The organism is Ruegeria sp. AG7 (genome assembly GCF_056541545.1).
In genome coordinates this window covers 1-57,348 of sequence record NZ_JBQFYP010000003.1, presented here as the reverse complement: position 1 = coordinate 57,348, position 57,348 = coordinate 1, and the positions used below count along the sequence as shown (strand labels likewise).

Genomic DNA, 57,348 nt, shown 5'->3' with positions numbered 1-57,348 from the left:
TGCCGCCGCCAAGGAGTATCTGAGTATCCCTCCTCAAGCCCTGACACCTCAGCAACAGGATCTGACCGAGCAGGGGATGGCCGAGTGGCAGGCGGCGATCTCGAACAGGCTGGATGCCCCGGAAACACATCTGGTTCTGGGAGGGATGGCCTTGACGCTGCGCAACGCCCCGGCTGCCGAACGGGCATTTCGCGAGGTTGTAGCGCTGGATCCTCAGCGCGCCGAAGCGTGGCCCATGGTGGTGCAGCTGGCACAGATCAATCGCGGCCCGGAAGCCGCACGTATCGCCCTGCGAGAAGCCTTGGGCAGGTTGCCCGATGACCCGGCCTTGCTGCAATTGCTGCAACAACTGGGGCCCTGATCCGGCACAGGTTTGCCCGATTTGTTCCAACTTCACGGCAAAATTTCACGCTAACAGCAACTCAGAACTGCTGTTTTGAGGTGATGTATGTCCGCTGATTCAACAAGACAGAAAGCAACCGGGACGAACCCCGCTACGCTGGCGCAGCGCATTGAAGAGCTGCGCAATCGCGAGCCTGTATATGTTTCGCACGGGGATACACTGATGTTGCAGGGTATGGCCGCGACGTCGCTGCGCGAACAACGGCTGACCGGGAACCGTATCCGATTGGAAGATTAAGTTTAGCCGCGAAACCCGGTTGCAACAACGAATTTTTCCGAACTGTCGGAACGGGATGCGGGCGGTTTCACGTGCGCCACTTTCTGAAATTTCTGCTTCAGAAGTTTTTGCAATTCGCCCTCGGCACCGCCGGCAAGAACCTTGGCTACGAATGTGCCACCTTCTTCCAGCACGTCAAACGCGAAATGGGCCGCAGTTTCACACAGTGCGATGATCCGAAGATGGTCGGTCTGCTTGTGACCCGAGGACGCCGCTGCCATGTCCGACATCACCACGTCCGCTTTGCCACCCAGCCAGTCCTTGACCTTCTGGTCGGCGTCATCCTCCATGAAGTCCAGCACATGAGTATCGGCACCCGCAACCGGTTCGACTTCCTGCAGGTCGATGCCCAGCACGGTTCCGATCCGTTTCCCTGACTTTTCGCCAAGCGCGTTTACGCGTTTGACTGCAACCTGGCACCAGCCACCGGGCGCGCACCCCAGATCAACAACCCGTGCTCCGGGTACGAGAAAGCGGAACTTGTCGTCTAGCTCCATGATCTTATACGCGGCCCGCCCCCGATATCCTTCGGTCTGGGCGCGCTTGACATAGGGATCGTTCAGCTGTCGTTCGAGCCAGCGGGTCGAACTCAGCTTGCGACCACGTGCGGTTTTTACCTTTACCTTCAGGTCACGCTGACCGCGCCCCGAGTTGTTTTTGCCAGTTGGTGTCTTCGCCATCAGAACGGTCCGTCTTCCAGTACCCCGTCCGCGCTCATCTGTGCATAAAGCAGGCCCTCGCGTAGCCCCCGATCTGCCACGGAAAGGCGATCAGTGGGCCAGCAGCGCAACAATGCCTGCAAAATGGCCGAGCCGGACATGATCAGGGCCTGCCGGTCTTCACCAATCCGAGGATCCCGGCGGCGCCCATGAGGGCCGAGTTCTAAATACCCGCGTATCACTTTGTCAATCTGATCACTGGTCATACGCAGCCCGTCAACCTTGGTCCGGTCATAGCGCTTCAGGCCAAGATGCGATGCCGCAACCGTTGTGACAGTTCCGCTGGTGCCGACGATCTGAAAACCTTCGCGGGTCTGTTCATCTTTGTAAGGTGCGAAATCGGCCAGGTTTTCTTCGAAAAACCAGCTCATCAATGCAAAGCGAGCGGCGTCGTTTTCGACGTCATTGAACTGATCCCGCAACGTGGCAACACCCAGCGGTACGCTGATCCAGTCTACAACTTTTGCAGCCGGAAAAGGGCTGTCGACCGTGTGAAACCCGTTGTGCAAACGCATGATCGCAGCCGGGCGGTCACGGCGAGGGACGGACGAAATGTCGATCCAGACCAGCTCGGTCGAACCGCCGCCAATATCGACAACCAACAGCTGTTCGGTCTTGGTGGACACCAGCGGGGCGCAGGAGATCACCGCCAAACGGGCTTCTTCTTCGGGTTGGATGATTTCAAGCGTCAGTCCGGTTTCGCGTTTGACCTGTCGGATGAATTCGCGGGAATTCTTGGCGCGGCGGCAGGCCTCGGTTGCGATCAGACGCATCCGCTTTACTTTGTTCCGCTTCAGCTTTTGTTGACAGATTCGCAGCGCCTGAACGGTGCGTGCCATCGACGCCCGCGACAGACGTCCGGTGCGTTCCAGACCCGCGCCCAGCTGCACGGACTTGGAGAAGCTGTCAACCACATGAAACCCGCTGCCCTTGGGCTGGGCTATCAACATGCGGCAACTATTTGTTCCCAAATCCAGAGCCGCATACAGGGCATCCGGATCGGGTCTTGCCGGCGCGGGGCTTTCGACCGCTTTCGGGAACGCGCCCGCACCTTTGGGACGCTTGGGCGCCATCGTAACGCCCTCCGATTTTCGAGTTGATTTGACCCTAGGCGGGGCGTCGTCGACGTGCAAGCGATTTCCATTTCAAATTTGGCTTGGATGTCACACGCCGTTCATACTGAGGTGCGATTTGATCTTTGATCCCGGTTGAGGGATTCTTGATCGCAATCAGCCGCAGACGGAGCCTGCCATGAAAGATAAACGTGTCCTGACCTTTGACGAATTCGATGAAATGGTGAACCCGCGCCCAGAGGAATGTGAGTTTGACCGCGTCGTTGAACGTGCCCTGTCACGTCGTGGATTTCTGGGCGGCGTATTGGCGGTGGGAAGTTTCACGGCTTTGGGCGGGTCGCTGCTTCCGACTGGTGCGCGCGCAGCCGCAGATCGATTTGCGTTTGAGGCGATTCCGGCGTCAACTGCCGATGACGTCATCGTGCCGCCGGGCTACAAGGCCGAGGTGATGGTGCGCTGGGGCGACCCGCTTTGGTCTGATGTGCCCGAATTTGATCCGGCCACCCGTGGAACCGCTGCCAGCCAAGAGCGCGCATTTGGTGATAACACCGACGGTCAGGATGTGTTTTTGCACGAGGGTCACGTTCTACTGGTCGTGAACAACGAATACACCAATCGCGATATCCTTTGGGGCAACAACCCGGACGCCAAAGCCGCCTCGGATGACGATGTCGCCAAAGGCATGATGGCGCATGGTGTGACGGTGGTCGAGATTGCGGTTACCGACGGCAAATGGGGCATCGTCAAGGATAGCTCGTATAACCGCCGCATCACGCCGCAGACAGACATGTCATTGACGGGGCCTGCCGCTGGCCATGATCTGCTGAAAACTGCCGCCGATCCGACAGGCACCATCTGTAAAGGCACCTGGAACAACTGTGGTAATGGCATGACCCCATGGGGGACGTATTTGGCCTGTGAAGAGAATTTCAATGGTTACTTCTCGACTGAGGACGAAAACCATGAGGTCAGCGCCGAACTTCAGCGCTACGGCGTTTCGTCCAAGGACTGGGGATACGGATGGGCCGGAATTGACGAGCGTTTCGACGTCTCGAAAAACCCTAACGAACCGAACCGCGCAGGCTATGTTGTCGAAATCAATCCGACCGAGCCAACCTCGACCCCTCGTAAGCTGACCGCGCTCGGTCGGTTCAAGCACGAAAACGCCGAGGCCATTGTGAACAATGACGGTCGTGTCGTTGTCTACATGGGTGATGATGAACGGGGCGAGTTCCTGTACCGCTTTGTCTCGGAAGGTTTTTATGCCGCTGGGGTGGACACGCATGCGCTGCTTGAGAACGGTACGTTGTCGGTTGCAAAGTTCAACGACGACGGGACTGGTGAGTGGCTGGACCTGACCCCCGAAACAACTGGTATGACGTCGCAGGCCGAAATCTGCATCCATACGCGGCAAGCAGCATCGGCTGTTGGCGCGACCACCATGGACCGCCCGGAATGGGTTGCGGCCAACCCGAACGCGCCCGAGGTCTATTGCTGCCTGACCAACAACAAGAACCGCGGTGTGAAACCGAATGCCGGTGGCGACGACACTTCGGTCAACGGGCCGAATCCGCGCGAGGCGAACAAATACGGTCAGATCGTGCGCTGGCGCCCTGAAGGCGGAGACCATGGCGCATCGGGTTTCGAATGGGACCTGTATGTACTGGCCGGAAACCCGACCGTGCATCAGGATGCGTATGGCGGTTCGGACAATGTCAACGCCGACAACATGTTCAACTCGCCCGACGGTCTGAAGTTTGACAGCAACGGCCTGCTGTGGATCCAGACCGACGGCAAATACAGCAACGAGGGCGACTTCGAAGGGCAGGGGAACAACCAGATGCTGGCAGGCGACCCGGTTACCGGTGAAATCCGTCGTTTTCTGGTTGGCCCGAACGAGTGTGAGATCACTGGGCTCAGCTGGTCGCCGGATCGCCGCACCATGTTTGTTGGTATTCAACACCCCGGTGAAGACGGTAATAGCCACTGGCCCGACGGTGGTAACTCGGTTCCACGTTCAGCCATCATTGCGGTTACTCGTGAAGACGGTGGGTTGGTCGGTTAACCTTGGCAAGACGCGTTGAAACAAGCCTCGGGCGGGTCATGCCGTCCGGGGCTTTTTGTTCATTATGCAATGCTCTCATAGTGACAATGAGAATTTTGGTATGCGTTTTTGCCGCGAGACGGGTTAAAACCCCGCCACGCCACCGTGGGCGAAAACGTCGCTTGAAAAGCGCCGGGTGTCGAAAACCGACCGACCAATCCCCACATTGAAGTTTAGAACCGGCCCATCGGGTTAGGAGGAATCACAGTAATGCCTGACGTCACCATCGTGTACTGGCGCGACATTCCCGCTCAGGTCATCGTCGGCAAAGGCCGTCGCGGCGCGAAGCGGCAACTGGAAGAACGGTTCGAGCAAGCCATCGACCGCGCCGCCATGAAGGTAAACGCAAAGGACAGTGATGCCTATCTGGCTGAATGGCGCAAGGCCGAGCCTTTTGTGGTTGATGGCGACCCGGCAGAAGTAGCCGAGGCCGAGGCCCTGCGTCTGGAAAAGGAATACGATCAGGACCGCATTAAAGCGCTGATCGCAAATGACGGTTGGGCATAAGCCCGGATCTTAATGGGAGGCCTCAATGGCTTTGCTGAACTTCAAGAAACGTGATGTGGTCGAAAACAGCCCTGTGAACCCGACTGTCGAAGCCTTCCTGCAAGGCTATTCGATCGAGGTCATGCCGCGGACCGCCGAAAAGGTCGAGGATTTCCGCGCGCTGCTGCCCGAAGGCACACGCGTCTACATTGCCCATATCGAAGGCACCCCGATTGAAGACATGGTCAAGACAGCCAAGCGGATTGCGGCCGAAGGCTATCCTATCATGCCCCACTTCCCGGCGCGGATCATCAAAGATGCGGCGACGTTGGAAAACTGGATCTCGATGTACCAGGGCGAGGCGGGCGTCGAGCAGGCGCTGTTGCTGGCCGGTGGTGTGACAAAACCGCATGGCGATTTCGACAGTTCCATGCAGCTGATGGAAACCGGTCTGTTCGACAAGGCAGGGTTCAAGCGTCTTCATGTTGCCGGTCACCCCGAGGGTAACAAGGACATCGATCCCGATGGGTCCACCAAGAACGTCGATGACGCCCTGCGCTGGAAACAGAAATTCAACGAAACCACGGATGCCGAGATGGCCCTGGCAACTCAGTTTGCCTTCGATGCCAAGCCGATCATCGCCTGGGCGGATGGTCTGAAAGAGGCAGGTATCGACCTGCCCATCCACATTGGTATCGCCGGTCCGGCCAAACTGCAGACCCTGATCAAGTTCGCAATTGCTTGCGGCGTCGGCCCGTCGCTGAAAGTTCTGCAAAAGCGCGCCATGGATGTGTCGAAGCTTCTGTTGCCCTATGAACCGAACGATGTTGTGACTGAATTGGCCAACTACAAAGCGGCCAACCCGGATTTCAACATCACCAACGTGCACTTCTTCCCGCTGGGCGGGATCAAAACCAACGCCAACTGGGCGATCAATAATGGCGGTGCCTCGGCGCAGCCTGCAAACTCCTAAGGAACGGACATGACCCGTACAGTCTTAGAATCAAAAACAAAAACTGCCGTTCTGGGCTTTGATGAACCGTTCTGCGTGATCGGAGAGCGGATCAACCCGACCGGTCGGAAAAAGCTGGCGGCCGAACTGGAAGCAGGCGATTTCTCGACCGTCGAGAAGGATGCGCTGGCGCAGGTGATGGCGGGCGCGACCGTTCTGGATATCAACGCGGGCGTCGTCTACAACTCGAACCCCAACCCGAATGAAACCGAACCGCCATTGATGCGCAAGATCGTTGAGCTGGTGCAGGGTCTGGTTGAAGTTCCGTTGTGTATCGACTCGTCGGTTCCCGGTGCTCTGGAAGCGGGTCTTGAGGCGGCGGAAGGTCGCCCTCTGCTGAACTCGGTCACAGGTGAGGAAGAGCGTCTGGAACTGGTTCTGCCGCTGGTCAAAAAATACAATGTTCCTGTTGTGGCAATCTCGAACGACGACACGGGCATCTCGGAAGACCCCGATGTCCGTTTCGAAGTGGCCAAAAAGATCGTTCAGCGTGCTGCCGATTTCGGAATCCCCGCGCATGACATCGTTGTTGACCCGCTGGTCATGCCGATTGGCGCGATGGCAACAGCTGGTCAGCAGGTGTTTGCTCTGGTTCGCCGCCTGCGCGAGGAACTGGGCGTGAACACCACCTGTGGTGCATCCAACATCTCGTTCGGCCTGCCGAACCGCCACGGCATCAACAATGCCTTCCTGCCGATGGCAATGGGTGCCGGCATGACCTCGGCGATTATGAACCCGGTGGCTCTGCCAGTAACGCAGGCAAAAATTGCTGAGAAAAAAGAAGCCCTTGCCGCAGCTGGCATCATTCTGCCAGAAGGTATGGATGACGAGGCGTTTGTTCAGATGTTCGGCCTGGGCTCCACCAAGCCGCGCGCCGGTAAAGAGATGGAGGCCATCCGCGCCGCCAACCTGCTGACAAACAACGACCCGCATGGTGGGGAATGGATCCGGTTCAACAAATCACCTGACGAGGCTGGTGGCGCAGCCAGTGGTCGTCGCGGCGGTGGCCGTCGTCGCCGCGCCTGATTGCATCAACAAAGACAGCTAAGGCCGGGCACTTTGCCCGGCCTTTTCGTTTGACCCTGATTAATGTCGATTTTGCGTAATGGTTCAGGATATCCTGATCCGGGACGCAACGATCAGGTGGCACGATGAGCAAACATCACCCCCCGAAACTCTCAGGAGCGGATCTGACCAAGCGGTTGGGCAAAAAGGAGTATTTCGAGCAACTGGTTGATCTTCAGGCCAAACTGGCCAGGATTCAACAAGCTTATCTGTTTCACGGGCTAAAGGGTGTGCTGGTGTTCGAGGGTTGGGATGCGGCAGGCAAGGGGGGAACCATTCGCAGGATCAGCCAGGCTCTGGACCCGCGCAGCTTTAAGGTCTGGCCAATTGGGGCACCCCGGAACTACTACCTCAACCGGCATTACCTGCTGCGGTTTTGGGAACGTTTGCCACCGTCCGGAGCGATATCCGCATTCGACCGCAGCTGGTACGGGCGCGTGTTGGTTGAGCGGATCGAGAACCTGACCCCGGAAACACGCTGGCGCGCTGCCTATCAGGAAATCAATGATTTCGAACGCATGCTGGTCGACGATGGTGCCCGGATCGTCAAGCTGTTCTTCCACATCTCTGAAGATGAACAGATGCAGCGGTTTACAGAACGGCTAAGAAACCCGTTGAAGCGCTGGAAGCTGACGTACGAGGATTTCAGGAATCGCGAGAAATGGGATGTTACCGAGGTCGCCGTGGATGAAATGTTGGCCCGGACGTCAACCGATCTGGCGCCGTGGCACGTAATACCGGCCAAAAACAAAAGATATGCGCGCATCAGCGCCATGAAGGCCATTGTCAAAGCGTTTTCAGCAGGGGTCGATCTGAACCCGCAACATCTGGACAGCCGTACGCTTGAGGCGGCCATCCAGGCTTTGGATGTTGAAGACTCGCTGATCGACAGTCTTCGTGCGCGGACTGAGTGACATTTTCCGGGCGAGCTGAAACGATCCGGCTTGCGCGTCAGGGAACTCTGGTTATATCTCAGAGGCGCGGCGGGTATGATGTAATGGTAGCCTGTCAGCTTCCCAAGCTGAACGCGCGGGTTCGATTCCCGCTACCCGCTCCAGAACTCTCAGGTAAGACGGCGAATTCCGGTGAAGGCCTGCTCTGGCAGGCATGGGGGTCGTTTCGGGACGTTCCACCAAATTGATTTATGCCTGTAGATAGTTCCGGTTTGGGGCATCCCCCTTGCGATTAGTAGGATTCCGGGCGTCTTATGATAGAGTGACCCCATCACTGTTGAGCAGAGCCCAACTATGCGGGAAATTGATCAGACCGGCACGAGAACCCCCCAAGAGCCTTGCGCAGGTGATGTTCATGCCTTTCTGGAGAGCCTGACCGGCCCGTCCCGTGGAACGGTTTCCTGGCTTGTCGACAGCGCATTGACTGTTTCAGTTGGCGAAGGCCGTGCGCTAGGCCTACGCCTGAAAGACAACACACCGCCCCATGACGAAGATATCGCAACGCTTCAGTGGACCGAGGGGGGCTATGTGCTCAACGCGCTGGTAGGGCAAGACATCTGGGTCAATGGCCACAAGATTGTGTCGGCAACGCTGAAACACGGCGACATGATCGAGTTTGGCGAATTGGGCCCGATCTCCCGATACCGCATATGTACTCAGAGGTTTCCCATCCGTCATACGGTCGAGGATATCCTGAGCGACGCCTATGCCTATGCGCGGTCAAGTCGCCGACCCTTTGCCCAAAGAATGTCGGGTGCGCTGCGTGAGAGTGGGCGAAGGCTTGTTTCTCAAACCACTATGTTCTTCAGGATTACGGTAGTAGCCGCGATTGCGCTGATCGCAGGTCTGCTGTTCCTGCTTTATCAAAACGACCGGAGACTGGCCGACAGCCTGCAACAGGAAGCTCGCAAGATTGAAGCTGTGGCGACCATGCTTAGCCAGACGCGGGAAGATGTTCTAACCCCCGAAGACCTTGTGGCGTTGAGGGAAGCCTTTCAGAACCAGCTGATATCAACCGAGCAGCGGTTGGGTACCCTTGAACAACGCGCGGGGGCGTCTACGCGGGTCATCACCGCCTCTACTCAATCCGTGGCTTTCATTCAGGGCGCCTACGGATTGCGTCATATCGAAAGCGGTAAACTGCTGCGCCACGTGTTGGGGCCGAACGGAGAGAAGTTGCAAACACCCTTCGGACAACCCTGGATCGAACCGGACGCAACAGGCGAGCCCGCGGAGTTCCAGTTCACTGGCACCGGATTTCTGCTGGAGGGTACGCCGCTGATGGCCACCAACCGCCACGTTGCCTTGCCCTGGACATCCGGCGACCAAGCTCAGGCACTGAAAAACGCAGGTCTTGAGGCCGAGATGCTTCGGTTGCTGGCCTATCTGCCAGGTCAGACCGATCCGATTGAGGCTACTTTGGACCGGTTCAGTGAAACCGCTGATCTGGCACTTTTGTCGGTTGATCCAAACCGTATCGAGGGGCTGGGATTGCCACTGGCGGAAGATCTTCCACGAAGCGGTGACGAAGTCTTTCTGCTGGGGTATCCTACTGGCCTGAAATCATTAATTGCGCAGGCGGGGCCGGAATTTCTGAATACGCTCGAAAAAGACGGGTCCGTCAATTTCTGGACGATCGCCGCACGGTTATCTGCGCAAAACCAGGTTCAACCTCTCGCCAGCCGAGGAATCGTGGCGCAGACAAGCCCGGGTGCAGTCGTTTACGACGCAGAAACAACGTCAGGAGGAAGCGGAGGGCCGGCCCTGAACCGCAAGGGAGAGGTGGTCGCGATTAACGCCGCGATCCTGCCAGAGTTCGGGGGTTCAAACATCGGGGTTCCGGTTTTGCACCTGAAAACCTTGCTGAATGAAACTGTCAGCCAGTGATCAATCACTGGTCTGGAAAGGCGATTTTTGAACAATGAATACGACCGTCAACGGAACGATCACAGAAATCAGGGCCACGGCGATCAACAGGTGTCCAAGTTGGCCGTAATCGGCAATCGATGTGACGACACCGGTTTCCGGGTCGGTTACCGCGCGCGACACCACGAAAATCTGGTTCATGTATTTCGTTGCCAAACTGCTGGCCGACAAGGCCATGTTGGTGAATGACGCCATGACGGCAAAGAAAGTTGCCTTCAGATGCACAGGAGCATTACGTGCGATCCAGGCCAGCATCGGAACCATCGCGATTTGACCCAGCGGGGATTCAACTGCGGTGTCGAGGATTGCAATGAACCTCGCGTCTACGATCCCGCCGGTATGCGCAGATGTCCATTCATGCACGCCGTAATACAGCGCAAGGTTGGGCAGGGCGAGGACCCCCGACGCGATGGTCAGAATGATAACGACCTGCGCAATCGAGCGGTTGGCCATAAACGGTCTCAGAACGATGAGCCCGACCAGTGCAAGCAGGGACGTCAGAAGCGCCAGGATTGCCAGGAACTGCTCGTCAAACCCCAACTCGTCGATTTCGAACCAGGTCAGCCCCGGCCCGGGCAAAGGAACCGCACGAAACACGAAAATGATTATCGCCGTACCAATCAGAGCCTTTGCCTGATTTGGGTTCAGTTCCTTCACCAAGCGCGACATCAGGTACAAGATCACACTCAGTGAGACTACAAAAATAGTTTCCTGGGCGAGTTGGAAATTCGATGTTCCCAACACGATACTCAGTACAACAAAGGCGAGACCGCCCAGCAGGATTGGCCATTTGACCTCGGTGGTTTCGTCAGGAGTATGCGGGGGATGACCTAGGCGAAGATGTTGACGCTGTATCAAACCGTGCAAAACCACACCGCTGACGGACAACAGGGGAATGACAAGCGCGATCAGATAGACGTTGCCATACAATGCAAGACGGTCTGATTTCTGCATGCCCTCGGTTCCCGAGAACACCCAGATATTGACCGCGGCTACGGCTGCGAATCCCGAGAAAATGGCGATCCTGCCCAGTGTTTGCATTGTTGTATGCTGCGCACGGGTTTCCTCGGGCGAAAACGGCTGCCCGTGGGGATTGATCTTTGGAACGGCCTCGACCGTCATCGCGTCGGCGACGACATCCTGAATGGCATAGCCGGAAGGCGCCAAGAGCAGGGCAATGATATACCAGTGTTCCAGCGGTATGACATCAACCATATGTCCGGGAAAGGCCACAAGCCCGTACATGGTGAGCAGGGACAAGGTGATCAGGGTTGCCCCCAATAGGATCAGCAATGACTTCCACCGCCAAAACAGATCAACGATATGACCCAGTGGCATTTTCAAGATCCAGGGAAGCCCGGCCCAAAACGCCAACCCGGCTACAAAGGAAGCGGATAGGTTAAGATAGTCCTTAAGAAAAAAAGCGCCGACGACCGATGTCAGGCCAGAAACCCCGGCGGCAAAGTAGACCATGAGCGGTGGCAGGTAGGACCATCGCATCTGTCGCGCCAGATCAACAAAGGTTCTTTGCCACCATGCAGAAAGCGGCGCTCCTGTAGAAGGCTGGTCAGTGGTCATGTTCACGTAAATCGCATCGCAGGATTTCCTTGACCCAATGATACAGGCTTACAGAAACGCGGACGCAAAAAGCAACAAACTGGTCACCACCCCAAAGAGGGGAACAACAAGAGGCACGCGGAACTGCGGTTCATCGGTTTCAGCCCGGGTCTTCAAAAGGATCAGTGAAAGATTGACCAGCACAAAGACCCCCAGAACAATTTGCGACGTGCGCTCGGCCAGAATGGCGATTGGAAGCGTTTGGGTCAGCAACAGGATTATCGCCGTGACCATGATTGTCGCTACCGTTGGCGTCTGAGTGACCTGAGATACCGTAGCCAGAAACTTAGGCAAATGATCCCGATCCGCGAGCCCGTAAATCACGCGGGATGCCATGATCATCTGGATCAGAACACCATTGATCGTGGCTACGATGGCAATGGTCGAAAACCCCTGCTGGATAACCTCGGGCGCGTCCGTAAAAATCAGGGCCAGCGGTGCGGCGGACGTCGAAAGGACATCGATCGGCACCACATACAGAACAGTCATGGACGTACCAAGATACAAGACCGTGGCCAGAATAAGCGTCAACAGGATCGCTTTCGGGATTGTTCCGGCGGGGTCTTTAACTTCTTCAGCGACATTCGCCATGTCCTCGAAACCGACAAAGGCGAAAAACGCCAGAAGCGAAGCGGCCAATATCCCTCTCCAGGCGGTTGGGTCCAGCCCGGGAACCATCTGGGTGAGCGCATAGCCCTGAGGCTCAGGAAGGGACAGGCCCCAACCAATAACGACAAGTAGCCCGCTGATTTCTATGATGGTAATGACTGCCGCCACCATTACCGACTGCGTGATCCCCCATAGGGCGATCAGCCCCATGATCAGAACTACACCGATTGTCAGACTTGAAATGCCTAAACCTGTAAGCGTTTGAAGGTACGACGCGGCCCCGATAGCCACGGCCGAGGCCGAGATGATGCCCGAGGCGGCCACCGCGAGACCGACCAGCACGGCCATCCAGCTTTTCTGAAACCCAGCTTCGACATAGGCGGCCTCACCCGCACTCACAGGATATCGGGTTGCCAGTTCTGCGTATGACAGGGCGGTCAGCGCAACAACAAGCGCAGCAATCAGGAACGAAACCGCGGCATACGGGCCCGCTATCCCGGCCGTCGCACCAACAAGCACATAAATGCCAGCCCCCACGGTCACTCCAAGCCCATAGAGCGTGAGCAGCGGGGTCGTCAGCGCCCGTCGCAGCTTTGGTGTCTTTTGTTCAACGATGGACATCATCTATCCGCCAATTGGATTACATCGCGTGTCTTAAGTTGGCATCGACGTTTCCGTGCTTGGTCCCGTCGCCTTGATCATTTGCATTTACTGGCATGCGGTAAGTGCCGAGTAGCCAGAGGGTAGTCGGCAGGAGAGCGCGCCGCACGTTCGCCGCGCCCACGGAGCGAACTTTCACACCACTGAATCACTGATCACCGGAAAATTTGCTTGGGGTCAGGCAAGTGAGCGTCGGGCCCGATGATATATTCGTACTTCACTATGTGGTCGCATTGCGTGCTTTGATTCAGGTCAATGAAAGCGGAACGTCACACTGAATCGCAGCCCGGTGCGCCTTTCACACGCAATGAACTAGGGGACAAATCGCCGACCTTTCTGAGCGCTAGGGTATGCGGCCAAGCAAGGAGTCTCGGGTAACCAAATGGGTCGACAGTTCCAAAGACTGGCCCGAAGAGTTCGTTTCGATCATCCGTATCAACTCTTGCGCAGCTTTTTGACCCATTTCGCGGTGGGGCACGTGAACCGTTGTCAGGGCAGGGATGACAATGCGCGCGATTTCGATGTCGTCAAAGCCGGTAATTGACACATCCTCAGGCACTCGGAGCCCCATTTTCTGCGCCTGTCTCAATGCGCCGACAGCCAGAACATCGTTTCCGCACAAAACTGCGGTCGGCGGCGTGTCACTCGCCATGAGATCCCTGAACGCCGTCGCGCCGTTTTCGAACTCATATGTGGCTTCGATCACCATTAGGTCATCCGGCTGCAAGCCGTGCTCAGCCATGGCGCTTTTTATCCCTGCGATCCTGAGCCGCGCCCGATCATTTCCCGAACTGATACCCGATATCGTCGCAAGACGCGTATGTCCTTGTCTGATGATCTGGTCTGCCAGCGCTTTCATGGCCTTGCGGTTGTCGAACCCAACTGACGGCACAGGTTTATCCGGCAGAAAGGACCAGGCAACCAGCGCGGGCACTTTCCGTCTGTCCAGGTAATCGTAAATATCTGCGTCCCTGTCATGACCGATCAGCAACAATCCATCTGCACCCCGTGCAACCAGGGTTCGGATCTGATCCTTTTCCGCTTCGGGTTCATAAGCTGAACTGGAGACCAGCAGCGTGTAGCCACGCTGATGAATTTCTTCCTGAAACGCTTGTAACCCTCTTGCGAATATCGCGTTCTCCATGGTGGGGATGATGGCACCAATGGTAAATGACCGCTTGGCCGCCATCACGCGGGCCGCGAAATTTGGCGTGTACCCCAATTCTTCGACCGTCGACAGGACACGCTTGCGCGTTGCTTCAACAACTTGCTGCGGGTTGTTCAGACACCGGGACACTGTCGCGGTCGAAACTCCCGCGGCCTTGGCAACGTCATCCAGTGTCGGAGCAGACCGATGTTTTGACATTCTCGAACTCTCAATTCTGGTTGGCTTAAGTTAATCGCATTTTTCAGATGATGAAAGGGTCAATGTAAGCGCTTGCAATATTGATGTAAGCGCTTACAAAGGTGTTGAGCCGATTCTGAAAAGGGAGTCCCGGAAATGGTCCTTGCTGCATCTATCGTCGTTTTCGCGATCTATTTCGCCAACGTTGCTTTGGGTGCTTTCTCAGGCCGCGCGTTTCTTGGCGACGTAGGAGAGATGTTGGTTCTGTTCGCGGCGTCGATTTTGTTCGTTGTCGCAATTCTGAAAAAGGAAGCTGACCGAAACGCAACGAACGGCAGCTGAACTTTAGCTTGGGAGGGCAATTCATGAACAACGACAAGATTGAACTGGCGTCAGCAGAGCGCCGCAACTTTCTGAAGCTGAGCGCAAGTGGCGCGTTCACAGCCGCATTGGTTGCCGGGGTTGGGGGTGTTTTGTGGTCTTCAGAGGCCGCCGCGCAAACCGCAAAAGAAGAGAGTGAGCGTGAGAAGGCCGCTGACCATGTTATGACGGTGGCGACAGCCTATGTGCTGGGCGCGTCGCGCAGCTATCCCATCATGCAGTTGGACCTGAAGGAAAACATCCAGAATGCCACCAACGGCAAGGTCTATGTCAAATTGGCCCCCGGTGGCCAGCTAGGCGCGGGCGGCGCGCTGGTGCAGAAAGTACAGGGTGGAACGATTCAGGCCGCGCAGCATTCTCTGTCGAATTTTGCACCTTTTGCGTCCACGGTCGACCTGATCAACATGCCGTATCTGTGCGGGTCGAACCAGCGCTTCACCAACCTTGTCCATTCAGACACGTGGAAAAGCGAAGTCCATCCCAAGGTCGAGGCGGCAGGCTTCAAAGCCTTGTTCTACGTGAATATCGATCCGCGTGTTGTCGCAGTCCGGCAGGGCGGCAATGCGGTCATAACCCCGGGAGATATGGGCGGGATCAAGTTCCGCGTTCCCGGATCGAAGATGCTGCAACAATACTATCGCATGGTCGGTGCCAACCCGACGCCTGTCGCATGGGGTGAAACGCCTTCGGCGATCAAGCAGGGTGTTGCCGACGCGCTCGACCCGTCGGTAGGGGCGCTGTATGTTTTCGGTTTCAAGGACATCCTCAGCCATGTGACCTTCACGCAGGCCGTTCCGGACAGTCAGGTTTATTCCTGTAATCTGGAGTGGTTCAACTCGATGCCTGCTGACGTGCAGGAAGGCATCATGTGGGGTGCCGAGATGACTGGTCATCAGAACCTGTCCAAGGTTCCGTCGGCCCGCGCCTATGCCATGGCCGAGTTGAACAAGGCTGGTGTTGAATTCCATTCGCTCAGCGATGATCAGCTGGCGGAATGGCAGGATGCCGGTGGGTATCAGCGTTCGGAATGGGATCCGTTCAAGACGGAACTGGCTGGTTCGATGGACAACTTTGAGAAGCTGGTCGAAGCGGCTGGTACGCAGGGTAAATATTACGTCCACGACGCCTAAGGTGAAACCCGTGGGCGCCTGCTGGCGTCCACGATTCTTGTACCGCGCGGCCAACAGCGGCCCGACAAGGCAGGTGCGGACCTGGCTGTTCCATCGCCGGAGGATCAGATGACCGTTCTTCAGAAAATTGACCGAAACGCCGAACGCTGGTTGCTGCTGGTGTTCTACGTGATGCTGGTGATCACTATGGCCATCGAGGTGCTGCGGCGCGAGATATTCGCCTATTCCTCGATCTGGGGCGAGGAAATCGTACGGTATTCCTTTATCTACCTGGCTTGGATAGGTGCGGCTGCCGCGGTGAAAGAGCGGGCCCATATCCGGATCGATGTGATCATGCACTATGTCGGGCCGCGCCCCAAAGCGCTGCTTTATATCTTCGGCGATCTGGTGATGTTCATGGTGGCGATCATCGCACTCTACTGGTCATATGAAGCGGTTCACGTTTCGGCCAAGTTTGGTTCCGTTACGGACGGTTTGCGGATTTCCAAGGTTTGGTTCCTGATGGCTGTGCCGACCGGGTTTGCCCTGATGATCTGGCGACTGATCCAATCCCTGTTGCGCGATCTGAAATGCCTTCGCGACGGCACGCCCGTCTTCGAAGGCGACAAACTGTTTGACTGAGGAGAAACCGGATGCTTTGGAACTCCCTCAATCAAACCGTTGAACTGGGCTGGGATTTTTATCTGCCGGTGATCCTGTTTGTTGCCCTGATCGCCTTGGCCGTACCGGTTTGGGCGGCCATTGGAACGGCTGCGATCGTAATGCTGATCATGTCCGGTGACCTTCCTCTCAGCCTTGTCGGAGAGAGCCTGTTTACCGGCATCGACGCTTTTGCCCTGACTGCCGTGCCCTTGTTTATCCTGACCGGGGATGTTCTGGTACGGACGGGGTTGTCACGCAAGTTTCTGGATGTTGCCGAGGCTTTGACATGCTTCGCCAAGGGTGGTTTCGGATCGGCCACGGTGCTGGTCTGCGGAATGTTTGCGGCGATTTCGGGGTCGGATGCCGCCGGGGCTGCTGCGGTCGGCCGGATGACAATCAACCGGTTGGTGGAAAGCGGGTATCCGCGCCCCTACGCCTGTGCTCTGGTCGCCGCCGGTGCCTGCACCGGTATCCTGATACCGCCCTCAATCGCCTATATCATCATTGGCCTTGTGCTGGGTATCTCTGCATCGACGCTTTTTCTGGCCGCTCTGATCCCGGGTCTGGCTATCCTGGTGTCGATCCTGATCACCAACATCATCATGAACCGCCTTTATGCTTACGAAGGCGGCGGAATGATGACCATGGGGGAGTGGTTCGCCAATCTGGGCAAGGCGCTCAGGTCCGGCTGGTATGCCTTTATCGTACCGGGGATTATCTTTTATGGCATCTTCTCGGGGCGCCTGACACCGACTGAGGCTGGTGCCACGGCTGTTGTCGTCACCATCATCATGGGCTTCATCCTGCGTACGCTGACATTGGCAGATTTTCCGTCGATGCTGGTCAGCTCTGCAAAGGTGAACGGGGTGATCCTGCCGATCATCGCCTTTTCGGCACCGCTGGCCGAGGCGCTGGCGATCATGGGCGTTCCGCAAGGGTTTGTCACTTCGGTGACCTCGCTGACAGACGATCCGTATCTGCTGATCCTGCTGATGATCGGCATCCTGATCGCAGCGGGCTGCGTCATGGAGACGACACCGAATATCGTGATCCTGGCACCGATCCTGAAACCATTGGCTGACAATATCGGCATGAACGAGATCCAGTTCTGCATCATGATGATCACCGCACTGGGAGTGGGCTTTATCACCCCGCCGCTTGGGCTGAACCTGTTCGTCGTGTCTGGCATTACCGGTGAATCCATTCTGAAGATTGCCGCCCGAGCTGTGCCTTTCGTATTGACCATGCTGATCGTGGTGATCCTGATCGCCTACGTGCCAGCCGTGTCGACAACATTGTTACCTGAAATCTACCAATAGGACCTGCTGAACATGCCTCGCGAATATCTGAAAAAGGCAACTTTAACGGCTCAATCACACGCCTCAGAGGTGCATGATACGGTGAAGACCATTCTGACCGATATCGAGGCGGGCGGTGATGCAAAGGCAAGAGAATATGCCGCCAAGTTCGACAAGTACGAAGGGAATGTCTTGCTGACCCCAGCTGAGATTGAGGCCGCCTGTGCAAAAGTTTCCGAAAAGCTGAAGGCCGACATCCGTTTCGCACACGACAACGTTCGGCGCTTTGCCGAGACGCAAAAAGCCACCGTTTCTGACGTCCAGACTGAGATCGTGCCGGGCTTCGTTGCTGGGCAGAAGGCGATTCCAGTGGATGCTGCGGGGTGTTACGTGCCGGGTGGGCGATACAGCCACATCGCCAGCGCAATTATGACAGTGACCACCGCCAAGGTTGCGGGATGTCGCCACATCACGGCCTGCTCGCCTCCGCGCCCTGGCGAAGGGGTTGCGCCTGCCATCGTTTATGCGGCCCATATCAGTGGGGCCGACAGCATTCTGGCTATGGGGGGCGTGCAGGGCGTTGCCGCCATGACCTACGGTCTGTTTGGTTTGCCACGCGCCAACATCCTTGTGGGCCCCGGCAATCAATTCGTGGCCGAAGCCAAGCGCATCCTTTACGGCAAGGTTGGTATCGACATGATCGCAGGTCCGACCGACAGTTTGATCCTTGCCGATCAGTCTGCCGATGCGCATGTCGTCGCCACCGATTTGGTCAGTCAGGCGGAGCACGGATACAACTCACCGGTCTGGCTGGTCACTGATGATCGTGGCCTTGCGCAAAAAGTGATGGAACTGGTGCCTGCGCTAATCGCCGATCTGCCAGAATTGAACCGCGAAAACGCCTCGGCCGCATGGCGCGACTATGCCGAGGTTATCGTCTGTTCCAACCGCGAAGAGATGGCCGCCTGTTCCGACGAATATGCACCTGAGCATCTGACGGTTCAGGCTGAGGATCTGGACTGGTGGCTGGAACGGCTGACCTGTTATGGATCGCTGTTTCTGGGCGAGGAAACCACCGTGTCATACGGTGATAAGGCGACCGGTACGAACCATGTTCTGCCAACATCGGGCGCGGCCAGCTATACTGGCGGGTTGAGTGTCCATAAGTACATGAAGATCGTGACGTGGCAGCGGGCCACGCGCGAAGGGTCGAAGCCCATTGCCGAAGCGACCGCGCGGATATCGCGGTTGGAAGGAATGGAAGGTCACGCCCGCGCCGCAGATGTGCGTCTTGCGAAGTATTTCCCGGACGAGCAGTTCGACTTGACCGCCGATGGATGACCCGCGCACATTATTCGACCTGACAGGCCGGGTGGCGTGTATCACCGGTGCCAGCTCGGGGCTTGGGCGGCAAGTGGCTCGGACTCTTGCCGCTGCCGGTGCGCGTGTTGTCGGCGTAGCCCGGCGCAGCGAGGCATTGGCGCAGATGCAGGCCGAGATTGGCACGCGCGCTGCAGCGGTTGTTGCAGACGTTGCAGATCGCGATGGGGTGAATGCGCTGACGCAGGCCGTCGCTTCCAAGTTTGACCCCCCCGATATTCTAGTCCATGCGGCTGGGGTGAACACGCGTGAGGCTGCGGATGATGTTACTCCTGAGGGGTGGGATGCCACGCTTGCCCTAAACCTCAGCGCACCGTTCTTCCTCAGCCAGGCGATGGTTCCGGCGATGAAGGAAAAGGGGTGGGGGCGTATTGTCAATTTCGCCTCGCTGCAAACAACGCGCGCTTTTCCTGGTGGTATCGCCTATGGCGCATCCAAGGCGGGGATCGGGCAGTTGACACGCGCCATGGCCGAGGCCTGGTCGCCCTTTGGCATAACCGCCAACGCCATCGGGCCGGGGTTCTTCCCCACCGAACTGACGCAGGCCGTGTTCGACGACTCCAAGCGCGCAGAACGGAACGCCGAGCAAACCTGTATCGGACGCAATGGGCGGATGCAGGATATTGACGGGCCGATCTTGTTCTTATGCTCTCGGGCGTCTGACTATGTCACGGGGCAGGTTTTGATGGTTGACGGAGGGTTTACAGCCAAATGAAGGCTCTGGTTTACAAAGGTGTTGAACAAATGGTGTTCGACGATGTGCCGAATGCCGAACCGGGCGCATCGGAACACCTGATCCGGGTCGAGGCGGTTGGCATCTGCGGATCGGACATGCACGCTTATCTGGGCCATGATACACGTCGCCCAGCGCCTCTGATCCTCGGGCACGAGGCAGCCGGTGTCATCGCTGATGGTATCCGCGCTGGTGATCGGGTGACGATCAACCCGCTGGTAAGCTGTGGTCAATGCGATGCATGTCGGACGGGTCGCGAGAATCTGTGCCCGAACCGACAGATCATCTCGATGCCGCCGCGCGAAGGGGCGTTCGCGCAATATGTCTCGATGCTCGGCAGAAATCTTGTCGACGTGCCCGAGGATGTCTCTTTCGCCAAAGCTGCGCTGGCCGAACCTCTGGCGGTAAGCTGGCACGCAGTCAGATTGGGGATCGAGGCTCTGCATTCTGCGATGGACCGCCGCGCCTTGGTGATTGGCGGTGGGGCCATTGGCCTTGCGGCGGCCTTGGCCCTGCGGGCACAGGGCATTGAAGACGTTACAATCGCGGAACCAAACGCGTTGCGCCGGGCTTTTCTGGCGGAAATCGAAAGTTTTGCACTCGTGGATGCGCCCAATGGGTCTTTCCCGTTGGTCATTGATGCTGTCGGATATGCCGCGACACGGTCGGTCGCTTCGGCCATGGCCGCGCCGGGCGGCGTGATCGTGCATGTCGGATTGGGTGAAGATGCCGGAGGTCTGGACGTGCGTCGCATGACCTTGCAGGAAATTACCTTTATCGGATCCTACACCTACTCCGCGCAGGATTTCCGCGACACCGCTCAAGCGATCTTTGACGGCCGTCTTGGCGCCCTGAATTGGGTTGAAGAGCGTGCATTGGCCGATGGCGCCCAGGCGTTTCGCGATATCCGCTCTGGCTCCGTAGCCGCACCGAAGATTATCCTGAGACCCTGGGGATAAACCCGACAGAACTGGAGGCCACCATGTACAAGAAAATTCTGGTCCCGATGGCTTTGGATCACGGCATTTCACAACATACGCTGGAAGTCGCGCGTGCCTTATCGGAAAACGGGGCCGAGATCATAGGCTTACATGTCTACGAAATGCCACAGGGATCGGTCAGCGCCTATCTGGACAAGTCCGCAGTGGCCGAAGGGTTCGAACGTGCGAGGCGGGCATTGTTGCAAAAGGTTGACGGGCTGGATGGTGTGAAAGCCGAAATCATCAAAGGGCACACCGCCCGCACCATTATTGACTACGCGACCAGCAACAATGTGGACTGCATTGTTATAGGTTCCCACAAACCGGACCTGAGCGACTATTTTTTGGGATCGACAGCGTCACGCGTCGTTCGTCATGCCCCCTGCGCTGTACATGTACACCGCAGAACCTGATTTCCTTCATCGCGCCATGCGCCCCAACAGGACCAACAGCCCGACCATGAACATAGACAAGAAGATAACTGACGATCTGGTGGCCAACGATATCTCGTTTGTCACCACCGTCCCCTGCAAGCAACTGGCAGGCGTCATCGCTGAAATCGACCAGCGAGAGGACATCCATCACATCCCGTCCAACAAGGAAGACGAGGGGATGGGCCTGTGCGCCGGAGCATGGATGGGCGGCAAGCGTCCCGCGATCATCATGCAAAACACCGCAATCGGTGTGACGATCAACACGCTGGCGACACTGATCCAGTATTATCGCATGCCTTTGCCCATGCTGATTTCCTATCGCGGAGAGCTGCGCGAACCGGTTGCCTGCCAGGTTGAAATGGCTGTGCATACAAAAGCGCTGTTGGCTCAGTTGAATATCCCGACTTATCACTTCCACCATCAGTCAGATGTTGAGGAACTCGACGCGATCCTCAAATACACCTTTATGTGCAACAAACCGGTCGCCATTCTGACCGATGCCAGTTTCTGGGGAGGCTATGGCGACCAATGATCCGTTCTGAAATTCTGAAAGAAATCGCTCCGATCCTGCGCGATCAGCTTGTTGTTTGTAACATCGGCATTCCAAGTCAGGAACTGCATGCCATCGACGACCAGCCCACCAATTTCTACATGCTGGGCACGATGGGGCTGGCCTCATCCATCGGTCTGGGTCTGGCATTGTCGCAGCCCAAGCCTGTTATCGTGATCGATGGGGATGGGTCGGTCCTGACCAATCTGGGTACTTTGCCGACCATCGCCAATAACGTGGCGGACAACTATATCCTGTTGATCGTCGACAATGGGTCGTACGGGTCCACTGGGGATCAGCCGACATATGCGGGGCAGAAGACCTCTCTGGCGAAAATGGCGGAAGCCGCAGGATGCGAGCGCGTAATCGAATGTCAGGCAGAAGATACCGGCCGCGTGCTGCAAGAAGCGCTGGATTCGAAACAGATGACCATCATCGTGGCCAAGTGTGAAAGCGGAAATGCCAAGATGCCGGTTATCACGATGGATCCGGTGGTGATCCGCGACCGGTTCATGAAGGCCGTACAGGCCTGATGCTATCCAGCGCTATCCACAGTTCCGAAGACGCGCGCCGCCTGGCCCGGCGGCGCCTGCCGTGGATGGTGTTTGACTATATCGATGGGTCTGCCGGGGCCGAGGTTGGCGCAACCCGAAACAGGGCTGCACTGGATGCGCAGATCCTTCGTCCACGGATTCTGAAAGACGTCAGTGAAAGGTCGCTTGCTTGTTCCGTCTTTGGCAGGTCGACCCAGCGCCCGTTTGGCATCGCACCGATGGGTATGTGCAACCTGTCGGCCCCCGGTGCAGACCTGATGCTGGCACGTCTTGCGGCGCGGTACGAGGTGCCGCTTGGGGTATCAACCGTCGCATCGACTCCGATGGAAGACCTGATTCTCGAGGCAGAAGGACATGCCTGGTTTCAACTGTATTTCAGCGGTGATGGCAGTGGTACATTCAAGCTGGTCGAGCGCGCAAAGTCAGCGGGGTACGAAACACTGGTGCTGACGGTGGACGTGCCCGAAGTGGGGCGTCGCCCGCGTGAATTGCGCCATGGGTTCAGGATGCCGTTCAAAATGGGCCTGAAACAGGTGCTTGATTTTGCGCTTCATCCGCGGTGGTCGCTGTCCACGCTGCTGCGGGGCAAGCCCGGTATGGCGAATTTCCTGATGGGCGGATATGATTTTGATCGTCGGGAAAGCCGGGCCAAGGCGACTTGGGAGACTTTGGCCCGTCTGCGCGAACAGTGGGCCGGGAAGCTGGTGGTCAAAGGCGTTCTGGATGCTGAAGACGCGTTGCGCCTCAAGTCGGCAGGTGTCGATGCCATTCAGGTCTCAAGCCACGGAGGGCGCCAGTTGGACAGTGCGCCAGCGCCGATTGCCGTATTGCCGGAAATTCGGAACGCCGTCGGTCCGGATTATCCGCTGTTTTACGACAGCGGTTTGCGCTCGGGCGAGGATGTTTTGAAAGCCTTGGCAAACGGGGCAGATTTTGCCTTCTTCGGCCGCATCCTGCAATTTGCAATCGCGGCAGAAGGGGAAGAAGGGCTTGAGCAGCTGTGGTCTGTGCTGAGTGATGAAATGAGTATTGCCATGGCGCAGATGGGCGTTTCGTCGCTGGACGAGGTGCGACGCGCAACCTGAACCAAATATGGAGAACGACCCGAGTCGTACCTTCGAGTCGTTCCTATGCTGGTTTAACCGCGGCGTCTGCGGCGGCGTCCACCGCCTGTTTCGCTTTCTCCGCCTGTGTTGAAGCTTGGATTGGGCAACGTGACAACCTGCGCCAGTTCCGGGAACGGATCGGTCTTGTGCGGGATCGCGTTGGCGGCCACGAAATGATCTTGGAACTTCGGCTCAATTGCGGTTTCGATCTTGGTGATCTCGCGCACGACGCGTTCGATTTCAGCGCGTGATCCGATATTGCACAGCGCAATCCGCGCGCCTGTACCAGCGGCGTTACCCGCGCTGGTGACCTTGTCCAGCGGAGCATCAGGGATCATGCCCAGAACCATTGCGTGCTTGGTTGAAATATGGGCGCCAAAGGCACCGGCCAGAACCACTCGATCCACCTTGTCGACTTCCATCTCGTCCATCAGCAGACGCGCACCGGCATAAAGCGCGGATTTGGCCAGTTGGATGGCGCGGATGTCGCCTTGCGTGACAGTGATGCGGGGGCCACCTTCGGCGCTGGCATCGTGAATCAGGTAAGCGTGAGTGCGGCCTTCGGGGATGCAGCGGGCCGTTCCAGTCTGCTCGGCCGATCCGATCAGGCCGCTTTCATCCAGAAGGCCGGCCATACGCATCTCGGCCACAGCTTCGATAATGCCAGAGCCGCAGATACCGGTGATACCAGTGGTGGCGACATCAAGGTCAAAGCCGTCTTCGTCCGACCATTTCTCGGACCCAATGATGCGAAAGCGGGGTTCCTTGGTGAGGGGATCGATTTCGATCCGCTCGATCGCGCCGGGTGCTGCGCGCTGGCCAGAACTGATCTGAGCGCCTTCAAACGCAGGCCCGGTGGGTGAGGAACAGGCCAGAACTCGGCTGGTGTTGCCCAGCAGGATTTCGGCATTGGTGCCCACATCGACGATCAGAACCAAATCCTCGGAAATACCGGGTTCCTCGGACAGGGCAACCGCCGCACAATCCGCGCCTACATGGCCCGCGATGCAAGGTAGGATATAGACCTGCGCGCGAGGGTTCATGTTGGTCAGTTCCATCTCGCGTGCGGGCAGGGACATCGACTCGGACGATGCCAAGGCAAAAGGCGCCTGACCCAGCTCCACCGGGTCCAGACCCAGAAGCAGATGGTGCATGACCGGGTTGCAGACAAACACCGTTTCCACGATCAGCGCGGTGTCAATGCCGGCTTCTTCAGCGATTGAGGTGGTCAGATCATTGATCGCCTCGCGCACGGCTTTTGTCATTTCCTGATCCCCGCCGGGGTTCATCATGGAATATGAAACACGGCTCATCAGGTCTTCGCCAAAGCGGATTTGCGGGTTCATCAGGCCCGATGAGGCCTTGACCTCGCCGGTTTCCAAGGCGGTCAGGTGAGCCGCAATCGTAGTTGAGCCAAGGTCGATGGCCAGCCCATACAGCCCGCCTTCGTGCAAGCCGGGCCAGATTTCGACAATGCGTGCGACGCTGTCCTTGTGACCTTTGTGAACGGCCACAGTGACTTCCCATTTGCCTTTGCGCAGAACCGGTTGCAACTTGGACAAAAGTGACAGGTCCGCCGTGACCGCGTCAATATTCCACTGTTCGCGCAGCGCGCGTTCAAGGCGCTCCAGATCACCGGTTGGCGAATGCATGTCGGGTTCTTCGACCACCACGAAATACAGACGAGTTGCCGGATCCATGGTGATGGCGCGTGCGGTGGCGGCTTTGCGAACGACCTGACGATGTACCTGGCTTTCCGGCGGCACGTCGATCACGACATCGCCCTGAACCGAGGCCTGACAGCCCAGACGACGACCGGGTTTCAGGCCACGCTTGTCGTCATATCGCTGCTCGACCGCGTTCCATTCGCTCAGCGCATCCTGGGCCACCGTGACGCCGTGCTTGGGAAACTCGCCATAGCTTGGGGTGATCTGACACTTTGAACAGATACCACGGCCCCCGCAGACCGAATCCAGATCCACTCCCAATTGGCGGGCTGCGGTCAGAATTGGCGTGCCGACAGGAAAATGCCCGCGTTTGCCGGACGGGGTAAAGACGACAAGTGGGTCGGTGGTCATGAGTGACATGCCTTTTTGTGTTCGCGCGTTTTCCCGGCAAGATATGGGTTTGAGCGCAAAGGGAAAGGGCCAACAGCGGCACGATTTGCGCGGCATGCGTCGTTTTCTTTGGCTGTATAGGCAACTGGAGCCACAGAGTTGCCCCCAAGGGCTTTTCCTTTGGTTCAATCCATGCAATAGGGTCACCGCCAAACGGGCTTTTGCATGGGGTATTCAGATGCAGATTCGTGAGGCACTCACCTTTGACGACGTTCTTCTGGTTCCGGCCGCATCTTCAGTGCTGCCGGCAACAGCGGACACAACCACGCGTGTCACGCGTGAGATTACCATGAACATCCCGCTGCTGAGCTCGGCCATGGACACGGTAACCGAGGCGCGCATGGCCATTGCCATGGCACAGGCAGGCGGTATTGGGGTCATCCACAAGAACCTTTCCGTAGAAGAGCAGTCTCGCGAGGTTCGCCGCGTCAAACGGTTCGAGTCGGGTATCGTCTATAGCCCTGTTACCTTGCGCGCGGATCAAACCCTGGCCGATGCGAAGGCTCTGGTCGAGCGCTATAATTTCACCGGTTTCCCGGTAGTTGACGCGGATGGCCGCGTGGTTGGTATCGTAACCAACCGGGATATGCGCTTTGCCAATTCCGACGACACGCCGATCAAGGCGATGATGACCTCGGAAAACCTGGCAATGCTGAAAGAACCCGCCGATCTGGAAGAAGCCAAAAGCCTGATGCGGGCCCGTCGTATCGAAAAGCTGCTGGTGGTCGACGGCACGGGAAAACTGACAGGTCTGCTAACGCTGAAAGACACCGAACAGGCGGTTCTGAATCCAACTGCGTGCAAAGACCGGCTTGGCCGCCTGCGAGTGGCTGCCGCGACTTCGGTTGGGGACGCGGGTTTTGAGCGGTCCGAGCAGCTGGTGGCTTCGGGCGTGGATATCATCGTCGTCGATACGGCGCATGGTCACTCTCAGGGGGTGCTGGATGCGGTCAGACGGGTCAAGACTCTGTCGAACGAGGTTCAGATCATTGCCGGAAACGTGGCTACAGGCGAGGCGACCAAGGCGCTGATCGACGCGGGTGCTGACGCCATCAAGGTGGGCATTGGCCCCGGCTCGATCTGTACAACTCGCATGGTGGCGGGCGTTGGTGTCCCTCAGCTGACCGCGATCAGTGATTGTGCGGCTGCGGCGGGGGATGTTCCGGTCATTGCGGATGGTGGCATTAAGTTCTCGGGCGATTTTGCCAAGGCAATTGCGGCCGGCGCGTCTTGCGCCATGGTCGGTTCGATGATCGCGGGCACAGATGAAAGCCCAGGTGAGGTCATTTTGTATCAGGGCCGGTCGTTCAAATCCTATCGCGGTATGGGCAGTCTTGGTGCGATGGCGCGCGGATCGGCGGATCGGTATTTCCAGAAGGACGCGGCAAATGACAAGCTGGTACCCGAAGGGATCGAAGGGCAGGTTCCTTACAAAGGATCAGCCAGCGCAGTGATCCACCAGCTTGTTGGTGGTTTGCGCGCTGCGATGGGATACACCGGCTGCGCGACTGTCGAAGAGATGCGCAGAAACTGCCAATTCGTGAAGATCACGGGCGCAGGTCTGAAAGAGAGCCACGTACACGATGTTCAGATCACACGTGAAAGCCCGAACTACCGGCTGATGTAAGCCGTTGCGCATGACATACGGCACCCATGCACGGGGTGCCGTAGTGATTTTGGATTGGCCTGTCACGGCCTGTTTCAGCCAAGGTAATCCGTGATGACACCTGCTGCCCGCGTTCAGGCCTCGATTGAAATTCTGGACGACATTCTGGCCGGGGCCCCGGTTGAAAAGGCGCTGACCGGCTGGGCACGGCGCAGCAGGTTTGCGGGCTCCAAGGATCGGGCAGCTATTCGCGATCATGTGTTTGATGCTTTGCGTTGCAAACGCTCGTTTGCTGCGTTGGGTGGTTCCGGAACTGGCCGTGGCCTGATGATCGGCGCAATTCGCGCATCGGGTGAAGATCCGGTTGAGTTGTTTACCGGTGACCGCCACGCGCCAGAAGCCCTTCAAAATGACGAAGTATCAAGGGATTTTGCATCCGACGCCGAGAGATATGATCTTCCCGACTGGCTGTGGCCACGGTTCGTTGCATCCTTGAACGATGGCGCCGTGCCTTGCGCATTGGCATTGCAAGAGCGCGCCCCGGTTTTTCTGCGGGTCAATATATTGAAAACGGATGTAACCCGGGCGATTGATGCTTTGGCGACCGACGGTATTTCAGCCCGTCCAACACCGTTATGCGAGACTGCTCTGGAGGTGACAGAAGGGGCGCGTCAGATCGCGCTAAGTCAGGCTTACGCTCAGGGTTTGGTCGAGCTTCAGGATGCGGCAAGTCAGGCTGTCGTTGCTGCCTTGGATCTGCGCCCTGGAATGCGCGTTTTGGACTACTGCGCCGGAGGCGGTGGCAAGTCGCTTGCGATTGCGGCCTACAAGGGTGTCGAGGTTTACGCTCATGATGTGAATGCGCGCCGAATGAAGGATGTTCCGGCTCGGGCAGAACGGGCAGGGGCCAGAATAACCATCCTGAACAGCGCGGAACTAGCTGGTCACGGGCCTTTTGACGTCGTTTTGGCCGACGCCCCGTGTTCTGGCAGCGGTTCGTGGCGGCGCGCACCAGCAGGCAAATGGGTGCTGACCGAACAACGTTTGCAAGATCTTACAGCCAGTCAGGGCGACATTCTTGCCGAGATCACGCCGCTGGTCCAAGCAGGTGGAGTGCTGGCTTATGCAACGTGTTCGGTTCTTGCGGACGAGAACGATGCGGTTGTCGACAGGTTTCTGGCGCAACATGCGGGCTGGCGCGAAACCTTCCGGCACGCATGGCAGGTAACGCGCGGGTCCGACGGATTCTTTACGTCACACTTGACGCGCTGATCTTTCAGTAAATACAACCTTGGGTAGCTGAATTGTTTTTTAGCGCCGTTAGGCGAGTGTTAACCAATTCTACCTGTTATTACCGCAAAACCTGTGCCCGAGCCGTTTATGCCTGACACCACTGAGTTCTTTCCAGCCCCTTCAGCCGCCAATACTCCATCGGTGTTTCGGATCGGGTCGTTGGTGTTTCTGGCGCTGTTGATCAGCCTGGCACCTGCGGTTGGATTTATGCCGTCGGACTGGACAAAAGGATTGCTGGCAACAGGCATCTCCCTGTTGGGTGTGGCGCTTTTGTTTGGGATCAAGGGGGCGATTACAAACAGGCATTTGCATCAGATATCGGCCCTTTTGGCCGCTTTCGCAGAGCGCGCGGATGCTCCGGTTGTGATCTCGAACAGGTATGGTGACATATTGGCCGCGAACGTCCTGGCGGAGAAAAAGTTGGGGGCCGTACGGGGCGAAACCCTGGCCCGCTGTTTACGCTCCAAGTTTGCCAATCCATCGGCGATTTTACTAAGCCTGCAATCACGTGCGCAATCCGCGGGACGCGCCCAGAGCGAGTTTCCCGGTGGCGGCCGGTCCATTTCAATTTCCGTGCTTCGATTGAGGCCGGGGCTGTTCTGCTGGAGCTTTAACTACGTTCAACAGGATAGTTGGCAAACCCTTGGCTTGCCGGTTGTAACCATTGGACGCGCAGGTGATGTATTGCGCGTCAATGCCACGGCCGAGCGTTTGTTTGGTGCGCACCCTGCCGGAGTGCAGGATATTTTCAGCGAAGCAGAACCGCGGATTGGAGCTGTCAACGCGGTCAGGACCCGCGATGGTCATATTCTGGCAGCCGTGTCCGAACTTTCTCAATCCGGGTCGGAACGAAGCCTTTGTTTGTTACCGGTTACGCAGATGCCCGCACAGGATGCGGTCATGTCTTTCTCCGACCTTCCGGTTCCAATTCTCAGGCTTTCCGTGGACGGCATCATCCTGGACAGTAATCGGCTGGCGGCGAAACTGTTGGGAAAGAAGCAGCTTGAAGGCTGTAATATCAGCGACATCATGCGGGGCATGAGTGGCCCTGTGCTGGAATGGTTGAAACGGACCGAAGCGCAAGAAGAAACGCAGCGATCAGAGTTCTTGCAGTTCATCAGAGACGACAAGGAAATCTTTGTTCAAGTCACCCTGAGCCGCGTGTTTGTCGACGGAAAGATATACCTGATCGCGGTTCTGAACGATGCGACTGAACTGAAGACGCTGGAAGCTCAATTCGTTCAGGGCCAGAAGATGCAGGCCGTAGGGCAATTGGCCGGTGGTGTAGCACATGATTTCAACAACCTGCTGACAGCCATTTCGGGTCACTGCGATCTGCTGCTGTTGCGCCATGACCAGAATGACCCGGATTACGGGGATTTGGTGCAGATCAATCAGAATGCCAACCGGGCCGCCGCGTTGGTCAGTCAGCTTTTGGCGTTTTCGCGGAAACAGACCCTCAGGCCCGAAGTGTTGGATCTGCGTGACACGATCTCGGACCTTATTCACCTGCTGAACCGTTTGGTTGGCGAAAAGGTGCAATTAACGCTGAGCCACGATCCGGTGCTCAAACCCGTGCGGGCGGACAAGCGCCAACTCGAGCAGGTGCTGATGAATCTTGTCGTTAATGCGCGGGATGCCATGCCGGACGGGGGCGAAATTCGCATCGAAACCAGCGTGTTGACCCTTTCGCAACCTCTGATGCGGGACAGGGCAACCGTGCAACCGGGCGACTATGTGACAGTCAAGGTTGTAGATGGCGGCGTTGGTATACCGACAGACAAGCTGCAGAAGATTTTCGAACCCTTCTACACGACGAAACGAACTGGTGAAGGCACCGGGTTGGGGTTGTCAACGGCATACGGGATCGTCAAGCAGACCGGCGGCTTCATCTTTGTCGACAGTGCTATTGGACGGGGTACCGAGTTCACGGTTTTCCTTCCGGTTTGTGAGACAGCGACCGAAGTCGAAGCCGAGTTGCCAGCCCAGCCCGAATCTCAGAGTGCCAGGCAGGGTGAGGGCGTGGTGCTGCTGGTCGAGGATGAGGCGCCTGTTCGTGCTTTTGCAACGCGCGCCCTGCGGCTGAAGGGTTACACCGTGCTCGAGGCGGACTCGGCGGAAGAGGCACTTCGACTGCTTGAAGATCCCGCGTTAAGTGTTGATGTATTCGTCACTGATGTAGTCATGCCGGGAATGGACGGGCCGACCTGGGTGCGCAAGGCCAGGGAGACGCGCCCGGACGCGCGTGTGATCTTCGTGTCCGGGTATACCGAAGGCGTTTTCGGCGATACGGGTCCGGATATTGCCAACTCAACCTTTCTGCCCAAGCCGTTTTCCCTCAACCAACTGACTGAGGCCGTGTTTCAACAACTCAACTGAAGAATCACAATGCGGCTTTGTGCAGCGCAAATTCTTCCGGGAAGGCACTACGAAACTTCTGCTCGGTGGCTGGTGACAGATGTAAATCTCCCTGAGGCGAAACGTTTTCGCGCTTCAGATCGATCTGCATGTCCAGCCGTGATTGCAGAAAACCCAACACCTTGTCCTGATGTTCGTATTTGAAGATATGATGAGCGCCAGCGCTGTCGTTGCGGGTACGGAAGAATTGCGCCTGGCTGCCGACATTGGCAAACTCTGGACGTGTGTCCTGCAAATAGGCTTGCACGAACGCGTCAAAACTCATGTCACGTGTCGAGCGTAGTTGACCTATCAAGTCTTCGCGACTGCGGAACCGGTACCAGCTGCCCAGCCAATCCAACGGCTCGCGCACAACGGCCATAATTTCCATCTCGGTATCAAACAGTTTTCGAAACATGGTCTGGAAAAACCGGTCATACCGACGCACCGGGGCGTGTTTCAGCTCTGGTGGATGTGAAACGATGAGATCTGCCCGGTCACGCAACGCCGTATGATAAGCCGTGCTTCCGGTCTTGGGGACAGAAAGAAAAGCCAGTCGTTCTTTATAAAAAACAAGCATTTACCGATCCGAAAAATTGCCATGTTACTTGTGCAGATTGTCGTAAACGACTCTTTAACACAATTGCAGAAGACTGATTTCTGTAAGTTTTGGTTGAAATGTTCTCTTTTTGATCTCATAAGGAACAAGAGGCGAACAAAGCAGCGATTGCCGCCCGATTAAGGGTGTGACAAAAGGGAAGGCGACAGGACAATGGCGGATCTTCTGACTATGAGCGACAAGAAAAACGCAGACAAGCAAAAGGCGCTCGACAGTGCGCTGGCCCAGATCGAACGGCAGTTCGGCAAGGGATCGATCATGAAACTGGGCGAAGATGCCCGGCAGGACATCGAGGCGAGCTCGACCGGGTCGCTGGGTCTGGATATCGCGCTGGGTATCGGCGGACTGCCGATGGGGCGTATTGTTGAGATTTACGGGCCTGAGAGCTCGGGCAAAACCACTTTGACCCTTCATTGTATAGCTGAGCAGCAAAAGCGGGGTGGAGTTTGCGCGTTCGTGGATGCGGAACACGCTCTGGACCCGCAATATGCCCGCAAGCTGGGTGTTGATCTGGATGAGCTTCTGATCTCGCAGCCCGATACCGGTGAGCAGGCGCTTGAAATCACGGATACTCTGGTGCGCTCGGGCGCGGTCAATATGGTTGTTGTCGACTCGGTCGCTGCCCTGACGCCGAAATCGGAACTCGAAGGGGACATGGGCGACAGCAGTGTCGGTGTGCAGGCCCGACTGATGAGCCAGGCGATGCGCAAACTGACAGGCTCGATCAGCCGCTCGAACTGCATGGTCATCTTCATCAACCAGATCCGGATGAAGATCGGCGTGATGTTCGGCAGTCCGGAAACCACAACCGGTGGCAACGCGCTGAAATTCTATAGCTCGGTTCGGCTGGATATCCGCCGGATTGGCGCGATCAAGGACCGGGATGAGGTGGTCGGGAACCAGACCCGCGTCAAAGTTGTGAAGAACAAGGTCGCACCGCCGTTCAAACAGGTGGAATTCGACATCATGTATGGCGAAGGCATCTCAAAGATGGGCGAATTGCTGGATTTGGGTGTCAAAGCCGGTGTTGTCGAAAAGTCCGGGTCCTGGTTCAGCTATGGTGATGAGCGGATCGGGCAGGGGCGTGAGAACGCCAAACAATACCTGCGGGAAAACAGCCGGGTGGCGTTGGATATCGAAGACAAGATCCGCGCGGCGCATGGGCTGGAATTCGACTTGTCGCCAGGGTTTGCCGAGGATGACGATATTCTGGAGGCCTGATGCCCTGAAGCGGGTGATCCGTAGCCTCTGCGCAAAGACTGCAACAGTTGCAACAAGGCGGCCTGATCGGGTCGCCTTGTTTCGTTCCAGAGTGCCTCTGCTGTGGACACTCACTTGACGGGGGGCTAAACCAACGGAGACCAAGATATATGTGCGCCGAGAGAGCCCTATGCCAACCCTGAACGACATCCGATCGACTTTTCTGAACTACTTTGAAAAACAAGGGCATGAGGTCGTCGCGTCCAGCCCGCTGGTGCCGCGCAATGACCCGACGTTGATGTTCGTGAACTCAGGCATGGTGCAGTTCAAGAACTTGTTCACCGGTCTGGAAACCCGCGATTACAAACGCGCCACAACGGCCCAGAAATGTGTGCGGGCGGGCGGCAAGCACAACGACCTCGACAATGTTGGCTATACGGCGCGTCACCACACGTTTTTTGAGATGCTGGGGAACTTCTCATTCGGGGATTACTTCAAACATGAAGCGATCCCTTTTGCATGGGAGCTGATCACCAGGGAATTCGGTATCGATAAGACCCGCCTGTTGACCACGGTCTACCATACCGACGATGAAGCCTTTGAAATCTGGAAGAAGGTCGGTGTGCCCGAGGACCGGATCATCCGCATCGCCACCAATGATAATTTCTGGCAGATGGGTCCGACCGGACCTTGCGGTCCGTGCACCGAGATCTTCTATGATCACGGCGATCACATCTGGGGTGGCCCTCCGGGATCACCCGAGGAAGATGGCGACCGGTTCATCGAAATCTGGAACGTCGTTTTCATGCAGAACGAGCAGTTCGAAGATGGCTCGATGGTCGAGCTTGACATGCAGTCCATCGACACCGGTATGGGGCTCGAACGGATTGGGGCGCTGTTGCAAGGCAGCCATGACAATTATGACACCGACCTGTTCAAGACCCTGATCGAGGCTTCGGCGGATGCGACCGGTGTCGATCCCTATGGCGACCAGAACGTGCATCACAGGGTGATCGCGGATCACCTGCGTTCGACCTCGTTCCTGATTGCAGACGGTGTGATGCCCAGCAATGACGGTCGCGGATACGTTCTGCGCCGGATCATGCGCCGCGCCATGCGCCATGCGCACCTGCTGGGCGCCAAGGATCCTGTCATGCATCGCCTGGTGCCTACGCTGGTGCAGCAGATGGGCGGGCATTATTCTGAACTGAAACAGGCGCAACCGCTTATCGAAGAGACGCTGCTGCTGGAAGAAACCCGGTTCAAGCAGACACTGGATCGTGGTCTGAAGTTGCTGGATGATGAGGTTTCAGGGCTTTCCGAGGGGGCACCCCTGTCAGGTGAAGCGGCCTTTAAGCTTTACGACACTTATGGCTTCCCACTGGATCTTACGCAGGATGCGCTGCGTGAAAAGGGCCTGAGCGTCGACACGGACGGTTTTGACACCGCGATGGCCGAACAAAAGGCCAAGGCACGTGCCGCATGGGCCGGGTCAGGTGAAGCAGCGGATCAGGTCGTATGGTTTGATGTGCTGGATACCGCCGGTGCGACGGATTTCTTGGGCTATGATACCGAGAAAGCCGAAGCGCAGGTTGTCGCCCTGGTTGTTGATGGTGCACTGGTCGACAAGATCGACGCGGGCAACAGCGGTTGGGTCGTCGTGAACCAGACCCCGTTCTACGGAGAGGCCGGCGGTCAGGTCGGCGATACTGGCGCGTTGCGTAGGCTGGAGGATCGCGATCACCTGAGCCGCGTAGAGGACACGAGGAAGTTTGCCGACGGCAAGGTCTATGCTCATAAGGTAGCAGTTCAAAGCGGAGTTGTTCGCAAAGGCGATGCGGTAGAGCTTGAGGTTGATCATGCCCGCCGTTCCGCCATTCGCGCCAATCACTCGGCCACGCACCTGCTGCATGAAGCATTGCGCGAAACGCTGGGTGATCACGTGGCGCAGCGCGGTTCGCTGAACGCGGCGGATCGTCTGCGGTTCGACTTCAGTCATTCCAAAGCGCTGAGCCTGGAGGAAATCCAAAAAGTCGAACGTGAGGTGAACGATTTCATCCGCCAGAATTCGACTGTTGAAACCCGGGTCATGACACCCGACGACGCGCGCGCATTGGGTGCCCAGGCCCTGTTCGGCGAGAAATATGGTGACGAGGTTCGTGTTGTCTCTATGGGCAAGGCGCCAACAGGAAAAGGCCATGACGGAGATACGTGGTCGATAGAACTCTGTGGCGGCACACATGTGCGCCAGACAGGTGATATCGGCACCTTTGTTGTGTTGGGTGACAGCGCCAGCAGTGCTGGTGTGCGCCGGATCGAAGCGCTGACCGGCGATGAAGCCTTCCGCTATCTTTCGGCACAAGATCAACGTCTGGCTCAGGTCGCATCGGAACTGAAAGCGCAACCGGACGACGTGGTGGCGCGCGTGAAAAGCCTTCTGGACGAACGCAAGGCCTTGCAGAACGAAGTAGCTCAGTTGCGCCGGGATCTGGCTATGGCTGGCGGGGCCGGTCAGGGCGGTGGTGCCGAGGCGCGGGATGTAAATGGCGTGAAATTCCTGGCGCAAGCCCTCAGCGGTGTTTCAGGCAAGGACCTTCCTGCGTTGATCGACGAACACAAAAGCCGACTTGGATCGGGTGCGGTGCTGCTGATTGCGGATACGGGCGGCAAGGCGGCCGTTGCGGCAGGTGTGACAGAAGACCTGACCGGACGGATTTCGGCGGTGGATCTTGTAAAAGCGGCCGTGATCGAGTTGGGCGGAAAAGGCGGCGGCGGCCGTCCTGACATGGCCCAGGGCGGTGGTAAGGATGCATCAAATGCAGATGCGGCAATCAAGGCCGCACAACAGGTTTTGGGAGGATAATATGCCTGCTCTTTGGATTGCGCATGTCACGGTGACAGACGCCGAGGCTTACGGCAAATACGCCGAACTGGCCGGACCGGCCATCGCCAAGCACGGGGGCGAGTTTATCGCCCGTGCTGCGCGATACGTTCAGCTGGAAGGCAAGGAACGTCCACGAAACGTAGTGGCGCGCTTCCCGTCGCTGGAGGTTGCGGTTGAATGCTATAACTCGGATGAGTACCAGCAAGCCCTGAATCACGCGCGCGGCGCAAGCGAGCGTGAACTGATTGTGGTAGAAATCACCGAGTGACATTTGGGCCTTGCTTCCAAGGCACTGATAATTTCAAGAAAACCGGCAGTGGATAAGCAAGATTCGGCTTATGTCATGTTTGGTTGATGCCGATCAGCCCGCGATAGCGGGCTGTTTTTTATATAATTGTTAGGTTTCAATATCTTATCTTCCGGTTCTCACGTTCTACCGAATGGTTCCTGACCAAATTGTGGCCGCGCCAACAAAATTCTTACGTAAAATTGTCAGATTCTCGGACGAATTTTTGCCCTGTTTCGCTTGCAGGTTCTCAAAAGATTGCGCGTAACACCTGATCACAGATAGTTTCAAGAAACAGAATGTGGTGCAGTTGGACATGCAATCGCTCGAAGAACATCGGATCGGGGACCTCGCATGATTTCATTAACGAATTTACCCAAGATGTGTGTTGCCGTGCTTGCATCGGTTGCGTCGCGCGCATTGGGCATCTGCACCGTGTGTATCGGCGTCATAGCGTCCGCACCTGTCGCGCAGGCATCCGACGGCGTTTTTATCCCTACCGTTGCGTCTTCGCCTCCGCCTTCAGGTGCAATCAACCTATGCAACCAATATAACTGGGCTTGCACTGCGAAACGTTCGGTGACGTTGTCCAGCCACCAAGAGCTGACGGTGGTAAATCAAGTGAATCGTCGCGTGAATGCGTCGACCCGGGAAGTTACGGATCAGTCTCAGTACAAAACGCGTGAGCGATGGGCATTGCCAACACCCAGAGGCGGTGATTGTGAAGACTTTGCATTGTTGAAGAAAAGAGATCTGATCCATGCGGGGGTTGATCCAAGTAAGCTTTTGATTGCAACCGTACTGGACACACGCCGGACACCTCATGCGGTTCTGGTTTACCGCTCGGCGCAGGGCGACCTGATCTTGGACAATCTCACAAACCGGATCAAGCCCTGGACAGCTACGCGCTATCTGTTCCTGCGCATGCAAGACCCGAAGCGGCCCAGTCAATGGGTTGGCGTTTACGGGCGCAGCTGATCTCAGCGGAATCTTCGACATACACAAATTCCTGCCCTTAGACGCAGATTTGATCTGCGCCCAAGAGTGTAGTCTTTGACCTGACGTTTGGACGGATTAATCCGAACGTTTTGCGTATCGACGTATTCTAGCCCCGAAGCCTTGACCAGCAAAGCTTTTGCTGTCGAATACGCTCCGCTTTCCTAGGCCCGGTTCGCTGATACTCGATTTCGTCTCTATCGGTCTTCTTCGTGCTCTTCGCCACCGGGCTCTTCGCCACCGGGCTCTTCGCCACCGGGCTCTTCGCCACCGGGCTCTTCGCCACCGGGCTCTTCGCCACCGGGCTCTTCGCCACCGGGCTCTTCGCCACCGGGTTCTTCGCCACCGGGTTCTTCGCCACCGGGCTCTTCGCCACCGGGCTCTTCACCACCGGGCTCTTCGCCACCGGGCTCTTCACCACCGGGCTCTTCACCACCGGGCTCTTCGCCACCGGGTTCTTCACCACCGGTTGGATTACCGCCGCCGCCATTGGGGGGCGTGCCGTTTTCCTGGGAAGGTCCGTCCCCGGATCTCTGGTCTGAGACACCGATTGATGCGGTCGGGAAGTCACTTAGCAGGCCTGCCAGCGGGGCGCATTCTGCACCGACGCGCGCCAGGATCTGATCGAAGTCATGCCGACGCTGAATGTAGCGGATCATGCCGGATGTCACAGCATCGCATTCGCACAAAACCTGAGCGGACGCAGCGGATTGCCGTGCTGTTGCAACCGTACATGTCCCAGCGGCAAAGGTTTCACCGGCAGGTGAAAGCAGAAAAGTTGTCGCAATAAAAAACAGTGGAAACTTGCGAGCTCTATTACCCATTTTGAACTCCTTGGAACTCGATAACTAAACTATGTCCTTCTATGCACCATTCTCGTATCGGTGTTTGTGAAGGGCGTCACACTTCTGACGTGTTTTGACCATAATTTGAGGGCACCTACAATATCTTGTTGATGAGGCTTGTGTCAGAAGCCTTCAACCATATGGAGAAAACTGTTATTTTTCAAATAAAAACCGGGCAGTGGGCCCGGTTTTTCTGATTTCGTCTTTTGTCGAATTGGAAGCAAATTTGCCACACTAATGCCATTGTTTCCGTTTGGTCAGTTTGCAACCTGAGGGTGTTCTAGGCAGATTTGGCCATTCGCTTACGCTCGTGCGGGTCAAGAAAACGCTTCCGCAGCCGCACCGCGTTTGGTGTGACTTCCACCAGTTCATCATCGTCGATATAGGCAATTGCCTCCTCCAGTGAGAACTGGATATGCGGCGTCAAGCGGACCGCGTCGTCGGTTCCACTGGCGCGCACGTTTGTCAGCTTCTTGCCTTTAAGAGGGTTCACTTCCAGATCGTTGTCGCGTGAGTGTTCGCCGATCACCATACCCTGATACACGTCTGTTTGCGGACCAACAAACATGCGGCCACGCTCTTCCAGGTTCCACAGCGCATAAGCCACAGCCTGACCCTTCTCCATCGAGATCAGAACGCCTGCGCGACGACCCGGAATTTGCCCTTTATGTGGCGCCCAGTCATGGAACACACGGTTCAGTACACCGGTACCGCGCGTGTCGGTCAGGAATTCTCCGTGGTAACCAATCAGACCACGGGACGGGACATGGGCGATGATCCGCGTCTTGCCCGTACCGGCTGGGCGCATCTCGACCAGTTCACCCTTACGCGCGCCGGTAACCTTCTCAATAACGGAACCAGAATATTCGTCATCCACGTCAATGGTGACTTCTTCGATGGGCTCAAGCCGCTGCCCGTCTTCCTCACGGAACAGAACCTGAGGGCGCGAGATGCTGAGTTCAAAGCCTTCTCGGCGCATGTTCTCGATCAGAACGCCCATTTGCAGCTCGCCGCGGCCCGCAACCTCGAACGCCTCACCGCCCGGGGTGTCGGTGACACGGATGGCGACGTTCGATTCGGCTTCCTTCATCAGGCGGTCTCGAATGACGCGTGATTGAACTTTTTTGCCATCACGGCCCGCCAACGGAGAATCATTGATACCGAAGGTCACGGTGATGGTCGGCGGATCGATGGGCTGCGCGGGCAGGGCCTCTGTGACCTGAGGGGCTACCAGCGAATCCGCTACGGTGGCTTTGCTCATGCCAGCGATGGTCACGATGTCGCCTGCTTCGGCCACGTCAATGGGCTGTTGACCCAGGCCCCGGAACGCCAGGATTTTCGTGGCACGGAAGTTTTCGATGACCGAACCATCGCGGCTAAGCGCCTTGAGGCTGTCGCCAGCCTTCAGCGTTCCGCTTTCGACGCGGCCAGTCAGGATACGGCCGATGAAGGGATCGCTTCCCAGCGTCGTGGCCAGCATCCGGAAGGGTTCATTTTTGTGTTCGATCTGTTTCGGGGCAGGGACATGATCGACGATCAAGTCGAATAGTGCGCTCAAGTCCTTGCGGGGGCCGTCCAGCTCCATATCCGCCCAGCCAGAACGGCCCGAGGCGTACATTGAAGGGAAATCCAACTGGTCGTCATCCGCACCGAGATTGGCGAACAAGTCAAAGCACTCGTCCAGCGCGCGGTCAGGTTCGGCGTCCGGCTTGTCGACCTTGTTCAGGACCACGATCGGGCGCAAGCCCAGCGCCAGTGCCTTGGACGTTACAAACTTGGTCTGGGGCATCGGGCCTTCTGCGGCGTCCACCAACAGAACAACACCATCGACCATGCTGAGGATGCGCTCGACCTCGCCTCCGAAATCGGCGTGACCAGGGGTGTCGACGATATTGATGCGTGTGTCTTTCCACTCGACCGACGTGGCCTTTGCCAGGATGGTGATGCCGCGTTCACGCTCTAGGTCGTTACTGTCCATGGCACGTTCCGCGACGGCCTGATTTTCCCGGAATGCACCGGATTGTTTGAGCAGCTCGTCGACCAAGGTCGTTTTGCCGTGGTCCACGTGAGCGATGATTGCGATGTTGCGCAGGTCCATGAGAGGTCAGCCTTTGAACGGGAAGTTGCCGCGCGCATAACGTGGCGCGGCAAAATATACCAGCCCTAACCGTGGTTCAGTGTCCGGCAGTCTTTGAAAAGAGGTGAATGATCAGGATTCCGGACAAGATCAACGTCAACCCCAGGATCGCAGGCCAATCCAGCCTTTGGCCGAACACGATGAATCCGATTACGGCGATCAGGAATATACCGAGACCGGACCAGATTGCATAAACGATACCGACAGGCATGACCTTCAGCGTCAGCGCCATGAGGTAAAATGCAAACGCATACCCAACGACAACAATCACGGATGGCCAGAACCGCGAAAACTGCTGGCTGGCTTGCAAGGCCGTCGTGCCAATGGTTTCCGCCAGCACAGCCAGCAACAAATACAGATAGGCTTGGGGCATTTGAGTACCTCGAAAAGGGTGGGTCGGGTGGCTAGATGGCGATTTGCGTGAGTGAAATACGTCGACCGCCTTGCAGTCTACAAGATTACCTTGGGTCAGGTATACCTGACTGTTTTTTCAATCGAATGAATGTAATATTTGCCCCATATTTTTTTATTTTGTTAACGAGTTTTGAGCGATGACGTTATTTGCGAAATCAATCATATTTGCTTCGGCTCTGATAGTGGCGATTGGGTGGCTTGCTGACGGGGGGTCCGTAGAAGTGAATGCAGCCAACTTGGTTCAACAGTTTGATGGTAGTAGTGTTTTTTGAACGCCGCTAGAAACCAAGCAAGAAAAAAGGAGCCTTCAGGCTCCTTTTTTTATGCCTGAGGGTCGCGTGTTTCACAGTATTCAAAATGCGCAACCAGTTGGGGTTGCAGCCAGTCCCACAGCTGAGGCGCTCCCGCTGCAATTGCGGGTCGGACACGCGTAACAATCTGATCGAATTTAACGCTGTATTCGACCCATGACCCGCCACCTGTTTCCAGATTTGCTATGGGTGTCTGAAAACGATCAACAGCCTTTGCAAATCTGGCTTCTGTGGTCTCAGCCGCCTCAAACTCGTGCCATAGTTCAGTAAATGACCGGTGTTGACAGTCAGGCAGAAGGCCAAACAATCGTTTGGCGGCGGCCTGTTCCTTGGCTTCCTGTTCCGCGTGGTCGACATGACCGTGGATCGGGTGGTCGCCCGCGTCGATTTCGACAACATCGTGCAAAAGCAACATCTGTAGTATTCGGTCCAACTGAACATCCGAATGCGCGTATTCCGCCAATACCCAGGCATAGAGCATGACATGCCAAGAATGTTCCGCCGAGTTTTCGAACCGGTCGCTGGCCATCAGGCGTGACGCGCGCAGAACGGATTTCAACTGGTCCGCTTCTGTAAGAAACGCCAATCTTCTCGTGAATGCGTCATCCTGAGGGGTCGAGTTATTCAAGAGGTTTGTGGCATGTTGGTGGGCCAGTGGAAACGCAAGGGCCAGATACGATGCGCGTCCGTCCGCTAGGTTCGAACGCGCAATTTCTACATGATCCTGCCGCGGGTCGGTGGCGCACAGAACCTGAAACAGCGGTTGGCAGCGATCCAGAATCTTGGCAAACCGGGCATCCGGGGTCTGATCCGCCTCAAACTCATGCCAGAGCGAAAGAAATTCCTGTGCTTGTTCGTCGGGCAACAGGCCAAACAATTCCTGTGCGGCGGCCTGTTCAGCCTCAGCCACGTTGCCCCAATCCGTGTCGAGGTGAATCGGGTGATCACCTGTCACGATCTCAACCAGATCATGCAGCAGCAACATGCGGATGACCCGGTCGACCGAGATGTCCGGCCCGGCCAGTGGTGCCATGACCATTGCCCACAATGCCAAGTGCCAGCTGTGTTCGGCGGAGTTTTCGGGCCTCGATTGGTCAAGCAGGACATTTGCCCGCTCGACCAGTTTCAGACTGTCGGCCCGTTTCAGAAACGCGACCTGCGCAACAAGGCGGTCGGTCATTGCTTTTCGATCGCCTTGAGTTTCGCGCGATGCGCGGCGAGGCGTTTGATCACGAATTGTCGTGCCTTGCGTTCAGCCAGACGCACGCGAATTTCCGTCAGGAATGCCTCTTCCAAAGATTGAGACGCCGCACCAAGAACCTGACCCACTTCTACAAAGAATCGGTCTTCGCCGGTTTCGTCCATAACCTTCATCGTATCTTCGGCCAGTTTGGCCGCAAGCGATGTGATGGTGTCGGACATTAGCGGGTGTTCTCGGTCAGCCGACGTTTCACATAGTCGCTGACATCTGTGATCAGCGTGTCCATGTGGCGATCCTGGAAGAAATGATCCGCGCCCTCAACCTCGTTATGGGTGATCGTGATCCCTTTTTGCTCGTGCAGTTTGTTGACCAGCGCAGTGGTGTCCGCTGGTGGTGCCACACGGTCAGCCGATCCGTTGATGATCAGGCCCGAAGACGGGCAGGGCGCAAGGAAGGAAAAGTCATACATGTTGGCAGGCGGCGACACGCTGATGAAACCCGTGATTTCGGGGCGGCGCATCAGCAACTGCATTCCGATCCACGCCCCAAACGAAAAGCCCGCAACCCAGCAGTGTTTCGAGTTGTTGTTCATGGATTGCAGGTAATCCAGCGCAGATGCCGCATCGCTCAGCTCGCCAACACCTTGATCATATTCGCCCTGACTGCGACCGACGCCGCGGAAGTTAAAACGCAGCACTGTGAAGCCCATGTTGTAAAAGGCATAGTGCAGGTTATAGACCACCTTGTTGTTCATGGTCCCGCCGAACTGAGGATGCGGGTGAAGCACGATGGCGATCGGTGCGTCTTTTTCCTTTTGCGGGTGGTAGCGGCCTTCCAGGCGGCCTTCGGGTCCGGGAAAAATCACCTCGGGCATGTGTGCTTTGGTCCTGTCATTTTCGTGCGGGCATCCGGATATACTTGACTATAATCGTCGGACACCTTAGAACGGTTCTAATTACATTGCTTGGCGCAATCGCGCTGCCAGTCGGAGATACGCACTGGCAGCGTCGGCGTCAATGATTTCGCGTAGATCCGTCTAAAAGGGGGCAGAGAATGAAGCTTTCGACCAAAGGGCGTTACGCAATGGTCGCCTTGGCGGATATCGCGCTTCAGCCAACAGACCGGCTGGTAACCCTGGGCGAAATCTCGGAACGGCAGGACATTTCTCTGCCGTATCTTGAACAGCTCTTCGTCAAGCTGCGTCGCGCGGAACTGGTTGCATCTGTCCGTGGGCCCGGAGGGGGGTATCGTCTTGCACGTCCCGCGTCCGAGATTCGCGTAGTCGAGGTTCTTGCGGCCGTGGATGAGACGGTTGACGCCCTGCAAAAAGGGGCCGGAGCATCCGGTGCGTCATCGGGCAGCAGGGCGCAATCCCTGACGAACCGTTTGTGGGAAAGCCTGAGCGCGCATGTTTATGTCTTTTTGCACCAGACGCGTCTGTCGGATGTGATCAGGAATGACCTTGCGCCTTGCCCGGCAGTTCCAAGCCTGTTTTCCGTCGTCGATGAATGAGCTGGGCAAGTCGAACATGCATATGACTACTGTGCGAGAAAAGATGTATCCATGAAACGTGTTTATCTGGATCATAATGCGACCGCACCGCTGCGACCCGAAGCACGCGAGGCGATGATCGCGGCGATGGATGTGGTCGGGAACCCGTCATCTGTTCATGCAGAAGGGCGTGCCGCAAAAGCGTTGGTCGAACGCGCGCGGGCGCAGGTCGCCGAGTCCGTCGGTTGCCGTCCGCAAGAGGTCATATTTACCTCTGGCGCGACCGAAGCAGCGCGGGTTCTGCAAAACCGCCCCGAAGGCTGCGACGTCTTTGTCGACAGCACCGCCCACGATGCGCTGTGGTCGCATTTCGACTTGACCCATTGCAGCGAGCATCCTTTTGGCCCCGGGCACATATTGGCGATGGGGCTAGCGAACTCTGAGACCGGAGTCATCACGCATCCGCCTCAGAAAGTTGAGAACCAGTGGCCCTATGGCGCGCGGCGCGCTGATTGGCTGTTGCTGGATATTACGCAGGTTGTTGGACGCATTCCGTTTTCCTTTGCCTGGAGTGGCGCAGATATGGCGATCCTGTCGGCGCATAAGATTGGCGGGCCAAAAGGTGTTGGCGCTTTGATCCTGCGGCAAGGTATCGATATCGAACCTTTGGCCAGCGGTGGCGGTCAGGAGATGGGGCGAAGATCCGGCACTGAAAATGTGGTGGGTATTGCCGGTTTTGGCGCGGCTGCCGAGGCAGCTCAACGCGATCTGGCTGATGGAGTATGGGAAAAAGTCAGAGAACTTAGAAATATTCTAGAAAACGCCCTTGAGGCTGGTGCAATATCTACTATTTTTGTCGGGAAAAATCAGGAGCGACTCCCGAATACCCTGTGTTTCGCGACGCCCGGCTGGAAAGGCGAAACGCAGGTGATGCAGATGGACTTGTCTGGCTTTGCCATCAGTGCGGGATCCGCCTGTTCCAGCGGCAAAGTCAAAACCAGTCGGGTTCTGACGGCAATGGGATTTGATGAGACGGTGGCCTCATGCGCAATCCGCGTTTCGTTGGGGCCAGAGACGACGGAAGAAGATGTGCTGCGTTTCGCCGAAACGTGGCTTGAAAAAGAGAAAAAGCATCGCGCGCGGGCTGCGTGATCTGACGGAGGGTAAGTCATGGCCACTTTGGACCAGACCCAGGTGAAAGAAGGTGTCGATCAGGAAACCGTGGATGCGGTTCGTGAGGTCGGCACATATAAATATGGCTGGAATACCGATATCGAGATGGAATACGCCCCCAAAGGCGTGAACCCTGATATCGTCCGTCTGATCTCGGGGAAAAACGATGAGCCTGAGTGGATGACCGAATGGCGTTTGGCCGCGTTCGAGCGTTGGGCCAAAATGGAAGAGCCCAAATGGGCGATGGTTCACTATCCGCCAATCGATTTTCAGAACCAGTATTACTATGCCCGCCCCAAATCGATGGAAGAGAAACCCAAATCTCTGGATGAGGTTGATCCAAAGCTGCTCGCCACTTACGAAAAGCTTGGTATCCCTCTGAAAGAACAGATGATTCTGGCTGGTGTCGAAGGTGCTGAGGATGCTCCCGCCGAGGGCCGCAAGGTTGCGGTCGATGCAGTGTTTGACTCGGTTTCCGTGGGTACCACCTTTCAGGCCGAACTGAAAAAGGCAGGCGTGATCTTCTGCTCGATCTCTGAGGCAATCAAAGAGCATCCTGAGCTGGTCAAGAAGTACCTGGGAACCGTGGTTCCCGTATCGGACAACTTCTATGCAACGTTGAATTCAGCTGTATTCTCGGATGGCTCATTCGTCTACATCCCGCCGGGCGTTCGCTGCCCGATGGAACTAAGCACTTATTTCCGCATCAACGCCGAGAACACCGGTCAGTTCGAACGCACCCTGATCATTGCTGACAAGGGCTCGTACGTCTCATATCTGGAAGGCTGTACCGCTCCCCAACGTGACACGGCACAACTGCATGCTGCCGTGGTCGAGATCATCGTCGAAGAAGATGCCGAGGTGAAATACTCGACTGTTCAGAACTGGTTTCCGGGGGATGAAAACGGCAAGGGCGGTATCTATAACTTCGTGACCAAACGCGCCGACTGCCGGGGTGACCGGTCGAAGGTGATGTGGACGCAGGTGGAAACCGGATCGGCCGTGACATGGAAATACCCGTCCTGCATCCTGCGCGGCAATGAAAGCCAGGGTGAGTTCTATTCGATCGCGATTGCCAACAATTATCAACAGGCCGACACCGGCACCAAGATGATTCATCTGGGCAGGAACACCAAGTCGCGCATCGTGTCCAAGGGCATCAGCGCGGGCAAGGCCCAGAACACCTATCGTGGGCTTGTGTCGATGCACCCGAAAGCCAAGGACAGCCGGAACTACACACAGTGTGACAGTCTGCTGATCGGCGACAAATGCGGTGCACATACGGTTCCCTATATCGAGGTCAAGAACAACTCGAGCCGCGTTGAGCACGAGGCGACGACGTCAAAAGTGGATGACGATCAGCTGTTCTACTGCCGTCAGCGCGGCATGGACGAGGAAGAAGCCGTGGCCCTGGTGGTCAACGGTTTCTGCAAGGACGTGCTTCAGGCGCTTCCGATGGAGTTTGCGATGGAAGCACAGCAGTTGGTGGCCATCTCACTTGAAGGGTCGGTTGGGTGATGACGCAGTCACCCAGAACCCGCATCCGTAAGGATGATGTGTTGACCTGGCTTGGGTACGCATTGCCGGTTCTGGGGGGGCTGCTTGGCGTGGCCTACGTCAACACCCATTACATGGAATTCATCAACCCGGTTTGGGCGGTAGGTGGCGGGGCGATCCTAGGTTGGATCCTCGCCAGACTGATCCGCAGATTACTGGGCTAGAACAATGCGGGGCCAAGACGCCCCTTGCGATACGCAAAAGGACAAAAAATGCTGGAAATCAAAAACCTGCACGTACAGCTTGAAGAAGAAGACAAGCAGATCCTCAAAGGTGTGGACCTGACGGTCGAGGCTGGCAAGGTACACGCGATCATGGGTCCGAACGGGTCGGGCAAATCGACCCTTAGCTATGTTCTGTCGGGGCGCGGCGGGTACGAAGTGACCGAAGGTTCGGCCACTCTGGACGGTCAGAACCTGCTGGAGATGGAACCGGAAGAGCGCGCGGCAGCAGGTGTTTTCCTGGCCTTCCAATACCCGGTTGAAATCCCCGGCGTTGGCAACATGACGTTCCTGCGCACCGCGGTAAACGCGCAGCGCAAGGCCCGTGGCGAAGAGGAACTGTCTGCCGCAGACTTTCTGAAAGAGGTGCGTGCCAAAGCAAAGACGCTAAAGATCGACGCGGATATGCTCAAGCGCCCGGTCAATGTTGGTTTTTCGGGCGGTGAGAAAAAGCGTAACGAAATCCTGCAGATGGCCATGCTTGAACCCAAGATGTGCATCATGGACGAAACCGACTCGGGCCTTGATGTGGACGCGATGAAACTGGTGGCCGAAGGTGTGAATGCCCTGCGGGACGAAGGCCGTGGGTTCCTGGTGATCACGCATTATCAGCGCCTGCTGGATCACATCAAACCGGATGTTGTGCATATCATGGCCAATGGTCGCATCGTTAAGACGGGCGGACCTGAACTGGCGCTTGAGGTTGAAAACAACGGTTATGCCGACATTCTGGCCGAGGTGAACTGATGGCTTTGCCGCAAGCGAAACAATCCGCAACCGAGGCGCGTCTGGCTACGTTGATCATGCCCGATGCGGGCTGCACCCGTGGTGCACGCGAAGACGCTTTGGCGCGTGTTCTGGAATCCGGCCTGCCGGGGCGCCGGGATGAGTATTGGAAATACACTCAACCCGATAGTCTGATTTCTGCCGAGGCTTTGCCTGCGGCGGTGTTTATCAATGATGAACCGGTGCTTTTCAACGACCTTGACCGTTTGAAAATTGTTTTTGTCGACGGGGTGTTCAGCGCCGAGGAATCCGATGATCTGTCGCTGGACGGTGTCAAGATCGACCGGATTGAAGACATCTGCTGCAAAGACATTCATTGGGCAAAAGACCTGTATGGCGTTCTGGAAGCGCGCGGCCAGTCCCCGGTTCAACGCCCGTTGGCTGCATTGAACACGGCCTTTGCGTCGGACGGCGTTGCCATTCACGTTACGGGCAAACCCTCCAAACCGATCAACCTGATCTATCGTCATGCCTCGCCGACATCCGACGCGATCCTGCATCACGTCATTCGCGTGGAAAGCGGGGCCGAGGTGACTATTCTTGAATCCGGCCCGGCGGCGTCGCGTTTCAACAAATGTACAGAGATTGAAATTGCCGACAAGGGGACGCTGCATCATGTGCGGGCGCAGGGCAGGGACCATGAACGTCGCGCCGCGACCCATATGTTCACGCGTTTGGGGGCAGAGTCGGTCTACAAGTCCTTCACCTTGACGGCGAATGGGGTGCTGACCCGTAACGAACAGGTCGTTGAACTGACTGGCGACAATGCGGTGGCGCATGTGGCCGGGGCCTGTGTTGGGGATGGTGATTTCCACCATGATGACACGGTGTTCATCACCCATGACGCGGTGAATTGCGAAAGCCGTCAGGTCTTTAAGAAAGTGCTGCGCAACGGTGCGACCGGAGTGTTTCAAGGCAAGATCCTTGTAAAGCAAGGGGCCCAGAAAACCGATGGCTACCAAATCAGTCAATCGCTGCTTTTGGATGATGACAGCCAGTTCCTCGCCAAACCGGAACTTGAGATCTACGCCGATGACGTGGCGTGTTCCCATGGCTCAACTTCGGGTGCGATTGACGATACGGCGTTGTTCTATCTTCGGTCACGGGGTGTACCGGTCAAGGACGCGACCAACATGTTGACGCTGGCATTCCTGGCCGAAGCAGTGGACGAGATCGAAGACAGCACATTGGCAGATGAAATCGTAAGCCGTCTGGAAGGGTGGCTGGCGCGCCGAAGCTGATGGCCCTGTCGTCGGATATCCTGGCAACGTACAAGGGGCCGGGGCGCGTGGTGCGCAGGCTTCTGGATATGGGTCAACGAGAAGACCGGGCGCTGATCTTTGTCATGGCGTTTTGTGTGGTGGCATTCATCGCCCAGATGCCTGGCCTTGCGCGCAAAGCGCATCTGGAAGGCGTTGAGCTGAACATGCTTTTGGGTGGTGCTCTGCTTGGATCCGTGTTCATTCTGCCCTTGGTCTTTTACACGCTGGCACTGGTGTCTCATTGGGCGGCGCGCTTGTTTGGCGGTCAGGGAAGCGCTTATGGTGCGCGCCTGGCGCTGTTCTGGGCGCTGTTGTCGTCTGCACCACTGGTTCTGCTGAACGGCCTTGTCGCCGGGTTTATCGGACCAGGGCCTACATTGACGATTGTGGGTCTTGTCTGGGTTGCTGTTTTTGTCTGGTTCTGGGTATCCGGTCTCAGACAAGTGCAAAGGTCCGTCGCATGAATTCGAGTTTTCTGGGAAATATGGCTGTCCTGACGATCAGGAACCCGGCCGAAGCGGCGCGACTGCTGATGGCGCTCAAGCTGGGGCGAGAAGTGCTTTGGCTGGCATTTGCACTGGCGGTCGTTTTGAACTGCGTTGTCCAATTGGGAATAGGTTTGTCGATAACAATGGCGGCAGGCCAACCCTCTCCGGCGCTCGAAAGCATTCCCATGGTTTTGGTGCGCTCGGCCGGGGCCATGATGCTGAGCATCGTCGCATTCCTGCTGGTCGGGCGAATGCTTGGAGGTCTGGCGAAGTTCGATGATCTGATGGTTTTGACGATCTGGTTGCAATTCCTGCAAATAGCCGGCTTGGTCGTGACGCTGATCTTGAGCCTGACCCTACCGTTCCTGATGATGATGACATTGTTGGCGACAGCAATCCTGAGCCTTTACGTCACGCTTCATTTTCTGAACGAAGCGCATCAACTCGGGTCGCTCTGGAAATCCTTTGCGGTAATTGTGTTGTCAGCCCTTGTCGCCATCCCCTTCGTTCTGTTTCTAAGCCCAACCGGGCCCGTCTAGGAATACCTCTCTTATGTATGATGTGCAGAAAATCCGCTCTGACTTTCCGATCTTGTCGCGTCAGGTGAATGGCAAGCCTTTGACGTATCTCGACAATGGTGCTTCGGCTCAGAAACCTCAGGTGGTCATTGACGCGGTGACGCGGGCCTATGCCGAGGAGTATTCGAATGTCCATCGTGGCCTGCATTTCCTGTCCAATCTTGCGACAGAGAAATACGAGGCCGTTCGTGGCACGATCGCGCGGTTTCTGGGGGCATCGAACGAGAATGAGATCGTCCTGAACTCTGGTACGACCGAAGGGATCAACCTGGTCGCTTATGGCTGGGCTATGCCGCGACTTGAAGCGGGCGATGAGATTGTTCTGAGTGTGATGGAGCACCATGCAAACATCGTACCCTGGCATTTCCTGCGCGAACGACAGGGCGTCGTGCTGAAATGGGTCGACGTCGACGCAGAGGGCGGGCTTGACCCGCAGGCGGTAATCGATGCAATCGGACCGAAAACCAAGCTGGTTGCAGTGACACACTGCTCGAACGTGCTGGGTACGGTTGTAGATGTGAAAGCCATAACTGATGGTGCCCACGCCAAGGGCGTCCCGGTTCTGGTTGATGGCAGTCAGGGTGCCGTTCACATGCCGGTAAATGTCGAAGAAATAGGGTGCGATTTCTACGCGATCACAGGCCACAAGCTTTATGGGCCGTCAGGGTCAGGTGCGATTTACATCAAATCCAAACGCATGGCCGAAATGCGCCCCTTTATCGGTGGCGGCGACATGATCAAAGAGGTCAGCAAGGATCAGATCATCTATAATGACCCGCCAATGAAGTTCGAGGCCGGCACGCCGGGGATCGTACAGACCATCGGTCTTGGCGTGGCGCTGGAGTATATGATGGACCTGGGGATGGAAAACATCGCAGCTCATGAATCCAGCTTGCGCGATTACGCGATGCAACGTCTGACTGGGCTGAACTGGTTGCAGGTTCAAGGCACTCGCCCGGACAAGGCCGCGATTTTCAGCTTTACGCTGGACGGTGCTGGCCATGCTCACGACGTCTCAACCATTCTCGACAAGAAAGGTGTAGCGGTTCGCGCCGGTCACCACTGTGCCGGGCCGCTGATGGACCATCTGGGGGTGACTGCAACATGCCGCGCCAGCTTTGGTCTCTATAACACTACCGATGAAGTTGATACACTGATCGAAGCGCTTGAATTGGCGCATGATCTGTTTGGCTGATTTTGGTTTTGATAAGAGTGCGGCAATCGCGATTTGCAGTTGCACCCGGATTGGAACAAGGTTAGCTAACGGCCAAGGCACCTGTAGCTCAGCTGGATAGAGCGCTGCCCTCCGAAGGCAGAGGCCAGAGGTTCGAATCCTCTCAGGTGCGCCATATCAATGAAGATAATAGAATAACTTCAACGAGTTAGATTGATATTGCGCTCTGTTAGGTGACACAATAGGTGACACATGACAGCAAGTTGGTTCAAAATCGGCCCAATCAGTATGAAGATAAAATACGTGGAGTGGCGTAGAGGTACGGCCTACTATCGCCGTCGAATTCCGTCCGACCTACAGAGTAAATACAGTGGAAAAGCCCATCTGTTTTCCTCGCTCAAGACAGACAACCCTGCGTTGGCGGCAAAGCGGTCATTCGAAGAAACTAGGCGTATCGACAGGGAATGGAGCCTGTTGAGATCGAAGGGGCAATCAGACCTTCAGACTAGAGAGGAGGGAATGGCGGTACTTCGAAAGTATGGCCTGAAGCCGGGTCAAGCCGTCGAGTACGACAAATACGACATAGAGCCGGAAGAGTTTGTAGGCGAACTTCTCGCTCACTCTCACGACCCTTACGGAAACAATCCCGGTATCGTAAAGGAACGTCTACCAGCAGGCCTTAGGATGGCAGCTGAGTTGTTTTACGCTGAAGGTGATGAACTGAACAAACTCACTTGCCCCAGCTTCTCCGAAGTTATCGAGAAACACCTGTACTTTCATCCAAGACGGTCATCAGACCCTCAGTTTGACCGAGCCACACAGAGGTTCATAAAGGTCAACGGAGACATGCCTATAGATCAGTTTCGGCGGGAACACGGGAACGCGTATGTCAAGGACCTGCTTGAAAGCGGGGTGAAAAAAGCGACAATAAAAAGGTATCTCGCTCAAGTGAGGCCAGTATTCAATACGGCTATCATCGAGCTTGAAGTGCCTATGAATAACCCTCTGGAAAAATTGCAAATACCGGAATCCGAAAGGGATACTGAACCGACAAAGAACCCATTTACAGTTGAACAGGTCATGGCCATTCAGAAACGGTGCAGGAAGGTTAACGATGAGCGTAGGTGGTTGATTGCAGTCTTAAGCGATACTGGTGCGAGACTGTCTGAGATTGCAGGATTACTTCGGAGTGATGTCCATTTAGATGCACCGATACCGTATGTCTGCATCGCGGCAAATAGCGTTAGAGAAGTCAAAAACGACGGGTCCGCTAGGAAAGTTCCCTTAGTTGGTGCAGCTCTATGGGGCGTGAAACAAGCGATGGCTGCTTCAGAAGAGGATTATCTTTTCCCCATGATCACTAGGCATGGTGACTACGACAAAAATGCAACCTCAGCCGCGTTGAACAAATGGCTAACTGAACAGGGGCTTAGAGGTGAAAAGCAAAGTATGCATAGCCTAAGGCATTCGATGAAAGACCGGCTAAGAAATACAGGCTGTCCAAAGGATATTCATGACAGGATCGGGGGTTGGAAGACTTACGGTGTGGGGGAATCCTACGGTTTAGGACATGAGCTGTCGGTTCTTCATAATCATCTACTGCATATGATCGAATGCGAGTCAGAAGGCGCTCGACGTCTGACGTAATTTGGTGAAGTGAAGAGAAATGAAAGACGACAGGAACATTACGCTTAAAGTCAGGCCAGACTTTGAACCTGAAGAACTGAGGGCAGCGAAAATGGCCACCTTGGTTATGCTGCCTTTTTCTGAAAAGGCTCATAAGGCTGTTGATGCGATACTGGATCAGACCGTTTCATTTCAAAGAGGGCAGGGAAGGAGAAAAAGAGGGCTTAAAGCGGAAGTAGCCATATCATTAAAAGCCACGATTGCCGCACTTATTGGCGACTTACTTGAAGCAGCTCTGAACACAGAGTCGAATGGTTACTGCTGGCGATTGGGGGATAGAACCAAATTCAAAGGCACTTTGGCTACCAGCAGGCACTACGAAACCCTAAAGGAAGAGTGGCCTTTAATGGGGCTAATGGATGTCGCTGATGGCTTCAGGGGAAGTGATGATTGGGACGGGGAGATATATCACCCGAACACTCCGAATAAGAGATGGGCTACACGACTTAGGGCGACACCCCTTTTGCTGACAAAGCTTGAGGAATTTGGAATCAGCCCAGCTACGTTGTCTCTGCATTTCAGGACAGAATTCAAAAAGTCCCAACCAATCAGCCTCAGAGCAACAAAGACTAGTGGTCAGGCTAAGGGCAGACTCATTTCTTACCAAAGAACACCAACGACTGATGCGCTCGAAGCTGATGTTCGGGAAATCAATGGATTCTTGGCTGAATGGCAGTACAGCTTTGGTGCGCCTCCTGTGCTGTATCGCTTGTTCAACAATGGCGATACTGAGGACTATCAATGGGATATGGGGGGTAGATTTTACGGTTCTGAGTCCACCTACATCAATTGGAAGTCTGAAGACCGTAAACGTATCCAGATTGGCGGTGAAGCTACAGCCGAAATCGACATAAAGGCCTGTCAACTAACCATGCTTCATGGCTTGTTTGGTGCCGAGTATGAAGTTGGCGCCGACCTCTACAAGATAGAGGGAATTGATCGTGCCGAAGTCAAACAGGCAGTAAACACAATTGTCGGCAATGGAAGGGTAAGCAGAAGAAGCAATCCAGTCCAAACTAAGCTTCTAGAGTACTACCCCTTCTTGAATGATCTAGAAGCTCATGGATTTAACTCTCTGAAACTTCAGGCAATTGACTCAAATATAATGAATCAAACTCTCCTTATGCTGAAACGTGAACACAATGTACCAGCACTTCCAATCCATGATTGTCTCATTGTTCGCGCAAAGGACATAGATGCCGCAAAAGAAGTGTTCACCGAAGCTTTTTTTGAGCATGCTGGAGTTAAGCCTACCTTAGAGGTGGAACTTTGATGAAGAAGAATTCTCAGTAGATACTGAGACTATTACCTTATCTGCTTCAATTACTTACTGCTCATATGTGTAAGATTTGGGTTTACCATACGATGTGTATTAGATTGCTTGTAGACTACTTCTAAAATGCTAACGGTAGATACCATAATGTCCTACCTTGCGGGTTACTATGAACGCTAAGGGCGTAGTCGAATGGCTCCGAGTGTTTGTTAAGTTTGAGTGGCTTTGAGAGTTTTTTTCATCGATACAGTCAACGAGATGCTTTGCTTCATTGGATCAATCCAAAGGAGCATAACGGGGCCGTTTGCTTCTTTCTGGTAGGGGAAGACCAAGAGGTCGCAATGGACCGCTCTACGGGGCTCTAAGAGGCTCTCACGGGGCCTTTATGTCAGTGGGAACTGGAGCTATTTTAATTTAATATCAATTTGTTGGTGGTTGTCTTTGAAGTTTGATTTCAACCTTCGACTTTTAGGGCGTCAATAAGAGCTCTTGAGATTTCATCAGACAACTTCCTAGTGCTTTGTATACTTGTCGGATTGCTGCTCGACCGAAATTGGATTGTGCAGCCATTACTGTTCGCTCAAAGCGGGCTTTAGCCGCACGGTTCATCAAGGTCTGCTGTGCGGACAAAGCTGCCGTTCACTGCGGTGTCGAGTTGGGGGCCGCGTGAACGACATCTTTGCTACCCAAAGGCTGAATTCGAAAGTCGTTTCTTTTCGATTGTGGAGTTTGCCAACGAAGACCCGCAATTTGCGGGCCCCTTTTTGCAGTCAATCTCCCCAATCAAAATCCATCATTTCGAAGCTGGGCTGACGCTGAATAAACTCCTGCACGGTTACCGGCAGGCCTTGCAGATTTCGTTCAAGCCTGTCCGCAATTGCAAGAGTTTCTGGACGGGCGTTTGATAACCCTGTCAGAGGAATTCCACGTGCGTTTGGTTTATCGGGATACTGTTCTTTCAGCAGCTCGTGTCGCATACGCATCATCTTGAATTGTCCAAGAGTGTGAATGAGAGGAACCAAGTGGGGGCTTTCTTCGTGTGGATCTTGGTAAAGGTCGTAGTATGACGCACCGATACCAGATGCGGCGCCCGGGTCCGCTGATATCCAATGCTGCTTGTAACGCCCTTTCACAGTGGCCGCGAGTGTGTGACCTTGGTAAATATGCACCCAATCACGACGCGAGAAAGTATCTCCGTTCAACAGCAATGAGCTCTGGTCGACGCCATCGATAACGCGGTCGCGAGGGATGTGATCTGTTGCTCCGGCAATAGTTGCGAAGGTTGTAAACAAATCTGTGACGTGTACCATGTCGCCAACCAATTGACCGCCATCAATCGTACCGGGCCACCACGCAAACGCCGGCACACGAACGCCGCCTTCGGTAAAATCACCTTTTCCACCTGAAAACATGATTTGCGTCATGCCCCACCCTGGCGGAGGATTGTGAACCATTGGCCCATTGTCCGCCATCGCCACGAAGATTGTGTTCTCGGCGATACCAAGGCTCTCAAGTTCATCCATCACTTGACCAACGAACAGATCAAGCCTGTGATATGCCTCAGCGACTTTGCCACCATTCAATGTGTTTCGTTCGATATCCGGCTGAAGGAAATTCAGCCAATTGGGCCAATACTGTACGTAGAATGGTTTTTCGGCTTCAGCGTTCCGTCGGATGAAGTTGATCATCCTGTCTTGGCTTTCGGGATCGACTTTGGAATACCATTCGTTGTTAGGTAATCCCCATTCTTCCCCTAGTTCGCCTTTTCGCCCGTCAATCGTCTGAACCCAACCTTCAGGAAGAAGACCCGGGTCATCTAACTTGTATGGGTCTTCTGGACCAATATTGGGGAACCCAAGCGTTGCATTGGCAGCGGAACCCATAGCGTCATAGAGAGATGTTATTTGGTTCATCGGGGTGAAAAGAGCTTCGTCGAAACCTTGGTTGTGCAAGTAGCTTTCTTCGATGTCCCCCAGATGCCCTTTTCCATAGTGCGCAGTTGCATAGCCAACTTCGGACAGTACTTCGGCAATCGTAACCTCGTCACCTCGTAGACCCGCGTACTCATGGGGCATCCCCACGACACCCATGCCATGTCTGACAGGGATGCGACCTGTTAGAAATGCGGCTCGAGTTGGAGTGCAAGACGGCTCGGAGTACATCCGAGTGAAGTTAATTCCTTCGGCCGCCATTTCGTTTAGATTAGGCGTCGAAAACCCAAGAGTTTGTTGAATTCCCGGAAAGCCCACGATGCCAAACGGCTGATCGTCCCAAAGAATATAGACGATGTTTGGTGGCCGCCCGTGTTCTTCTTTGAGTTCCGCCAATCTCGTTTGAATGGCTGCATCCTCTTCTGCCCAGCGATCTCCATGCTGTGCATTTAGTACAAAAAACTCTGCATCGTGAATAATTTGGTTGTCTTGCGCGGCGGCGACAGATGCCCACATCGCTGCGGATGCGATCAGTACCTTCTTCATCATTCGGTCGTTTCCCCCATGTTCTGATCTTCCAACCATACCAAAAGTCATTAGAGTATCTTGCCAGCAAAGGAATAGAAGATTGGTCGACGACCGCTTCACTCGATGCGTGTCCGATAGAACAGCAAAACTAACGACACGTCCAGCAGTATGAAACTGTCCGTTCCGGGCTCAGAGCGGTCATCTGACAACTTCTGTCAGCTATCAAATGTCCGGTGCTCGAACCTTTCAGATGTTGCACCACTAAGGAACCGTTTTTCAGAGGTAATAATGAGAACAATAAACCCCCTCCTTTTTGAAGTCGGTTTACCAAACCCCCCACCCCTTCGTTTCCAACTAAAAACTCCGCCAATAGGCCAAGGTTCTGTGTCCATATGCTGAGGGTGGCGGAAATGGTGGCAATGAAGTCGATCTCGGCTTTTGGCAGGCAACTGCCTCAACGTCTAAGAACCTAAAGGATACCACCAGCATGATTATCGGATACGCAAGAACTTCTACACTGGAGCAACAAGCCGGACTTGAAGCCCAACAGACGACACTCTCGGAAGTTGGATGCGAGAAAATTTACTCAGAACAAGTCTCCTCTATTGCCCGTAGAGAGGCGCTCAGTGAAGCTCTCAGCTACTGCAGAGAAGGAGATGTCCTCATTGTCACTAAGCTTGACCGCCTTGCTCGTTCAGTCAGGAATTTAGGCGAGATCGTGGATGAGCTCACAAAGAGAGGCGTCGCACTGAGGGTACTCGATATGTCCCTTGATACGTCCACAGCTACAGGCAAGCTCATGTTGAATGTGCTCGGGTCCATCGCTCAGTTCGAACGAGAGATGATGCTGGAACGGCAGAGAGAGGGGATAGCCAAAGCTAAAGCTGAGGGTAAATACAAAGGTAGAAAACCAACGGCACGTATGAGAGCCTCTGAGGTGCTTCAGCTACTGGGGCAAGGCTACAAGAAGCACGAGATCGCCCAGCGCTTAAGTATTTCTCAGAGATCGGTCTATCGGATCGTTAATGAGGCTCATCAGTCAGTCGCTGTGGAAGGGCAGCGCTGAATTGGTCAGCAAAATGAGCAACTAATGGCTGATAAACAAAGCCGAAAAGACACGTACCAATAACTGCCGGGGACGCTGAGAATTACACCTTCTGACAATGGATAAGGAAGTCTGCCACATGGACTACATGGCTTTTCATTGACCTGAGCCCCAAGTTACCTCCGCCTCGCGGAGAGTCCTTGGGTTCGATTTGATGGCCTTACGCGGCCAGTTTGTCCATCGTTCTTTTCTCAGCAAATTCTCTGGGCGTCAGGTTTCCGAGCGCCGAATGTGGTCTGTGGGTGTTGTACAACTGAACGCCAGTACACCCACGTTACCGACCGGCGCGAGGTTCTTTATCCATGGCATCCTTGGTTTGGCCGGTCGGTTTATGTCCATGAGGTGATAGATAA

52 protein-coding genes, 2 tRNA genes and 1 pseudogene (1 of these 55 only partly in view) are annotated in these 57,348 nt (G+C 55.9%); 40 read left to right on the top strand and 15 right to left on the bottom strand.

What is annotated here, in order from left to right; all coding sequences use genetic code 11:
• A protein-coding gene (locus ACR0BF_RS05170; RefSeq protein WP_480624414.1) for a multiheme c-type cytochrome crosses the window boundary here: on the top strand, positions 1-361 show its 3' portion. Its footprint begins 1,541 nt before the window's first position; the window shows 361 of its 1,902 coding nt (coding positions 1,542-1,902); the start codon falls outside the window, past its left edge; it ends in the stop codon at positions 359-361.
• Between the two features lie 87 nt (positions 362-448).
• On the top strand, positions 449-640 hold the full coding sequence (locus ACR0BF_RS05165) for a hypothetical protein (RefSeq protein ID WP_480472891.1): 192 nt from the start codon (positions 449-451) through the stop codon (positions 638-640).
• Between the two features lie 2 nt (positions 641-642).
• On the opposite strand, the gene ACR0BF_RS05160 is transcribed toward ACR0BF_RS05165, so the two are convergent.
• The gene (locus ACR0BF_RS05160) at positions 643-1,359 is read right to left on the bottom strand and encodes an RlmE family RNA methyltransferase (RefSeq protein ID WP_480493112.1); all 717 of its coding nucleotides are present in this window, start codon (positions 1,357-1,359) and stop codon (positions 643-645) included.
• Complete coding sequence (locus ACR0BF_RS05155; RefSeq protein ID WP_209503859.1) at positions 1,359-2,471, bottom strand: Ppx/GppA phosphatase family protein; 1,113 nt, start codon at positions 2,469-2,471, stop codon at positions 1,359-1,361. The genes ACR0BF_RS05160 and ACR0BF_RS05155 overlap by 1 nt, the downstream gene beginning before the upstream one ends.
• Positions 2,472-2,649: 178 nt before the next feature.
• Here ACR0BF_RS05155 and ACR0BF_RS05150 point away from each other — a divergent pair, with 178 nt between their 5' ends.
• From ACR0BF_RS05150 to ACR0BF_RS05120, 7 genes are all read left to right on the top strand, one after another.
• A complete protein-coding gene (locus ACR0BF_RS05150; protein WP_480493113.1) occupies positions 2,650-4,536 on the top strand; it encodes a PhoX family protein in 1,887 nt (628 codons plus the stop codon).
• Between the two features lie 249 nt (positions 4,537-4,785).
• Positions 4,786-5,082 (top strand): virulence factor, encoded by a 297-nt coding sequence (locus ACR0BF_RS05145; protein ID WP_480493114.1) that lies wholly within the window; start codon positions 4,786-4,788, stop codon positions 5,080-5,082.
• 25 nt (positions 5,083-5,107) lie between these two features.
• Positions 5,108-6,034, top strand: coding sequence for a methylenetetrahydrofolate reductase (locus ACR0BF_RS05140; RefSeq protein ID WP_480553559.1), 927 nt, complete (start codon positions 5,108-5,110; stop codon positions 6,032-6,034).
• Positions 6,035-6,043: 9 nt separating this feature from the next.
• Positions 6,044-7,099 carry a methyltetrahydrofolate cobalamin methyltransferase gene (locus tag ACR0BF_RS05135; protein WP_480472881.1) on the top strand — a complete coding sequence of 352 codons (1,056 nt, stop codon included), beginning with the start codon at positions 6,044-6,046 and terminating at the stop codon, positions 7,097-7,099.
• A gap of 125 nt (positions 7,100-7,224) precedes the next feature.
• Complete coding sequence (locus ACR0BF_RS05130) at positions 7,225-8,052, top strand: polyphosphate kinase 2 family protein (RefSeq protein ID WP_480624413.1); 828 nt, start codon at positions 7,225-7,227, stop codon at positions 8,050-8,052.
• Positions 8,053-8,121: 69 nt separating this feature from the next.
• Positions 8,122-8,195: transfer RNA gene (locus ACR0BF_RS05125), tRNA-Gly, on the top strand.
• A gap of 190 nt (positions 8,196-8,385) precedes the next feature.
• On the top strand, positions 8,386-9,978 hold the full coding sequence (locus tag ACR0BF_RS05120; RefSeq protein WP_480624412.1) for a trypsin-like peptidase domain-containing protein: 1,593 nt from the start codon (positions 8,386-8,388) through the stop codon (positions 9,976-9,978).
• Here the strand turns inward: ACR0BF_RS05120 and ACR0BF_RS05115 are convergent, their stop codons facing one another.
• From ACR0BF_RS05115 to ACR0BF_RS05105, 3 genes are all read right to left on the bottom strand, one after another.
• Complete coding sequence (locus tag ACR0BF_RS05115) at positions 9,979-11,595, bottom strand: MFS transporter (protein ID WP_480624527.1); 1,617 nt, start codon at positions 11,593-11,595, stop codon at positions 9,979-9,981.
• A 48-nt stretch (positions 11,596-11,643) separates the two neighbouring features.
• The gene (locus tag ACR0BF_RS05110) at positions 11,644-12,864 is read right to left on the bottom strand and encodes an APC family permease (RefSeq protein ID WP_480485584.1); all 1,221 of its coding nucleotides are present in this window, start codon (positions 12,862-12,864) and stop codon (positions 11,644-11,646) included.
• Positions 12,865-13,246: 382 nt separating this feature from the next.
• Positions 13,247-14,269, bottom strand: a complete 1,023-nt coding sequence (locus ACR0BF_RS05105) for a LacI family DNA-binding transcriptional regulator (RefSeq protein WP_480624411.1) — start codon at positions 14,267-14,269, stop codon at positions 13,247-13,249.
• 135 nt (positions 14,270-14,404) lie between these two features.
• On the opposite strand from ACR0BF_RS05105, the gene ACR0BF_RS05100 reads away from it, so the two are divergent.
• The 11 genes from ACR0BF_RS05100 to ACR0BF_RS05050 all read left to right on the top strand — a co-directional run bounded on the left by ACR0BF_RS05100 (position 14,405) and on the right by ACR0BF_RS05050 (position 23,415).
• Entirely contained in the window at positions 14,405-14,590 is a 186-nt protein-coding gene (locus ACR0BF_RS05100) for a hypothetical protein (RefSeq protein WP_480557875.1), read from the top strand.
• 23 nt (positions 14,591-14,613) lie between these two features.
• The gene (locus tag ACR0BF_RS05095; RefSeq protein WP_480557873.1) at positions 14,614-15,759 is read left to right on the top strand and encodes a TRAP transporter substrate-binding protein; all 1,146 of its coding nucleotides are present in this window, start codon (positions 14,614-14,616) and stop codon (positions 15,757-15,759) included.
• Between the two features lie 108 nt (positions 15,760-15,867).
• Positions 15,868-16,380 carry a TRAP transporter small permease gene (locus ACR0BF_RS05090; protein ID WP_480517100.1) on the top strand — a complete coding sequence of 171 codons (513 nt, stop codon included), beginning with the start codon at positions 15,868-15,870 and terminating at the stop codon, positions 16,378-16,380.
• A gap of 11 nt (positions 16,381-16,391) precedes the next feature.
• Positions 16,392-17,720: a TRAP transporter large permease gene (locus ACR0BF_RS05085; RefSeq protein WP_480517098.1), complete on the top strand. Its 1,329-nt coding sequence runs from the start codon at positions 16,392-16,394 to the stop codon at positions 17,718-17,720.
• A gap of 12 nt (positions 17,721-17,732) precedes the next feature.
• Positions 17,733-19,040 carry a histidinol dehydrogenase gene (hisD, locus tag ACR0BF_RS05080; RefSeq protein ID WP_480517096.1) on the top strand — a complete coding sequence of 436 codons (1,308 nt, stop codon included), beginning with the start codon at positions 17,733-17,735 and terminating at the stop codon, positions 19,038-19,040.
• Positions 19,033-19,794, top strand: coding sequence for an SDR family NAD(P)-dependent oxidoreductase (locus ACR0BF_RS05075; protein ID WP_480517094.1), 762 nt, complete (start codon positions 19,033-19,035; stop codon positions 19,792-19,794). Before hisD ends, ACR0BF_RS05075 begins: the two co-directional genes overlap by 8 nt.
• Positions 19,791-20,771, top strand: coding sequence for an alcohol dehydrogenase catalytic domain-containing protein (locus tag ACR0BF_RS05070; protein WP_480624410.1), 981 nt, complete (start codon positions 19,791-19,793; stop codon positions 20,769-20,771). The genes ACR0BF_RS05075 and ACR0BF_RS05070 overlap by 4 nt, the downstream gene beginning before the upstream one ends.
• A gap of 23 nt (positions 20,772-20,794) precedes the next feature.
• Positions 20,795-21,205 carry a universal stress protein gene (locus tag ACR0BF_RS05065; RefSeq protein WP_480505127.1) on the top strand — a complete coding sequence of 137 codons (411 nt, stop codon included), beginning with the start codon at positions 20,795-20,797 and terminating at the stop codon, positions 21,203-21,205.
• 46 nt (positions 21,206-21,251) lie between these two features.
• Positions 21,252-21,758, top strand: coding sequence for a sulfopyruvate decarboxylase subunit alpha (gene comD / locus ACR0BF_RS05060; RefSeq protein ID WP_480517090.1), 507 nt, complete (start codon positions 21,252-21,254; stop codon positions 21,756-21,758).
• Positions 21,755-22,309, top strand: a complete 555-nt coding sequence (gene comE, locus ACR0BF_RS05055; protein WP_209503877.1) for a sulfopyruvate decarboxylase subunit beta — start codon at positions 21,755-21,757, stop codon at positions 22,307-22,309. The genes comD and comE overlap by 4 nt, the downstream gene beginning before the upstream one ends.
• Positions 22,309-23,415 (top strand): alpha-hydroxy acid oxidase, encoded by a 1,107-nt coding sequence (locus ACR0BF_RS05050; protein ID WP_480472854.1) that lies wholly within the window; start codon positions 22,309-22,311, stop codon positions 23,413-23,415. Before comE ends, ACR0BF_RS05050 begins: the two co-directional genes overlap by 1 nt.
• Positions 23,416-23,468: 53 nt before the next feature.
• Here ACR0BF_RS05050 and ACR0BF_RS05045 read toward each other — a convergent pair whose 3' ends face one another.
• Positions 23,469-25,514, bottom strand: a complete 2,046-nt coding sequence (locus tag ACR0BF_RS05045) for an ASKHA domain-containing protein (RefSeq protein WP_480624409.1) — start codon at positions 25,512-25,514, stop codon at positions 23,469-23,471.
• Between the two features lie 217 nt (positions 25,515-25,731).
• On the opposite strand from ACR0BF_RS05045, the gene guaB reads away from it, so the two are divergent.
• From guaB to ACR0BF_RS05030, 3 genes are all read left to right on the top strand, one after another.
• Positions 25,732-27,180 carry an IMP dehydrogenase gene (gene guaB, locus ACR0BF_RS05040; RefSeq protein WP_480472852.1) on the top strand — a complete coding sequence of 483 codons (1,449 nt, stop codon included), beginning with the start codon at positions 25,732-25,734 and terminating at the stop codon, positions 27,178-27,180.
• Between the two features lie 93 nt (positions 27,181-27,273).
• Positions 27,274-28,431, top strand: a complete 1,158-nt coding sequence (locus ACR0BF_RS05035) for an RsmB/NOP family class I SAM-dependent RNA methyltransferase (protein ID WP_480553545.1) — start codon at positions 27,274-27,276, stop codon at positions 28,429-28,431.
• Positions 28,432-28,539: 108 nt separating this feature from the next.
• A complete protein-coding gene (locus tag ACR0BF_RS05030) occupies positions 28,540-30,831 on the top strand; it encodes an ATP-binding protein (RefSeq protein WP_480624408.1) in 2,292 nt (763 codons plus the stop codon).
• A 4-nt stretch (positions 30,832-30,835) separates the two neighbouring features.
• On the opposite strand, the gene ACR0BF_RS05025 is transcribed toward ACR0BF_RS05030, so the two are convergent.
• Positions 30,836-31,429 carry a sulfotransferase family 2 domain-containing protein gene (locus tag ACR0BF_RS05025; RefSeq protein ID WP_480553541.1) on the bottom strand — a complete coding sequence of 198 codons (594 nt, stop codon included), beginning with the start codon at positions 31,427-31,429 and terminating at the stop codon, positions 30,836-30,838.
• Positions 31,430-31,621: 192 nt separating this feature from the next.
• Here ACR0BF_RS05025 and recA point away from each other — a divergent pair, with 192 nt between their 5' ends.
• From recA to ACR0BF_RS05005, 4 genes are all read left to right on the top strand, one after another.
• The gene (gene recA / locus ACR0BF_RS05020; RefSeq protein WP_480472844.1) at positions 31,622-32,689 is read left to right on the top strand and encodes a recombinase RecA; all 1,068 of its coding nucleotides are present in this window, start codon (positions 31,622-31,624) and stop codon (positions 32,687-32,689) included.
• A 169-nt stretch (positions 32,690-32,858) separates the two neighbouring features.
• A complete protein-coding gene (alaS, locus tag ACR0BF_RS05015) occupies positions 32,859-35,531 on the top strand; it encodes an alanine--tRNA ligase (protein ID WP_480624407.1) in 2,673 nt (890 codons plus the stop codon).
• A 1-nt stretch (position 35,532) separates the two neighbouring features.
• Positions 35,533-35,820 (top strand): DUF1330 domain-containing protein, encoded by a 288-nt coding sequence (locus ACR0BF_RS05010; protein WP_480624406.1) that lies wholly within the window; start codon positions 35,533-35,535, stop codon positions 35,818-35,820.
• A 372-nt stretch (positions 35,821-36,192) separates the two neighbouring features.
• Positions 36,193-36,816 (top strand): transglutaminase-like cysteine peptidase, encoded by a 624-nt coding sequence (locus ACR0BF_RS05005; RefSeq protein WP_480624405.1) that lies wholly within the window; start codon positions 36,193-36,195, stop codon positions 36,814-36,816.
• Between the two features lie 127 nt (positions 36,817-36,943).
• Here the strand turns inward: ACR0BF_RS05005 and ACR0BF_RS05000 are convergent, their stop codons facing one another.
• From ACR0BF_RS05000 to ACR0BF_RS04975, 6 genes are all read right to left on the bottom strand, one after another.
• Complete coding sequence (locus ACR0BF_RS05000) at positions 36,944-37,324, bottom strand: hypothetical protein (protein WP_480624404.1); 381 nt, start codon at positions 37,322-37,324, stop codon at positions 36,944-36,946.
• A 635-nt stretch (positions 37,325-37,959) separates the two neighbouring features.
• Positions 37,960-39,777, bottom strand: coding sequence for a translational GTPase TypA (typA, locus tag ACR0BF_RS04995; RefSeq protein ID WP_480472835.1), 1,818 nt, complete (start codon positions 39,775-39,777; stop codon positions 37,960-37,962).
• Between the two features lie 76 nt (positions 39,778-39,853).
• Positions 39,854-40,189, bottom strand: a complete 336-nt coding sequence (locus ACR0BF_RS04990; RefSeq protein ID WP_480517066.1) for a DMT family transporter — start codon at positions 40,187-40,189, stop codon at positions 39,854-39,856.
• Between the two features lie 362 nt (positions 40,190-40,551).
• Positions 40,552-41,721 carry an HD domain-containing protein gene (locus ACR0BF_RS04985; RefSeq protein ID WP_480553533.1) on the bottom strand — a complete coding sequence of 390 codons (1,170 nt, stop codon included), beginning with the start codon at positions 41,719-41,721 and terminating at the stop codon, positions 40,552-40,554.
• A complete protein-coding gene (locus tag ACR0BF_RS04980) occupies positions 41,718-41,963 on the bottom strand; it encodes a hypothetical protein (RefSeq protein ID WP_480493134.1) in 246 nt (81 codons plus the stop codon). Before ACR0BF_RS04980 ends, ACR0BF_RS04985 begins: the two co-directional genes overlap by 4 nt.
• A complete protein-coding gene (locus tag ACR0BF_RS04975) occupies positions 41,963-42,616 on the bottom strand; it encodes an alpha/beta hydrolase (protein ID WP_170424714.1) in 654 nt (217 codons plus the stop codon). The genes ACR0BF_RS04980 and ACR0BF_RS04975 overlap by 1 nt, the downstream gene beginning before the upstream one ends.
• 179 nt (positions 42,617-42,795) lie before the next feature.
• On the opposite strand from ACR0BF_RS04975, the gene iscR reads away from it, so the two are divergent.
• The 12 genes from iscR (at position 42,796) to ACR0BF_RS04915 (ending at position 53,431) form a co-directional block, all read left to right on the top strand.
• Entirely contained in the window at positions 42,796-43,254 is a 459-nt protein-coding gene (iscR, locus tag ACR0BF_RS04970) for a Fe-S cluster assembly transcriptional regulator IscR (RefSeq protein WP_209596301.1), read from the top strand.
• A 51-nt stretch (positions 43,255-43,305) separates the two neighbouring features.
• Positions 43,306-44,385 (top strand): cysteine desulfurase family protein, encoded by a 1,080-nt coding sequence (locus ACR0BF_RS04965; protein ID WP_480553531.1) that lies wholly within the window; start codon positions 43,306-43,308, stop codon positions 44,383-44,385.
• Between the two features lie 18 nt (positions 44,386-44,403).
• Positions 44,404-45,924, top strand: coding sequence for a Fe-S cluster assembly protein SufB (gene sufB, locus ACR0BF_RS04960; RefSeq protein WP_480624403.1), 1,521 nt, complete (start codon positions 44,404-44,406; stop codon positions 45,922-45,924).
• Positions 45,924-46,127 carry a hypothetical protein gene (locus tag ACR0BF_RS04955; RefSeq protein WP_480517060.1) on the top strand — a complete coding sequence of 68 codons (204 nt, stop codon included), beginning with the start codon at positions 45,924-45,926 and terminating at the stop codon, positions 46,125-46,127. Before sufB ends, ACR0BF_RS04955 begins: the two co-directional genes overlap by 1 nt.
• Before the next feature lie 48 nt (positions 46,128-46,175).
• Positions 46,176-46,931, top strand: a complete 756-nt coding sequence (gene sufC / locus ACR0BF_RS04950; RefSeq protein ID WP_480624402.1) for a Fe-S cluster assembly ATPase SufC — start codon at positions 46,176-46,178, stop codon at positions 46,929-46,931.
• Positions 46,931-48,211: a Fe-S cluster assembly protein SufD gene (gene sufD, locus ACR0BF_RS04945; protein WP_480472821.1), complete on the top strand. Its 1,281-nt coding sequence runs from the start codon at positions 46,931-46,933 to the stop codon at positions 48,209-48,211. The genes sufC and sufD overlap by 1 nt, the downstream gene beginning before the upstream one ends.
• Positions 48,211-48,696 carry a YIP1 family protein gene (locus ACR0BF_RS04940; protein ID WP_480472819.1) on the top strand — a complete coding sequence of 162 codons (486 nt, stop codon included), beginning with the start codon at positions 48,211-48,213 and terminating at the stop codon, positions 48,694-48,696. Before sufD ends, ACR0BF_RS04940 begins: the two co-directional genes overlap by 1 nt.
• The gene (locus ACR0BF_RS04935) at positions 48,693-49,259 is read left to right on the top strand and encodes a YIP1 family protein (RefSeq protein ID WP_480624401.1); all 567 of its coding nucleotides are present in this window, start codon (positions 48,693-48,695) and stop codon (positions 49,257-49,259) included. Before ACR0BF_RS04940 ends, ACR0BF_RS04935 begins: the two co-directional genes overlap by 4 nt.
• A 13-nt stretch (positions 49,260-49,272) precedes the next feature.
• The gene (locus ACR0BF_RS04930) at positions 49,273-50,493 is read left to right on the top strand and encodes a cysteine desulfurase (protein ID WP_480624400.1); all 1,221 of its coding nucleotides are present in this window, start codon (positions 49,273-49,275) and stop codon (positions 50,491-50,493) included.
• A 77-nt stretch (positions 50,494-50,570) separates the two neighbouring features.
• Positions 50,571-50,647: transfer RNA gene (locus ACR0BF_RS04925), tRNA-Arg, on the top strand.
• A 77-nt stretch (positions 50,648-50,724) separates the two neighbouring features.
• Complete coding sequence (locus tag ACR0BF_RS04920; protein ID WP_480624399.1) at positions 50,725-52,119, top strand: tyrosine-type recombinase/integrase; 1,395 nt, start codon at positions 50,725-50,727, stop codon at positions 52,117-52,119.
• Positions 52,120-52,138: 19 nt separating this feature from the next.
• On the top strand, positions 52,139-53,431 hold the full coding sequence (locus ACR0BF_RS04915) for a hypothetical protein (protein ID WP_480624398.1): 1,293 nt from the start codon (positions 52,139-52,141) through the stop codon (positions 53,429-53,431).
• 770 nt (positions 53,432-54,201) lie between these two features.
• Here the strand turns inward: ACR0BF_RS04915 and ACR0BF_RS04910 are convergent.
• A complete protein-coding gene (locus ACR0BF_RS04910; RefSeq protein WP_480535589.1) occupies positions 54,202-55,911 on the bottom strand; it encodes a sulfatase-like hydrolase/transferase in 1,710 nt (569 codons plus the stop codon).
• A gap of 466 nt (positions 55,912-56,377) precedes the next feature.
• Between ACR0BF_RS04910 and ACR0BF_RS04905 the strand changes: the two genes are divergently transcribed.
• The gene (locus ACR0BF_RS04905; protein ID WP_480624397.1) at positions 56,378-56,956 is read left to right on the top strand and encodes a recombinase family protein; all 579 of its coding nucleotides are present in this window, start codon (positions 56,378-56,380) and stop codon (positions 56,954-56,956) included.
• A gap of 199 nt (positions 56,957-57,155) precedes the next feature.
• Here ACR0BF_RS04905 and ACR0BF_RS04900 read toward each other — a convergent pair.
• Positions 57,156-57,254 (bottom strand): annotated as a pseudogene (locus ACR0BF_RS04900) (integrase core domain-containing protein); the annotation flags it as partial.
• Between the last annotated feature and the right edge of the window lie 94 nt (positions 57,255-57,348).

Coding starts and splice junctions, on each gene's coding strand:
- ACR0BF_RS05025 (WP_480553541.1), bottom strand. CDS start 31,429: ATGCTTGTTTTTTATAAAGAACGACTGGCTTTTCTTTCTGTCCCCAAG.
- ACR0BF_RS05050 (WP_480472854.1), top strand. CDS start 22,309: ATGCTATCCAGCGCTATCCACAGTTCCGAAGACGCGCGCCGCCTGGCC.
- ACR0BF_RS05150 (WP_480493113.1), top strand. CDS start 2,650: ATGAAAGATAAACGTGTCCTGACCTTTGACGAATTCGATGAAATGGTG.
- ACR0BF_RS05030 (WP_480624408.1), top strand. CDS start 28,540: ATGCCTGACACCACTGAGTTCTTTCCAGCCCCTTCAGCCGCCAATACT.
- ACR0BF_RS04935 (WP_480624401.1), top strand. CDS start 48,693: ATGAATTCGAGTTTTCTGGGAAATATGGCTGTCCTGACGATCAGGAAC.
- ACR0BF_RS05145 (WP_480493114.1), top strand. CDS start 4,786: ATGCCTGACGTCACCATCGTGTACTGGCGCGACATTCCCGCTCAGGTC.
- ACR0BF_RS05045 (WP_480624409.1), bottom strand. CDS start 25,514: ATGACCACCGACCCACTTGTCGTCTTTACCCCGTCCGGCAAACGCGGG.
- ACR0BF_RS05065 (WP_480505127.1), top strand. CDS start 20,795: ATGTACAAGAAAATTCTGGTCCCGATGGCTTTGGATCACGGCATTTCA.
- ACR0BF_RS04940 (WP_480472819.1), top strand. CDS start 48,211: ATGGCCCTGTCGTCGGATATCCTGGCAACGTACAAGGGGCCGGGGCGC.
- ACR0BF_RS05000 (WP_480624404.1), bottom strand. CDS start 37,324: ATGGCGGCGGCGGTAATCCAACCGGTGGTGAAGAACCCGGTGGCGAAG.
- ACR0BF_RS05140 (WP_480553559.1), top strand. CDS start 5,108: ATGGCTTTGCTGAACTTCAAGAAACGTGATGTGGTCGAAAACAGCCCT.
- ACR0BF_RS04980 (WP_480493134.1), bottom strand. CDS start 41,963: ATGTCCGACACCATCACATCGCTTGCGGCCAAACTGGCCGAAGATACG.
- ACR0BF_RS04915 (WP_480624398.1), top strand. CDS start 52,139: ATGAAAGACGACAGGAACATTACGCTTAAAGTCAGGCCAGACTTTGAA.
- comE (WP_209503877.1), top strand. CDS start 21,755: ATGATCCGTTCTGAAATTCTGAAAGAAATCGCTCCGATCCTGCGCGAT.
- iscR (WP_209596301.1), top strand. CDS start 42,796: ATGAAGCTTTCGACCAAAGGGCGTTACGCAATGGTCGCCTTGGCGGAT.
- guaB (WP_480472852.1), top strand. CDS start 25,732: ATGCAGATTCGTGAGGCACTCACCTTTGACGACGTTCTTCTGGTTCCG.
- ACR0BF_RS05100 (WP_480557875.1), top strand. CDS start 14,405: ATGGTCCTTGCTGCATCTATCGTCGTTTTCGCGATCTATTTCGCCAAC.
- ACR0BF_RS05115 (WP_480624527.1), bottom strand. CDS start 11,595: ATGACCACTGACCAGCCTTCTACAGGAGCGCCGCTTTCTGCATGGTGG.
- ACR0BF_RS05085 (WP_480517098.1), top strand. CDS start 16,392: ATGCTTTGGAACTCCCTCAATCAAACCGTTGAACTGGGCTGGGATTTT.
- ACR0BF_RS05075 (WP_480517094.1), top strand. CDS start 19,033: ATGGATGACCCGCGCACATTATTCGACCTGACAGGCCGGGTGGCGTGT.
- ACR0BF_RS04930 (WP_480624400.1), top strand. CDS start 49,273: ATGTATGATGTGCAGAAAATCCGCTCTGACTTTCCGATCTTGTCGCGT.
- ACR0BF_RS04905 (WP_480624397.1), top strand. CDS start 56,378: ATGATTATCGGATACGCAAGAACTTCTACACTGGAGCAACAAGCCGGA.
- ACR0BF_RS05095 (WP_480557873.1), top strand. CDS start 14,614: ATGAACAACGACAAGATTGAACTGGCGTCAGCAGAGCGCCGCAACTTT.
- sufC (WP_480624402.1), top strand. CDS start 46,176: ATGCTGGAAATCAAAAACCTGCACGTACAGCTTGAAGAAGAAGACAAG.
- ACR0BF_RS04920 (WP_480624399.1), top strand. CDS start 50,725: ATGACAGCAAGTTGGTTCAAAATCGGCCCAATCAGTATGAAGATAAAA.
- ACR0BF_RS05165 (WP_480472891.1), top strand. CDS start 449: ATGTCCGCTGATTCAACAAGACAGAAAGCAACCGGGACGAACCCCGCT.
- ACR0BF_RS04990 (WP_480517066.1), bottom strand. CDS start 40,189: ATGCCCCAAGCCTATCTGTATTTGTTGCTGGCTGTGCTGGCGGAAACC.
- ACR0BF_RS05070 (WP_480624410.1), top strand. CDS start 19,791: ATGAAGGCTCTGGTTTACAAAGGTGTTGAACAAATGGTGTTCGACGAT.
- ACR0BF_RS05090 (WP_480517100.1), top strand. CDS start 15,868: ATGACCGTTCTTCAGAAAATTGACCGAAACGCCGAACGCTGGTTGCTG.
- ACR0BF_RS04910 (WP_480535589.1), bottom strand. CDS start 55,911: ATGATGAAGAAGGTACTGATCGCATCCGCAGCGATGTGGGCATCTGTC.
- recA (WP_480472844.1), top strand. CDS start 31,622: ATGGCGGATCTTCTGACTATGAGCGACAAGAAAAACGCAGACAAGCAA.
- ACR0BF_RS04985 (WP_480553533.1), bottom strand. CDS start 41,721: ATGACCGACCGCCTTGTTGCGCAGGTCGCGTTTCTGAAACGGGCCGAC.
- ACR0BF_RS05135 (WP_480472881.1), top strand. CDS start 6,044: ATGACCCGTACAGTCTTAGAATCAAAAACAAAAACTGCCGTTCTGGGC.
- ACR0BF_RS05105 (WP_480624411.1), bottom strand. CDS start 14,269: ATGTCAAAACATCGGTCTGCTCCGACACTGGATGACGTTGCCAAGGCC.
- ACR0BF_RS04975 (WP_170424714.1), bottom strand. CDS start 42,616: ATGCCCGAGGTGATTTTTCCCGGACCCGAAGGCCGCCTGGAAGGCCGC.
- sufD (WP_480472821.1), top strand. CDS start 46,931: ATGGCTTTGCCGCAAGCGAAACAATCCGCAACCGAGGCGCGTCTGGCT.
- sufB (WP_480624403.1), top strand. CDS start 44,404: ATGGCCACTTTGGACCAGACCCAGGTGAAAGAAGGTGTCGATCAGGAA.
- ACR0BF_RS05155 (WP_209503859.1), bottom strand. CDS start 2,471: ATGGCGCCCAAGCGTCCCAAAGGTGCGGGCGCGTTCCCGAAAGCGGTC.
- ACR0BF_RS05035 (WP_480553545.1), top strand. CDS start 27,274: ATGACACCTGCTGCCCGCGTTCAGGCCTCGATTGAAATTCTGGACGAC.
- comD (WP_480517090.1), top strand. CDS start 21,252: ATGAACATAGACAAGAAGATAACTGACGATCTGGTGGCCAACGATATC.
- ACR0BF_RS05120 (WP_480624412.1), top strand. CDS start 8,386: ATGCGGGAAATTGATCAGACCGGCACGAGAACCCCCCAAGAGCCTTGC.
- ACR0BF_RS05130 (WP_480624413.1), top strand. CDS start 7,225: ATGAGCAAACATCACCCCCCGAAACTCTCAGGAGCGGATCTGACCAAG.
- ACR0BF_RS05005 (WP_480624405.1), top strand. CDS start 36,193: ATGATTTCATTAACGAATTTACCCAAGATGTGTGTTGCCGTGCTTGCA.
- typA (WP_480472835.1), bottom strand. CDS start 39,777: ATGGACCTGCGCAACATCGCAATCATCGCTCACGTGGACCACGGCAAA.
- ACR0BF_RS05110 (WP_480485584.1), bottom strand. CDS start 12,864: ATGTCCATCGTTGAACAAAAGACACCAAAGCTGCGACGGGCGCTGACG.
- ACR0BF_RS04965 (WP_480553531.1), top strand. CDS start 43,306: ATGAAACGTGTTTATCTGGATCATAATGCGACCGCACCGCTGCGACCC.
- ACR0BF_RS05160 (WP_480493112.1), bottom strand. CDS start 1,359: ATGGCGAAGACACCAACTGGCAAAAACAACTCGGGGCGCGGTCAGCGT.
- hisD (WP_480517096.1), top strand. CDS start 17,733: ATGCCTCGCGAATATCTGAAAAAGGCAACTTTAACGGCTCAATCACAC.
- alaS (WP_480624407.1), top strand. CDS start 32,859: ATGCCAACCCTGAACGACATCCGATCGACTTTTCTGAACTACTTTGAA.
- ACR0BF_RS05010 (WP_480624406.1), top strand. CDS start 35,533: ATGCCTGCTCTTTGGATTGCGCATGTCACGGTGACAGACGCCGAGGCT.
- ACR0BF_RS04955 (WP_480517060.1), top strand. CDS start 45,924: ATGACGCAGTCACCCAGAACCCGCATCCGTAAGGATGATGTGTTGACC.